This window comes from Actinokineospora fastidiosa (assembly GCF_014648415.1).
Taxonomy (GTDB): Bacteria; Actinomycetota; Actinomycetes; order Mycobacteriales; family Pseudonocardiaceae; genus Actinokineospora; species Actinokineospora fastidiosa.
The window spans coordinates 57,672-113,112 of the sequence record NZ_BMRB01000001.1; the positions used below are offsets into that span (position 1 = coordinate 57,672).

A 55,441-nucleotide genomic window follows, 5' to 3' on the forward strand; every position below is an offset into this window, starting at 1 on the left:
CGGTCGCGGCGCTCCGTCCCCGTCAGCAGCGCGGCGGCCAGCACCTCGGCGCGCGCGGCGTGCAGCGGGTCGGCGCCCGCGAACGGGACGGACAGCCGCACCTCGACCATCGGCACGGTCGGATGCTGCACGGCGATCACCCGCAGGCCGGTGCCCAGCACGGTGTCGACCGCAGCCGGACGCGCGGGCGGGCGCTGCTCCCCCAGCGGGGGCAGCGGACGCGGGCCGAGCTCGGTGCGCCCGATCTCCTCTGCGGTACGGGTCACTGGGCTCCTCCTGCACAGCTGGGAATGGTCATCTCAGGCACCCGCCGGGGACACGGTCAGCACCGCGCGCGAGTCCGGGCGCAGCGCCTTGGCCGCCGCCGACACCGCGTCCGCCGACACCGAGGCGATCCGCTCGGGCAGCCGGTCGATCATCGTCGGGTCGCCGAACATCAGCTCGAACGCGCCCAGCGCGAGGGTGCGGCTGACGATGCGGTCGTGCTCCTTGTGGAGGCTGGCCTGCCAGCGCGCGGTGACCTTGGCCAGCTCGCGCGCCTCCGGCGGGGTGCCCGCCAGCCGGTCCAGCTCCTCGTCGATCGCGCCGAGCACGCGGTCGACGCCGACCTCGTCGGAGTGGACGGCGGTGATGGTGAACGTGTCGGGGTCGCGCGCCTCGAACGGGCCGAACAGGCCGCACCCGGCGTTGACGTCGGTGACCAGCCGCTCGCCGTAGACCAGCCGCTGCTGCAGCCGGGAGCCGTCGCCCTCGGTGAGGACGCCCGCGAGCACCAGGTGCGCGAGGTAGCCGTCCATGTCGGTGGACGGGTCGGGCACCCGATAGCCGAGCGCGACCGCGGGCAGCGGGGCCAGCGCGTCGGGGTGGTCGGCGCGCAGCTCGCCCGAGGGCGGCGGCTCGGCGAAGGACGGGCGCGCGGGCCTGGGCCGGGCGGGCACGTCGCCGAAGTGCTTCTCGATCAGCGCCTTGGCGTTGTCGACGGTGAAGTCGCCCGCCACGGTGAGCACCGCGTTGGACGGTGCGTAGTAGGTGTCGAAGAAGGACGCGCAGTCGGCGACGGTGGCGTCCTCCAGGTCCTCGAACCCGCCGTAGCCGTTGTGGGCGTTGGGGAAGGTCTTGTAGAGCACCGGGGGCAGCAGGATCCAGGGGAACCCGCCGTAGGGCCGGTTGAGCACGTTGAGCCGGATCTCCTCCTTGACCACGTCGATCTGGTTGCGGAGGTTCTCCTCGGTCAGCTTCGGCGCGCGCATGCGGTCGGCCTCGAGGAACAGCGCCCGCTCCAGCGCGGCCGACGGCAGCACCTCGAAGTAGTCGGTGTAGTCCGGGTGCGTCGAGCCGTTGAACGTGCCGCCGGAGGACTGCACGTGCCGGAAGTGCGCCAGCTTCTCCAGGCTCTCGCTGCCCTGGAACATCAGGTGCTCGAAGAGGTGGGCGAACCCGGTCCTGCCCTCCGGCTCGGAGCGGAAGCCCACGTCGTAGTGCACGCTCACGCCGACGACCGGCGCGGTCGGGTCCGGCGCGAGGACCACCCGCAGGCCATTGGCCAGGGCGTAGCGGTGCAGCTTCTCGGAAACGGTCACGCCAGCGAGCCTACGGGAGCGGCGGGGGTCGCAGGCAGAGCGACTCGACGGCCTGTGGACAACTCCGGGGACGCCCTGGTCGGGGCGTCCCCGGAAGCGATGTCAGACGCGCCTGCGGCGGGCGGCGAAGACCAGTCCCGCGCCCATGCCGAGCGCGGCCAGCCCGAGCACGACCATGCCGGTGACGGCCGCGCCGGTGACCGGCAGGTCGTCGACCGGGCCGGGGCTGCCCTGCGGCGGCGGGCCGGACGGGGTCGTGGTCGGCGAACCCGAGGTCACCGAGGTCGGCGGGGTCGTCGTCGTGGTGGTGGTCGGCCCGCCCTCGACGCAGTCGACGGTGAACTGCTCGCGCGTCTCGCCGCCGGGGCCGCGCAGGACCGCGGTGTAGACGCCGTCCTCGATGCCCTCGTGCCGCATCCAGTCGTAGCGCCCGTCGCGGTCGGGGGCGACGACGGCGTCGAACTCCGGCCGCCCCTCGACCTTGAACACGCGCTTGCTCTGGCTCGGGAAGAACCGGACGGTCACCACGGACTCCTCGCCGACACAGCGCACGGAGACCTGCAGGCCGTCATCGTCGACGACGACGTCCTCGCAGTAGTCGACCAGCACGTGCGTGGGCGTCTCCGAGCCGTCGGAGCCGATCACGGTCATCGGGTACACCCCGCCGGGGAACGGGCCGAGGTCGACCGTCTCCTGCCAGCCGCCCACGACGGTGACGGTCTCGGTGACGTCGCCGACGGTGATCGTGTAGTCCGCGTCGTGCCGGTTCGGGTTGCCCACCGTCACGCGGACGACGGCGGGCGTGGTCACGTCTTCCTTGTCGTCGCAGCGCGCGTCGGCGACGACGGTCGGCGCGTCCTTCGGCGCGCACTTGACCGTGAACTCCTCGGTGATCGGCTCGTCCAGGCTCTCGCCGCTGAGGACGGCGGTGTAGGTGCCGTCGTCGTAGAGGTTCTCGGTGATCCGCACGAACAGCCCGGGCAGGATCTCCTTCGCCTCGTACTGCTGCGCTTCCTCGGTGATCTCCAGCGTGTAGGAGCGCGTCTGCCCCTCGGTGTTGGCGACCTCGAAGGTGGCCACGCCCCATCCGCCCTGGCACTGCACGTCCACGGTCAGCCCCGGCTGGGACGGCTTGCGGTCGTCGCACGCCTTGACCTGCACCGGAACGCCGTCCGACGGCAGGTCGGCGCCCTCGACCCGGACGACGTAGTCGCCCACCGGGACGTCGGTGAACTCGTGCCAGTAGACCTCGTGCTCCTCGTGCAGCGCGGTCTCCTGCGCCTCCTCGCCGAATCCCTCCAGGAGGACCTTGTACGGCCCGAGGTCGTCGAGGTAGACCTCGACGTCGGTCTTCCCGTCGGCGGCGCAGTCGGCGAGCACGCGGACCAGGGTCGGCGGCACGTCCTCCGGGTTCTCCTGCGCGGACGCGACGGATGCCGAGGCGGCGGCCAGGGTAAGGCCTGCCACGGCGGCGAGGACCGCCCTTGTCACGGTGGTGAGCACCGAGTCCTCCCTGATCGGGTGACGCGAAATCCCGCGCACGGTACCCCGACCGGCAATAACGACTCCACACTCACCCGGACGGAACAGTCACCGTTTGCCAAATACCGCATCCAGCTCGTCGACCAGCGCCGGGAACCGGTCGGCGAAGCGGCGCGGGTCGAACCTCGGCTCCTGCGCGGCGTACCAGTACAGGCCCGCAGACATGGTCTGCGCGTTGCGCTCCAACCACTGCTTGGTCTCGTCCAAGGCGACCGCGTAGGGCAGCGAGCGGGAGAAGACCATCTCGCGGTCGGCGACGGGCACGCGGTCCGGCCGCGCCGCGCGCAGGTAGCCGTGCAGTCCGCGGACCTGCTGCAGCAGCAGGCCGCCGCGCTTGGTCCGCGCGGGCAGCAGCCGCGCGCCCAGCAGCAGCCCGATACCGCCGATGACCACCGCGACGCCCAACAGCGCGGGACCGCCGCTCAGCGCGAGCGCGACGGTCACCGCTGCGCCCACGACCGCGACCGCCGCCCCGATGATCCCGACCTTGCCCAGACCGCCGGGCCTGCGGGAAAGCCAGCTGCGCGACACCGCGTCGGCGTAGACCGCGGACTGCGCGCCCGCCACCCGCGGCGGGGTCGAGCGCAGCGCCGAGACGGTCACCGCGTCGGTCCCCTCGGGCAGCAGCGCGTCGTACACCGCGCGCTCGTAGGCGGTCAGCGCGTCGTCGGGCGCGTTGCGCCGCACGATCTGCCAGTCCGGTCCGGCCTCGGTGATCCACAGGTAGTTGCGCACGGCGAGGTCGACCACCGTCGCGGTGAGATCACGCGGGTCCACCCGCTCGTCGATGACCGTGCCCGCCTGGCCGGGCAGGATGCCGTCCGGCGAGGCGAAGACGACCCGCTCGCCCTGGCCGACGAGCACGTCGACCGGCGCGCCCTCGGCGGCGAGCGCCCGGGTGTCGCGGCCGCGGGCGGTCAGCACCACGGCGAAGCCGCCGATCAGCAGGAGCAGCACCAGCCCGAGGCCGCCGCCGCTGAGCGGGGTCAGCGCGAACGGGCCCGTGCCCGCGACCCCGCTGTCGAACTTCGCCGTCGCGGGCACCAGCCCGGCGTCCAGGGTGGCCGTGACGTCGACCCGGGCGCCGGTGTCGAGATCGGAGTGCAGCACCCGCAGGATGCCCGCCGCGTCGGTGACCGCGGAGTCGCAGCGCTCCTCGGTGTTCGGCGCGCCCGCGAGGCAGACGAAGTCGTAGCCGGGCTTGGGGGTGAGCAGGGAGGCGCGCAGGAACACCAGCTTGGTGTCCCAGCCGCTGGCGACCTGCCAGCGGAACTGCAGCCGGTCGCCGAGGTCGGCGATGGCACCGTCCAGCTTGTACGAGACGGTTGACGCGCCCTCGCCCAGCTTGATCACCAGCTGGTCGCCGGTGACCGACGCGGTGCCGTTGCCGTCGACCTTCGGGTCGCTGACGGTGAAGACGCGGTCGCCCACGCGCAGCGGCGCCGTGCGGGTCATCGTCGACTTGGCCTGCACGATGACCTGCTCGACCACGCTCACGCTGCCGTCGCGCTCCAGTTTGAGCTGGATGTTGACACTGCGCGGCAGCACGACGGGGACGCCGGGCGGCCGGGTCGGGCGGACCTCGCCGGTCGGCGGCCGCGGCACGATGATCGGCCCGCCCGTGGGCTGCCCCGGTGTGGGCAGCGGGAAGTCGAAGGTCGGCGCGTTCGGCGGCGGCGAGAAGGTCGGCTGGCCCGCGATTGTGATCCCGGCGACTACGAGACCGGCGGCGATCCCCCATTTGGTCAACACGGCAGCGAACGATAGCCGAGCCCGCCTATGCTCACCGGCGATCTCGGACAACTTGGGGGATTCAGCGATGACGCAGCCGCCGTACGGACCCTGGCACCAGCAACCGCCGCCCGGCGGCTACCGTCCGCCGATGCCGCCCCCGCGCCCGGTGGCGCCCCCACCGTACGCGCGTCCGCTCCCGCCCGGCATGCACCATCCACAGCAGACCTACGGCCAGCCGCAGTACGGCTACGCGCAGCAGCCGTGGCCCGCCTACCGGCCGCCGATGCCGCCCAAGTCCAACGCGGGCGTGATCACCGCGGTGTCGCTGGTCGGCGTGCTGATCCTGGCCGCTGGCCTGTTCGGCGCGTTCAGCATCGCCGACGCCTACGACGACTACAACGACGTCGGCTACTCCTCCCCCACGTACTCCACCTACCCGTCGTACACCGGGTACTCGTCGGCCTCGGACTACCCGTCGACGACGTCCTACGACTACACGTCGACCACCACGACGACCGAGACCACCACCGAGACCACGGACTACACGACGACGACCGAGACGCCGTCGGGTCCGCAGCCGGTCTACACGCTCGCCGACAACCCGCTGCACGGCGACAACGGCACCAACGCCGCGAGCTGCGCCATCAGCGGCTGGCCGAGCGACCCCGCGGCCGCCAAGGCGTTCTTCACCCGGGTCCTGCCGTGCATGGAGGAGGCGTGGGCGCCCGCGATGGAGCGCGCGGGCCTGCCGTACGAGACGCCCGGACTGGAGTTCCCGTCCGGCACCAGCTGGGAGAGCCCCTGCGGCAGCACCAGCGGCGCGACGGCGGCGGCGTTCTACTGCTCGCGCAACAACACGATCTACATGCCGTTCGAGGGCCTGCAGACCGGCGACTACGGCAACCAGCCCGGCTACTACCTCGCCCTGTTCGGCCACGAGTTCGGCCACCACATCCAGTGGCTGTCGGGCATCCTGCCGACCTACCACGAGGCGAAGTACGAGGCGGGCGACCAGACCGCGGCCGGGCTGGAGCTGTCCCGGCGCGCCGAGCTGCAGGCGTCGTGCCTGGGCGGGATGTGGTTCGCCGGGGCGTGGAACGGCGACGCGGGCGTGCCCGACGAGATCGTCCGCCAGTTCCTCGCCGACGGCTACCAGCGCGGCGACTGGAACGCGAACCTGCCGCGCGACCACGGCTCACCGGAGAACAACGGCTCCTGGCAGGAGCACGGCTACCGCAACAACCGAGGCAACTACTGCAACACCTGGGCCGCGGACTCCCAGCACGTGGCCTAGCCGCGGCGGTACAGCGCGACGAACCCGGCGCCCGCCATGCCCGCGAGCACGGCGAGGGCGACGCCCACCACGCGGGCGTCCGTCGTGGCGCCGGTTCGGGCGCTGCCCAGGTGCACCTCGCCGTCGGCCACCGACAGCGCCACCTCCTCGCCCTCGCGGTGCCCGCAGGCGTCGAGTTCGGCGCGCACGGGCGCGCCGTCGCGCACGTACTCGACCTCCTCGCGCCCGGGGTCGGCGCACGACACCGCGACGGTGACCTTCCCCGTCGTCTCCCACGCCTCGGCGGCGACCGACCACATGCCGTAAGCGCCGAACAACGCCAACAGCACGGCCATCAGCACGCTCATCAGCGCGACGACGCCCGCCTGCCCGGCAGGCGTCCCCAGAACCGGCGGCACACGCACCCCCGGATCGTCGCACCCCGGGCAAGTCCCCCTCAGTCGGACGCCGGGGTGACCTTGCGGATGTAGAGCAGGCGGTCGCCGCGCTCGATCGCGTCGGCCTCGGAGGAGTCGACGCGGTAGAGCGTGCCCGCGCGGACGATGCCCAGCACGATGTCGGACAGGTGCCGGGGCGAGCCGCCGATCTCGCTCTCCTCGACCTCGCGCTCGGAGATCGCCAGGCCCTCGTCGGGGGTGATCAGGTCCTCGACCAGGCCGACCACGGTCGGGGTGTGCGTGGCCATGCCCAGCAGGCGCCCGGCGGTCTCGCTGGAGACCACGACCTGGTTGGCGCCGGACTGGCGCAGCAGGTGCACGTTCTCAGTCTCCCGGACCGCGGCGACGATCTGGGCCTTCGGGGCGAGCTCGCGGGCTGTCAGCGTGATCAGCACCGCCGAGTCGTCCCGGTTGGCGGCGACGACGATGGAGCGCGCCCTGGGCACGCCTGCCACCCGCAGCACGTCGGAGCGGGTGCCCGAGCCGTGCACGGTGACCAGCCCGAGCAGCGACGCCGCGTCGAGCATCGCCTGGTCCTGGTCGACGACGACGATGCGGCTCGGGTCGACCCCGTCCGAGAGCACCGCGCTCACCGCGGAGCGCCCCTTGGTGCCGTAGCCGACGACCACCACGTGATCCCGCACCTTCGTCCTCCACCGTTGGATCTTGAACGCCTGCCGGGAGCGCTCGGTGAGCACCTCCAGCGTGGTGCCGACCAGCACGATCAGGAACAGCACCCGCAGCGGCGTGATCACCAGGATGTTGACCAGCCTGGCCGACTCGCTGTACGGGGTGATGTCGCCGTATCCGGTCGTCGACAGCGACACCGTGGCGTAGTAGAACGCGTCGAGGAAGCTCACGCCGTCCTCGTTGACGTCCCGGTAGCCGTCCCGGTCGAGGTAGACGATCAGCACCGTCGCGGTCAGCGCCAGCAGCGCGCCGATCACCCGCCGCATGATCGACGTCACCGGGCTCACCCGGGACGCGGGCATCCGGATGATGCCGACCAGGTCGTGCTCGGAGCGGTCGGACAACTCGTGCATCGCCGACCGGAACCGGGTCATCGGGCCCATCCCCGAGCGATCCGCGTCACGTGGCGAAGGTTAACCCGCTCGGCCCAGGGGACGTCAGTCGAGGGGCACGGAGCGCAGCAGATCACGCAGGCCGTTGGCGTCCAGCAGGTCGGCTGGCCGCAGGGTGCGGTCGTGGCGGACGTAGTGGAAGGCCGCGCGCACCTGGTCCGGGTGCACCTCCGCGAGACCGGCCCACGCCAGGCGGTAGGCGGCCAACTGCACGGTCAGGGCGGGCAGCCGCTCGGCGTCGGGCAGCGCGCCGGTCTTCCAGTCCACGACGGTCCAGCCGCCGTCGTCGTCGCGAAAGACGGCGTCCATGCGGCCGCGGATGGCGAACCCGTCGATCTCGGTGGCGAAGGGGACCTCGACGTCGTGCGGGACGCGGTCGGCCCACGACGAGCGCAGGAACGCCGCCTGCAGCGCGTCGAGGTCGTCGTCGGGCGCGGCGTCGTCGTCGGCGGCGCCGGGCAGCTCGTCGAGGTCGATCAGCGCGCGGGAGCCGAAGCGGCGCTCCAGCCAGGTGTGGAAGGCGGTGCCGCGGCGGGCGACCGGGTTCGGCGGGTAGGGCAGCGGCCTGCGCAGCCTGCGGGCGAGCGCGTCGCGGTCGGCGGCCAGCTCGACGAGCTGACTGACCGAGAGCTGCTCAGGCAGCGCGACGCGTTCGCGCCGGGCGGCGGCCGCCGCGCGCTCGGCGAGCAGGACGTCGGTGTCGCGCACCCAGCCGTCCGGGTCGTCCGGTGGGTCGTCGGGGGTGTCGCCGAGCGCGGCGAGTTCGGCGCGCACGAGTTCGGCCCCGGCGACGACGTCGGCGCGGCGCTCGCCCAGCGGGTCGGCGGGCCACTGGGCGGTGTTCACCTTGGCCGAGAGCGGGTTCTCCGCGCCGTCGGGCGGCGGGGACTCCCAGATCTCCACGACGTCGGTCCAGCCCGCCGCCTCGGCGTACCCGGCCAGCTCGGTGAGGAACTCCGACGGGCCGCTCGGGGTGGACTTGGTCTTGCCCCACCAGTGCCCGGAGACGATCAGCGAGTGCTCGGCGCGGGTGAGCGCGACGTAGCAGAGCCTGCGCTCCTCCAGCAGGGCGCGCTCGGCGAAGGCGTCCTTGTGCTCCTCCAGCAGCGCCTCGACCTCCTTGCGGTTGCCCGCCGACCCGAGGTTGAGCACGGGCAGGTCCTGCGCGTCTCCGCGCAGGTGGGCGGGCAGCTCGGTGACCGAGGTCAGCCACGACCCGCCGCGGCGCTTGGTCGGGAACACCGAGTCGACCAGGTGCGGGACGGCGACGATGCGCCACTCCAGGCCCTTGGCCGAGTGCACGGTGAGGATCTGCACCCGGTCGTCGGCGACCTCGACCTCGCCCGGCTCCAGCCCGTCCTCGGCGTCCTCCGCGGTGCGCAGGTAGTCCAGCAGCGCGGCCAGGCTCGCCGAGGGCGCTGCCCGCGCGTAGTCGGCGACGACATCGGCGAAGGCGTCCAGGTGCGCCCGGCCCGCGCCGCCGCGGCGGGCGGTGGCCTCGATGTCGAGCTGCATGGTGCGCTCCACGTCGGCGACCAGCTCGGGCAGCGGCTGGTCCAGCCTGCGCCGCAGGGCGCGCAACTCGGCGCCGAGCGCGCGGATCCGGCGGTATCCCAGGTCCGAGTACGCCTCCCGCTCGCCGGGGTCGTCGATGGCGTCGACCAGGCCCGCCTGCTCGACCCCTTCGCCCGGCAGCGCGTCGAAGGGCCCCTCCTGCGGGGTCGCGTACGTCCCGGACAGCTCCCGCGCCCGCGCCCACAGCGCCGCGAGGTCGGCCGCGCCCAGCCGCCAGCGCGACCCGGTGAGCAGCCGGGCGGCCGCGGTGCCCGCGAGCGGGTCGATGAGCACGCGCAGCGCGCTCACCAGGTCCCGGACCTCCGGCTCGTCGAGCAGGCCGCCGAGGCCGACCACCTCGACCGGCAGCCCGCGCTCGCGCAGCGCGGTGGCGAGGTCGGCCATGTCGGCCCGCCGCCGCACGAGCACCGCGGCCGTCGGGGCCTTGCCGTCGGCCTGGAGCGCGGCGTGCCAGCGGTCGGCGACCTGGTTGGCCACCCACTGCACCTCTGTGTCCACATCGGACAGCAGGGCGAGCGTGACATCGCCAGCTGGCGCGCCCTGGCGGGAGCGCAGTTCGTCCACTTCGAGGCCGTTGGCGCGCAGCGGCGCGGAGATCGCGTTGGCCAGGTCCAGCACCTCGGCGGGGTTGCGGAAACTGGTCAGCAGGCCGTACTTCGCCGCGGGGACGAGCCGCCCGCCGTCGCGGCGCGGGAAGTCGGTGGCGAAGCGCGGCAGGTTGGCCGCGCTCGCGCCGCGCCAGCCGTAGATGGCCTGCGCGGGGTCGCCGACGGCCGTCACGGTCATCGGCTCGGCGTCCGGATAGGACTGCGAGAGGCCGAACAGCGCGCGCAGCAGCACGCGCTGGGAGTGGCCGGTGTCCTGGTACTCGTCGAGCAGGACCGCGGTGTAGCGGGAGCGCTCGCCCGCCACGACCTCCGGGTGGGTCTCGGCGAGCCGGGCGGCCAGCGACATCTGGTCGCCGAAGTCGATCGCGCCCTCCCGGCGCTTGCGCTCGGTGTAGGCGTCGACCAGGGCCAGCAGCGCGACCCGGAAGCGCTGCGTGACGATGACCTCCCTGAGCTTCTGCGACAGGTCCTGGCGCTGTCCCTTCGCCCGGGGCGCGGACTCGATCAGCGCGCACAGCTCGTCGGCACTGCGGCGCAACGCGTCCTCGTCGACCAGGTGCTCGGCCAGCTCGCCCGCCAGCTGCAGGACGCGCTGGGTGATCGTCGCCGGGACCAGGTCGGTGTCGAGGTCCTGGCTCCAGGTCGACACCACGCGGTGGGCGGCCTGCCAGGACGCGGTCTCGGTGAGCAGCCGCGCGCCCGGCTCGACCGGCAGCCGCAGGCCGTGCTCGGCGACGAGCCTGCCCGCGTACGCGTGGTAGGTCAGCACGGTCGGCTCGCCCGCGTACACCGCAGCGCGGCGCTCGCCGGTCGGGTCCAGCTTGTCCAGCAGCCGCGCCCCCGCCAGCCTGCGCAGCCGCGCGCGGACGCGGTCGGCGAGCTGCCGGGCGGCCTTGCGGGTGAAGGTCAGGCCCAGCACGCGGTCGGGGGTGACCAGGCCGTTGGCGACCAGCCACACGACCCGGCCCGCCATGGTCTCGGTCTTGCCCGCGCCCGCGCCCGCGACCACGAGCGCGGGTTCCGGGGGCGCGGCGATGACCGCGGCCTGCTCCGGGGTGGGCGCGGCGATGCCGAGCTCGTGGGCCAGTTCGGCCGGGCTGACCAGCGCGAGACCCGGCAGGGGCAGGCTCATTCGGTCACCTGGCGGCCGCTCGGGTTGAGCGGGCACGCGGTGCGGACCGGGCAGCGCGGGCAGTCCGGGTTCTCCATGGCGACGTAGTCCGGGCCCACGGTGGACTGGGCGGCCTCGCGCACGATCTTGAGCCAGTGCTCCCGCGCCTCGGCGTCCAGCGGCGCCTGCCCGCGCTCGGTCGCCTTGCCGCGCGCGCGCTTGGCGACGTACAGCAGCCGCGCCCCGCCGGGTTCGCGGGCGAGGCCGTCCTCGGCGAACGCGCCGTAGGCGACCGCCAGCTGGTAGACCGCGAGCTGCGGGTTCTCCTGCGCGGCCTCCGCGCTCACCGGCGACTTGCCGGTCTTGATGTCGACGATGACCGGGCGGCCGTCGGCGTCGGCCTCCAGCCGGTCGACGCGGCCGCTGACGCTCACCCCGTCGGGCAGGTCCACGCGCACGTCCCGCTCGACGGCGACCTGGGTCAGCTCGCCGCGGGTGGCGTGCAGCCAGTCCAGGAACGTGTCGACCATGGCGCGGACGCGGTTCTGCTCCCGCTTGGAGAACCAGGGCGCGCCCGCGTCCACCGACGACCACGCGCGGTCCAGCTCGCGCATGAGGTCCGCGCGGGACGCGCCCGCGGCCGCGGCCTGGGCCAGCGCGTGCACCAGGGTGCCGGTCACCGCGGCGAGCTCGGCGGGGTCGGACCCGCCGTGCCGCTCGACCAGCCAGCGCAGCGGGCACTTGACCAGCACCTCGACCACCGACGGCGACACCCGCACCGGGCGGGCGGCGTCGCGCAGCGGCACGACGGTCGACATCTCGGGCAGGCCGTACCACTCGTCGGGGTGCGCGCCGGGCACGCCCGCGGCGGCCAGCCGGGCCAGCTGCCGCGCGGCGAGCGCGCGCCTGCCGGGCTCGGTCGCGCCGTCGCAGACCACCTGGCGCAGCTCGCCGACGAGGTCGGCCAGCACCAGCGCGCGCTCGGGCTTGGCGATCGGGACCGGGTCGTCGGACTCCTCCTCGGCGACGCCCGCCACCTCGGCCAGGAACCGCGACGGCTGCTCCTCCTCGCCGCGCACGGCGCTGACCAGCAGCTTCTGCCGGGCCCGGCTGGCGGCGACGAGCAGCAGCCTGCGCTCCTCGGCCAGCAGCGGCGCGGTCGCCGAGACCTCCTCGGCGAGGTCGACGCCGGAGAGCACGTCGACCATCCGCTCCACGCCGAGCAGCGAGCCGCGCAGCCGCAGGTCCGGCCAGGCCCCCTCCTGCACGCCCGGCACCGCCACGACCGTCCACTCGCGACCGGCGGCGGCGTGCGCGGTGAGGATCGCGACGGCCTCGCCCTGCGGCGCGCTCGCGGCCAGCGTGTCGCCCGCGATGCGGTGTCCCACGAGGTGTTCGACGAACTCGCCCGGCCCGGAGCCGGGCAGCCGGTCGGCGTAGCGCTCGGCGGCGTGGAACAGCGCCACGACCGCGTCGAGGTCGCGGTCGGCCTGCGCGCCGACGGGCCCGCCGCGCGCGGCGGTGGCCACCCAGCGGGGTTCCAGGCCGCTGCCCTGCCAGAGGTCCCAGAGGAGGCGTTCGAGGCCGATGTCGTCGGCGATGCCCTTGCGCGCGGCCGACAGCAGGGCCGCGACGCGGCGGACGGGCCCGGACTCGGCGTCATCGAGTGCGGTCAGCCGGTCCTCGTCGGTGAGCACCTCGACGAGGAGGTCGTCGCTGGACCGGTCGCCGCCCGCGGCCACCTCCAGCCTGCGCAGCCCCCGGCGCAACCGGCGCAGCGCCAACGGGTCCGCGCCGCCGAGCTGGGAGGACAGCAGCAGCTCCGCGGTCGCGGGGTCCAGCTGGTCAGGGGACGCGGCGCAGCGCAGCACCGCCAGCAACGGCCGCACGGCGGGCTGCTGGGCCAGCGGCAGCTCGTCGCCCGGCGCGGCCACCGGCACGCCCGCCGCGGCCAGGGCCCGGTGCAGGACCGGGACGGACCGGGTCGCCGAGCGCACGATCACGGCCATGTCCGACCACGGCACCCCGTCGATCAGGTGGGCGCGGCGGAGCTGGTCGGCGACCCAGGACGCCTCGGCCGCCGCAGAGGCATGCAGCCGCACCATGACGGTCCCGCCCTCGGCCTTGCTCCTGTCGGTCCTCGGCCGGGCGCCGGGCAGGCGGGCGGCCAGGTGGGCGACCGCGCGGCGGACCGCGGGCGCCATGCGGTGGCCGCGGCCGAGCACGACGGTCCGGTCGGGCTCGGCGTCGCGGATGAGGCGGACGTCCGCGCCGCGGAAGGAGAACACGCCCTGGTCGGGGTCCCCGGCGAGGATGAACTCCTTCGCCGACTCGCCGAGCGTGGTCAGCAGTCGGAACTGCAGTGGGTCGAGGTGCTGGGCGTCGTCGACCAGCAGGTGGCGCACGCGGGCGCGCTCAGCGGCCAGCAGCTCCTCGTCTGTGCGGAACGCGATCAGGGCGCTGGCGACCAGCTCGGCGGCGTCGAGCGCGGGCGCGGTCGTGTGGGCGATGCCGCTGTCCGCCGCGCCCTGGAGCAGGGTGACTTCCTCGTACTGCTGGCCGAACACGCCCGCGGCGACCCATTCGTCGCGGCCGTGCTTCCTGCCGAGGTCGATCAGGTCCTCCGGGCCGAGCCCGCGCTCGGCGGCGCGCAGCAGCAGGTCGCGCAGCTCCTCGGCGAACCCGGGCACCTTCAGCGCCGGGCGCAGCCGCTCCGGCCAGTCCTGCGCGCCGTCCTCGGCGTCGCCCTCCAGCAGCTCGCGGATCACCGCGTCCTGGTCGGGGCCGGTCAGCAGCCGGGGGCCAGGGCCATTGTGGATCATCGCCTGGATGCGCAGCACGGCGAAGGCGTAGGAGTGGACGGTGCGGACCAGCGGCTCGCGGACGGTGCGGGAGCCCTCGCCGCGCTCGGTCAGCAGGGCGGTGATCCGGGCGCGCAGGTCGGTGGCCGCGCGCCTGCTCGTGGTGATCACCAGCACCTGGTCGGGCCGGACCCCGCCCGCGATGCGGTCGGCGGCGGCCTCGGCCAGCAGCGTGGTCTTGCCGCTGCCCGGACCGCCGAGCACGCGGACGAACCCGCCCGCCCCTTCCAGCACGCCGAGGGCGTCGGCGTCCCACTTCGTGGCGCGCCCCGCTGCCGCAGGTCGCCGGACGAGCTGCGGGGCGAAGGGGGAGCTTCCGCCAGCCACGCCCCCGATTGCACCACGCGCCCGCGACGGTCCGGCGCGCGGCACGCCCATGGGAGGATTCCGGCCATGGCCGACGCCCTGCATGTGCACGAATTCGGTCCCGCCGACGGACCCGTGGTGGTGATGTTGCACGGCGTCACCGGGCACGGCGGCCGCTTCCGGCGGCTGGCCGCCGAGCAGCTGCCCGGGCACCGGGTGATCGCCCCTGACCTGCGCGGGCACGGCCGGTCGCCGTCGCTGCCGCCGTGGACGCTGGAGCAGCACGCCGCCGACGTCGCCGCGGTGCTGGAGACGCGGGGGCTCGGCCCGGTGCCGGTGGTCGCGCACTCCTTCGGCGGCGTCGTGGCCCTGCACCTGCCGCCGGAGCGCGTGAGCTCACTGCTCCTGCTCGACCCGGCCGTATACGTGCGGCCCGAGGACGCGCTGGCCAACGCGCTGTCGGCAGGCGAGGCCGTGGCCGATCGCGCGCAAGCGCTTGCGGCCCAGCGCGGCGACTGGCCGACCGCGAGCGACGACGTGATCGAGGAAGAGGTCGCCGCCCACTGGACGCAGACCGAGCGCGGGTGGCACCCGCGCTACTGCCCGCCCGCGATCGCGACGGCGTGGAGCGAGATGTGCAGGCCCGCGCCCGTGCCGAGGGTGCGCGCGGTGATGGTGCGCGCGCTCGGCGCCGCGTACGTGGGCGCGGAGTACCTGCGCGCCTGCGAGGGCGCCGACGTCGAGGTGGTCGACGTCGACTGCGGGCATGTCGTCTATCTGGAGCGGCCCGAGCGCGTCGGCGAGCTGGTGGCCGGGCTGAGGTGAACGAGGAACTGCACGAGCGCATCCGCGACCTCGTCCGCGCCATCCCGCCCGGGCACGTGTCGACCTACGGCGACATCGCCGCCATGGCGGGCGCCTCGACGCCGCGGCTGGTCGGGCGCGTCCTGCGCGAGGACGGCCACGACCTGCCGTGGCATCGGGTGTTGCGGGCCACCGGCGTGCCCGCGCCGCACATCGTCCGACGGCAGCTGGAACTGCTGCGCGCCGAGGGTGTGCTCGCCGACGGGGACCGGGTCGACCTGCGCCGGTACCGCTGGTCCGGCTAGGTCGTGACGGCCTCTCGGTTGGCCGTGTCCAGGCCGAGCATCTCCAGCAGGAGTTTGCAGTCCGTGGCGTCGGTGGCGTGATCGGCGACGGTGAGCATCGCCTTCGCGCACGCTTCCGCGTGGTGCCGTGTCTCCTGCTCGCGGGCGGCGGCGCGGCCGATCACCGGAGCCGTTTCGTGGGCAAGCGTCATCGATTCCTCCTCAAAGCAGGCCGCCGGGGAGAGCGTCGAGGTCGCTGCATGGAACACCCCACGGCGAGACCTACCGTGAACGGAATTCACTCTTTCAGGGGAATGTGATCGATTCAACCCCCCGAACAGACTCACCTCATACCGTTATGATCGCATCACCGCACGCTACCGACATTCAATCGTTCCCGATATGCGGCGCCACCGTGATTGCGTGGTCCTCAATGGACTGAGCCAGCCCGGGACTCGGCGTCGGCAACCAGGGAGTCCAGTTCCGGGCTCGGGTCCATCGCCGCGGCCATCCGCAGGTGCGGGAGCGCCTCGCGGTGCCGGTTGGCCCGGGAGAGCGCGCGGCCGAGCAGCAGGTGCGCGTAACCGTCGGACGGGTCCATGTCCAGCAGCCTGCGCGCGGTGCGCTCGGCCGGGCCGAGTGCGGCGGACTGGAACTGCGCGAGCGCGAGCTCGGTGAGCACGGCCCGCTCGGGGGCCAGGACGGCGGCCTCGGCCAGCAGCCGCGCCGCGGTCGCCGGGTCGCCGCTCTCGCGGAACAGCCTGCCCCGGGTGAAAAGGTCGAGGACGTCGGTCATTTCCCTCACTCCACTGTGGATCCGAGGTGGGCCGCCGGAATCTGCCCCAGCCTGCCCGCCTGGTAATCCTCGAAAGCCTGGATGATTTCCTGTCGCGTGTTCATCACGAACGGCCCGTACCGCGCGACCGGCTCGTTGATCGGACGGCCGCCCAGCACCAGCACCTCCCACGCCGACCGGCCGCGCAGCGTCAGCGCGTCACCGGGGCCGAGGACGGCCAGGTGGCCCTCCTCCAGCGGCCGGTCCTCCTGACCGACGACGCCGCTGCCGCTGAGGACGTAGACCAAGGCGTTGAACTCCTTGGGCCACGGCACGGCCAGCCGCGCGCCCGCGGCGACGGACGCGTGCACGTAGGTGATCGGCGTCTGGGTGGCGCCGGGACCCGCGTGGCCCGCGAGGTCGCCCGCGATGAGGCGCACGAGGACGCCGCCGTCGTCGCTGGAGAGCAGCCGGGCGTCGGCGGCCCCGATGTCCTGGTAGCGGGGCTGGGCCAGCTTGAGCGTGCGGGGCAGGTTCACCCACAGCTGCACGCCGTGGAACAGCCCGCCCTTGGCGACCATGTCCTGCGGGGGCACCTCGTTGTGGAGGATCCCCGCGCCCGCCGTCATCCACTGGGTGGCGCCGTCGGTGATGAGGCCGCCGCCGCCGATGGAGTCGGTGTGCTGCATGGCGCCGTCGATCATGTAGGTGACGGTCTCGAACCCGCGATGCGGGTGCCACGGAGCGCCCCTGGCCTCGCCCGGGGCGTACTCGACGGCGCCCATGTGGTCGAGGAGCAGGAAGGGGTCGGCCATGGCGAGGTCCACGCCCGGGAACGGGCGGCGGACCTGGAAGCCCTCGCCTTCGAGGAACTTCTGCGCCTTGACGACCGTGGCGGCGCGCCGCCACGCGGTGGTCTCGGGCAGCCGCGGGAGCCGCGGCAGCGTCAGGGTGTCGGCGGTCACGGCGGGCATGACGGCCTCCTCGGAGCGGGTGGCCACCGGAGGTGGTGGCGCGGTTGTCCGGGTCAACCTGGTTGCGGGTGCAATTATTCCGGGCGGTCCCGCGCCTGCCACCGGCCCGCCGATGCCGGATGGTCGGCGATAGCGACGTCTCCCGCCCCGACTTCCCGCCATACGCGCGCTTTGTTCATGCGGCGCGTTCGTAGACGCGGGCTTCGGTGTATCTGCGGGCAATCAGGTCCAGGAGTTTGGGGTGGGCCGCCAAGGGCGGCGTGGTGATCTCCGCCCCGCTCTCGGTGATCCTCTTGTGGAACAGGCCGGGGGCCAGGAGCCAGGTCGCCACCGCTGTTGGACCGGGGGCCGCGGCTACCGCCTCGGCGATGGTCGGTTGCGCGGTGGCGGCGTAGGCGACTGTGACCGGGGAGCCTGTGCGGGCGGCCAGGAGCAGTGCCGCTTTGCGGGTTTCGGACTGCGCGCGACGGTCGGTCGAGCCCGCGGCGGCCAGGATGACGGGGATGCCGGGGCGCCAGCCTGCCGTCGTCAGGTGGTCGTGGGTGGCGGCGATCAGCGGATGCGCGGGGCCCAGATGCGGCGTGATGCTCGCCGGGCGGCCGGAGGCGGCTATCTGGGCCGGGACGTCGACCCGGACGTGGTACCCGGCCGACAGGAACAGGGGGACGACGACGGCCGGGTCGTGGACCGTGCGGAGGACATCGGTCAGGTTCGGGCGACGGACGTCGGCGAACGCCACGCGGACCGGGACCTCGGGGAGGAGATCGCGCACCTGGTCGGCCAGGTCGTACGTGACCGCCGTGCCCTCCGCCGACCTGGTGCCGTGCGCGACCAGGATCAGGGTCATGGGGTGGGCACCGCCAGGCGGTAGCCGCGCTTGACGACGGTCTGGACCACGCCGGGGACGGCGAGGGCAGCGCGGAGCCTGCCCACCGCCGTCTCCACCGCATGTTCGTCCACGGTGGACTCCCGGCCCGAGTGCCTGCGCAGCACGCCCGCCAGGGTCGCTCGGGAGAGGACTCGGCCGGGCGTGGCCGACAGCGCGCGAAGGAGGGCCATGGGCGCGGGGGCGACCGGTCGGAGGTCGCCGTCCACCAGCACCGCCTGGCCGCGCAGCTCCAGCTCCCGTCCGGCGACGGTGACGCGGGTGGCCCGGGTGGGGATCGTGTCCGACAGGTGGCGGACCAGGGCGCCGATGCGCGCCCGGTCGGGCCAGACGGCGGGGATCTCGTGCCTTGCCAACGGGCCCGCGGTGATCGCGCCCACCGCCACCACCAGCACGCGGGTGCGCAGGGCGTCCACCAGGGCGTCCAGCTTGCCCATGCGGTCTGCGGTGTCGAGAGTGCTGGCCGCGGCCGGGGCGCTGGTGAACGTGAGGGCGTCCACCTGCCCGGACAGCACCGCCTCGATCAGCCGCTCCAGGGGCGCGGGGTCGGCGGGGGCGGTCCAGCGGTAGACGGGGATCTCCACGACCTCGGCGCCCGCGCGGCGCAGGGTGTCGGTGAAGTCCGGCAGCGGCTCGCCGTGCAGCTGGACGGCGATCCGCTTGCCGTCCACCCCCTGGTCGAGCAGGTGGGCGAGGACCTCGGCGTTGGCCTCGGACTCCGGGGAGAACGCCTCCACCAGGCCTGCCGCGCGGACCGCGCCCTTGGCCTTCGGGCCCCTGGCCAGGACGGCAGCGCCGGTCAGCGCCGCGCGCAGCGCCGGGCCGAGGCCCCAGCCCTCCGCGGCCTCCATCCAGCCGCGGAAGCCGATGCCGGTGGTGGCCACGACGACGTCCACCGGGCCGTCCAGCAGCCCGGTCGTGGCGGCCAGCAGCTCGCTGTCGTCGGCGAGCGGGACGATGCGGATGGCGGGGCCGTGCAGGACCTCGGCGCCGCGGCGCTCCAGCAGCGCGCCCAGCTCGTCGGCGCGGCGCGCGGCGGTGACCCCCACTGTGTAACCGGCCAGCGGGCCGACCTGGGTCGCGGTCACGGCGGTCTCCTCCAGGAGCGCGGTCACGGGCGCCCCAGCTGAATGGTTCCACCCACGACCCGGACCGGGTAGGTGGGGACCGACACGCCCTGGTCGTCGAGGCATTCGCCGGTGCGCAGGTCGAAGCGCTGCTTGTGCATGGGCGAGGCGACCACGGGCGTGCCGCGCAGATCGCCGACGATGCCGCGGGCGAGGACCGCGGCCTGGCTGAACGGGTCGATGTTACCCAGCGCGTACACCGCGTCCCGGGTGCGGAAGACCGCGACCTGGGTGCCGTCGGGCAGCAGCGCCGCCACGCCGGTCTCCGGCTCGATCGCCGACAGCGGGCAGACGGCGGTCCACGCGGGGGCGGGAACGGTACTGGTCATCGGGAGACCACCTCCGGGATGCCCAGCGGCACCGGGACCGACTGCCCGCGCTCGGCGCGGAAGGAGATGGTCGGGTCCGGCGCGCCGGGGGCGTTGACGAACGAGGTGAACCGGGCCAGCTTCTCCGGGTCGGCGAGCACGCCCGCCCACTCGTCGGCGTAGCCGGTGACGTGCTCGGCCATCTGGGCCTCCAGCTCCTCGGCGATGCCGAGGCTGTCGTGCACGACGACATCGCGGACGTGGTCGAGGCCGCCCTCGATGGAGTCCAGCCACACCGACGTGCGCTGCAGGCGGTCGGCGGAGCGGATGTAGAACATCAGGAACCGGTCGATCACCCTGACCAGCGTCTCCTTGTCCACATCGGACACCAGGAGGTCGGCGTGCCGGGGCAGGGTGCCGCCGTTGCCGCCGACGTAGAGGTTCCACCCGGTCTCGGTGGCGATGACGCCGAAGTCCTTGCCCCTGGCCTCGGCGCACTCGCGGGCGCAGCCGGACACCGCCGACTTGAGCTTGTGCGGCGAGCGCAGGCCCCGGTAGCGCAGCTCCAGCTCGATGGCCAGGCCGACGGAGTCCTGCACGCCGTAGCGGCACCAGGTGGACCCGACGCACGACTTCACCGTGCGCAGCGCCTTTCCGTAGGCGTGGCCGGACTCGAACCCGGCGTCCACCAGCCGCCGCCAGATGGCCGGGAGCTGGTCGACGGTGGCGCCGAACAGATCGATGCGCTGCCCGCCGGTGATCTTGGTGTAGAGCCCGAAGTCAGCCGCGACCTGGGCGATCGCCATGAGCTTGGCTGGGGTGATCTCGCCGCCGGGTATGCGCGGGACCACCGAGTACGTGCCGTTGCGCTGCAGGTTGGCCAGGAAGCGGTCGTTGGTGTCCTGCAGGCCCGCCTGCTCCCCCGCCAGGATGTGCCCGTTGCCCAGCGACGCCAGGATCGAGGCGACCGCTGGCTTGCAGATGTCGCACCCGCGCCCGCTGCCGTGCCGCGCCACCAGCTCGCTGAACGTGGTGATCCCGGTCGCCCGCACGATCTCGAACAGCTCGGCGCGCGAGTGCGTGAAGTGCTCGCACAGGGCCTTGGACTGCTCGACGCCGCAGGAGGCGAGCAGTTGCTTGAGCATCGGCACACACGACCCGCACGCCGTGCCCGCGCGCGTGCAGGCCTTGATCTTGGGCACGTCATCGGCGGCCTGCTCCAGGATCGCGCCGCGGATGTCGCCTTTCGTGACGGCGTTGCACGAGCAGATCTGCGCCTCGTCCGGCAGCGCCCCCACCCCGACGCCGCCACCGCCGCCCGCGGGGGCCAGCAGCGCGCCGGGCTCGGCGGGCAGCGGGCGGCCGACCAGCGGGCGCAGGCTCGCGTAGTCCGTGGCGTCGCCGACCAGGACACCGCCGAGCAGGGTCTTCGCGTCGTCGGAGACCACCAGCTTGCGGTAGGTGCCCGCGACGGCGTCGTTGACCACGACCTCCAGCGCGCCCTCGGTGGCCGCGTGCGCGTCGCCGAAGCTGGCGACGTCCACGCCCATCAGCTTGAGCTTGGTCGACATGTCCGCGCCGGTGAACTCCGCCGCGCCGCCCAGCAGCCGGTCGGCGACGACCTCGGCCATGGCGTAGCCGGGGGCGACGAGGCCGTAGACCCTGCCGTCGGCCAGCGCGCACTCGCCGATGGCGTAGACGGCGGGGTCGGTGGTGCGGCACGCCGCGTCCACCACGATCCCGCCGCGCCCGCCGACGCCGAGGCCGCAGTCCCTGGCGAGCTGGTCGCGGGGCCGGATGCCCGCGGAGAAGACGATCAGGTCGAGGTCCAGCTCGGTGCCGTTGGCCAGCCTGGCCAGCAGCCTGCCCCGGTCGGCCTCGATGGCCGCCGCCGAGGTGCCCGGGTGCACGGTGACGTCGAGCCGTTCGATCAGCCGCTTGAGCAGCGCGCCGCCGCCGTCGTCGACCTGCAGCGGCATCAGCCGGGGCGCCAGCTCGACCACGTGCGGGGAGACGCCCAGGTCGCGCAGCGCCTTGGCCGCCTCCAGCCCGAGCAGGCCGCCGCCGACGACCATCGCCGAGCCGCGGCCCACGCCCGTCCTGGCCCGCTCGACCGAGGCGCGGATGGCGTCGAGGTCCTCGATGGTGCGGTAGACGTGGCAGCCGGGCAGGTCGCGGCCGGGCACCGGCGGCACGAACGGCGCGGAGCCGGTGGCCAGCACGAGCGCGTCGTAGGGCTGCACGCGGCCCGACGCCGTGGTGACCGCGCGCGCGGCCCGGTCGATCGCGGTCACCGGGTCGCCCAGGTGCAGCGCGACGGCGTCGTCCCCGGCGTACCGCGCGCCGTCGAGCTCCAGCCGGGCGGCGTCCCAGTCGTCCACATAGGACGTGAGCGCGACCCGGTCGTACGCAGGCCTGCCCTCCTCGGCGAACACCACGACCCGCCACGCGCCCTCGGCGTCGCGGTCGCGCAGCGCCTGGACGAGGCGGTGCCCGACCATGCCGTGCCCGACGACGACCACAGTCCGCGTCATGCGTTGCCCTCCTCCGCTCGGGCCGACTCGGCGTGGACCCGTGCCGTCATGCTCTGATTCGCCCGTATCACCGGGGATTCCTGGTTGTTTCCCGCCGGTTACGGATGTCTCCCCTCAGCACCGCGCAACCCGTGCGGGTGACGCCGCGCACGATCGGTTGATTTCCCGGCGGTAATTTGGGTTTCGGGTAACGCGCGTCCTACCGTCGTCGCCGTGCGTCTCCGAACGTGCGCGGCGCTGGTGACGGCCGCGCTGACCCTCGCGCTCCTCCCGGCCTGCGCGCCCGGCTCCCCGGCCGCGCGGGCGCCCCGCTCCACGGTGGTCGACACCGAGCCGCCGCCGGCGTCCGTGGTGCCCGCCAAGGCGGCCGCGGTGACGGTCGCCCTGCCCAAGGCCGTGGCGGCCGAACTGGACTGCGAGCGCTTCCTGCCCGCGCTCGCCCAGGCGACCGGCATCGACGTGGAGGTGCGCGAGCACGAGTCGACGGCCGAGCTGTGCCGCTACGCGCTGCCGTACAACCGGGGCATCACGACGGCGTCGGTCTTCTTCCGCGCCGAGCCGCCCGGCACGCCCAGCTACCGGCGCACCGAGGACCTGTTCGGCAACACCACCTACGAGGTCGACGGCTCGGCGGGGAAGGACTGCGGGATCTCGGTCGCCATCGACGCGGGCAGGCAGGCCCACGAGCACGGCTCGCACCTGACCGTGCTGGGCACCTACGAGGCCGTCGAGGAGCCGTGCGTGGTCACCCGGCGCATCGCCGAGAACATCTTCGCCGAACTGCCCGACGCCTAGTCAGACGCCCGCGTAGGCCAGGCTGGGCGCACGCCGCACGGCGAAGGACTTGCGCAGGTAGAACCACCAGGTGACGCCGACGCACAGCGCGTAGAAGCCGAGGAAGGCGATCAGCGCCGGGGTGAGCGTCCGCGCGCTCTCCAGCGAGAACTTGAAGACCAGGTTGACCAGCACCCCGCCGAACGCGCCGACCGCGCCAGCGATGCCGACGACCGCGGCGGCCTGCCGCTTGGCGCGCTTGACCGCGGAGTCGGCGTCCTCGCCGGTCTCGGTCGCCCGCGCGCGCACCTCGGCGGAGAAGATCATGGGGATCATCCGGTACGTCGAGCCGTTGCCCATGCCGCTGAGCACGAACAGGTAGACGAACGAGCCGAAGAACAGCGCGAAGCTGCCCGTGGCCACGCTGGCCATGACCCCGACCGCGCCCAGGCCCATGCCGGCGAAGACGAGCACGGTCATCCGCGCGCCGCCCACCCGGTCGGCGAGCCAGCCGCCGAACGGCCGGGTGAGCGAGCCGATCAGCGCGCCGATGAACGCCAGCCCGACGAACCCGGCGTGCTCGACGAAGGCGATCTTGATCAGCACGGGGAAGGCGAACGAGAAGCCGATGAACGAGCCGAACGTCCCGATGTAGAGGAACGACATCACCCAGGTGTGCTTGTTGGACAGCGCCTCGCGGTAGGAGGTGCCGTCGGGCTTGGCCGAGGTGATGCTGTCCATGAGGAACCAGGCGCCCGCGGCGGCCAGGATGATGAGCGGCAGCCACATCAGGGCGGCGTAGGCGAGGTTCACGCCGGTCCCGATGCTGATCGCGAACGGGACCAGCAGCTGCGTCTGCGCGACCCCGAGGTTGCCGCCCGCGGCGTTGAGGCCCAGCGCCAGGCCTTTCTTGCCCTCGGGGAAGAAGAAGGAGATGTTGGCCATCGACGAGGAGAAGTTGCCCCCGCCGAAGCCCATCGCGGCCGCGGTCAGCAGGAAGAACCAGTACGGCGTGCCGACGTTGAGCACGGCGTAGGCGAGCATGGCGCACGGGATCAGCAGCAGGCCCGCGCTGACGGTCGTCCACAGGCGACCGCCGAAGCGCGGGACGGCGAAGGTGTAGGGCACCCGCAGCGCGGCGCCCACGAGGTTGGGCACGATGAGCAGCCAGAAGGTCTGGCCGACGGAGAAGTCGTAGCCCACCGAGTTGAGGCTGACGACGACGATGCTCATCAGCACCCAGACGCTGAAGCCCAGGTTCTCGGCGAAGATGGACAGCACGAGGTTCTTGGTGGCCGTCCGGCGTCCGGTGCGCGCCCAGAAGTCCGGGTCCTCCGGTTCCCAGTGGTCGATCCATCGCCCGGCGCGAACGGACGGCGACTCGGTCGTCATACAGGTCCTCCTGAGAGCGCGCTGAACTCACTCGACAGCTCGAAACGGGGAAGAATCAGGCCTTCGCCAGCCAGTCGGCGATGCCGCGGACCGCCTCGGCGCAGCCGCCGCAGCCGGTGGTGGCCCGGGTGGTGGCGGCGAGGTCGGCCACCGAGCAGGCGCCGCCGCGCCACGCCTTCACCAACTGTCCCTTCGAGACGGTGTTGCACCGGCACACGACAGCCGTCGCGGGCAGGTCGGCGGGGCTGTGCGCGGGGGCGCCCGCCGCGGGGAGGGCCCGGCCGAGCAGGAGCGCGAGGCGGTCGGACGGGGCCGGGGTCTTGGCGTCGTAGAGCTGGGTGACGGCGGCTGCCGCGTCCGGGACGCCGAGCAGGATGGCGCCGGTGACCCGGTCCTCGCGCAGCACGAGCTTGGCGTAGCGGCCGCGGGTCGCGTCCTGGAGGCAGAGGATCTCGGCGTCGGCGTCCTCGGCGTGCACCTCGCCGAGCGCGGCAAGGTCGACGCCGCGGGCCTTGAGCCGGGTGACGACCGGCGTGCCGCGGTAGCGGGCGGCCGGGGCCGCGCCGGTGAGCAGGTCGGCGAGCACCTCGGCCTGCTCCCACGCTGGCTGCACCAGGCCGGAGACGGTGCCGGGGTGCTGGGCGCAGTCGCCGATGGCGTGCACGCGCGGGTCGCTGGTGCGCAGGGCGTCGTCGACGAGGACGCCGCGGTCGCACTCCAGGCCCATCGCCTCGGCCAGCGTCGTCTCCGCGCGCACGCCCGCCGAGACGACGACCAGGTCTGCGGGGGCGTGGGCGCCGTCGTCGAGCTTGAGGCCGTCGCCGGGCACGTAGCGGGCGGCGAGGCGGCCCAGCCGGAACTCGATGCCCAGTCCGGCCAGCGTCCTGGCCAGCACGGCCCCGGCCCCGGGGTCGAGCTGGCGCTCCATCAGGTGGCCGACGGGGTGCACGACGGTCACCAGCGCGCCCCGCCCGGCCAGGCCGCGGGCGGCCTCCAGGCCGAGCAGGCCGCCGCCGAGCACCGCGACGGGCGCGCCGGGCCGCGCGCGGCCGACGATGGCCGCGCAGTCGTCGAGGTCCCGGAAGCAGGCCACGCCCTCGGCCAGCGCGCCGTCCTCGGTGCGCAGGCCCTCGGTCGGCGGCACCCACGCCGTGCTGCCGGTGGCCAGCACCAGCGCGTCGTAGTCCACAGCGGACCCGTCGGACAGGCGCACGCGCCGCTCGTCGCGGTCCACGGCGGTGACGGCGACGCCCAGCCGCAGGTCGACGCCGGTGCGCTCGGCCCAGTCGGCGTCCTGCAGCCGGATCGCGTCCGCGTCCATCGTTCCCGCGACGACGGCGGACAGCAGGACGCGGTTGTAGGCGGCGTGCGGCTCGGCGCCGATGACGGTCAGCGCCACCCGCTCGCCGGTGCGGTCCCGGCGGCGGATCTCCTCGGCCAGCCGGGCCCCCGCCATGCCGTAGCCGACGACCACCACGCGGCGCGCGCTCATGTCATGACCTCCAGGCGGACGGCGCAGACCTTGAACTCGGGCATCCGGCTCGTCGGGTCGAGCGCGGGGTTGGTGAGCAGGTTGGCGCGCTGCGCGCCGGGGAAGTGGAACGGCAGGAACACCGTGTCCTGCCGGGCCGAGGCGACCAGCCGGACCCGGGCGCGCGTCGCGCCCCTGCGCGAGACGACCCGCGCCCATGCCCCCTCGACGAGCCCGGCGCGGGCGGCGGTGTCCGGGTGCACCTCGACGTGGACCTCGGGCACGGCGTCGACCAGCTCGGGCACCAGCCGGGTCTGCGCCCCGGACTGGTAGTGCTGCAGGACCCGCCCGGTCGTGGCGATGAGCGGGTACTCGTCGTCCACCGGCTCGGCTGGCCCGCTGTGGTCGACGGGGACGAACCGGGCGCGGCCGTCGGGGTGGGCGAAGCTGTCGAGGAACATCCTCGGCGTGCCCGGGTGGTCCTCGTCGGGCACCGGCCAGAACAGCTCCTCGCCCGCGCTCAGCCGCTCCGGCGTGATCCCGGAGTAGTCGGCGGGCCCGCCCCGGGAGGCGCGGCGCAGTTCGGCGAACACCTCGTCCGGGTCGTCGGGGAAGCGGTGGGCGGGCTGGCCGAGGCGGACGGCCAGCCCGCGGAGCACGGACAGGTCGCTTCGCACCCCGTCCGGCGGGTCGACGGACTTCACGCGCCGCAGGATCCGGCCCTCCAGGTTGGTCAGCGTGCCGTCCTCCTCCGCCCACTGCGTGACCGGCAGGACGACGTCGGCCCGGCGCGCGGTCTCCGAGAGCACGAAGTCGGCCACCACGAGCAGGTCGAGGGCGGACAGCCGGTCGGCGACGTGCCCGGCGCGCGGCGCGGAGACCACGACGTTGCTGCCGAACACCAGCAGCGCCTTCGGCCCGCCCTCGGTCCCGAGCGCGTCGAGCAGCTCGTAGGCCGAGCGGCCGACGCCGGGCAGGGAGTCCGGGTCGACGCCCCAGACCCCGGCGACGTGGGCGCGGGCGGCCGGGTCGTCGATGCGGCGGTAGCCGGGCAGCTGGTCGGCCTTCTGGCCGTGCTCCCGACCGCCCTGGCCGTTGCCCTGGCCGGTCAGGCAGCCGTAGCCGGACCCGGCGACGCCGGGCAGGCCGAGCGCCAGTGCCAGGTTGATCCACGCGGAGACGGTGTCGGTGCCGCGCGCGTGCTGCTCGGTCCCGCGCCCGGTGAGCACGACGGCGCGGTCGGCGCCCGCCAGCAGGGCGGCGGCCCGGCGCTGGTCGGCGGCGGCGACGCCGGTCACCCGCTCGACGCGCTCGGGCCACCAGGCCGCGGCGATCCGCCACGCGGCCTCGAACCCGGTGGTGCGCTCGGCGACGTAATCCCCGCGCACATGGCCGTCGGCGACGACGGCGTGCAGGATTCCCAGCGCCAGGGCCAGATCCGTGCCCGGGCGCGGCTGCAGGTGCAAGGTCGCCTGCTCCGCGGTGGGCGTGCGGCGCGGATCGACGACGATGAGACCGCCGGAGTTGGCGGCGTTGCGGACGTGCTGCAGGAACGGCGGCATCGTCTCGGCAGGGTTGGCCCCCGCGAGCAGGACGACGTCGGCCCGCGTGACATCGGTGATGGGGAACGGCATCCCGCGGTCGAGGCCGAACGCGCGCGTGCCCGCCGCAGCGGCGGAGGACATGCAGAAGCGTCCGTTGTAGTCGATTTGCGACGTTCCGAGGGCGACCCGGGCGAATTTGCCGAGCAGATAGCACTTCTCGGTGGTGAGCCCGCCGCCGCCGAACACCGCGACGGAGTCCGGACCGTGCTCCGCGCGCAGCGCGCTCAGCTTTCGCGCGATGAGATCGAGGGCGTCGTCCCACGACGCGGACACGAGTTCGCCGCCGACGCGGACCAGCGGGGTGGTCAGCCGGTGCGCGGTGGTGAGCAGCGCGCCCGACGTCCATCCCTTCTGGCACAAGCCACCGCGGTTGGTGGGGAACTCGCGGGGCTCCACCCGCGCGCCGGACAGCCGCATTCCGCACTGCAGCGCGCAATACGGGCAGTGCGTGTCGACGGCGGGGGCGGCCACGTTCGTCATGCCCGTCTCCTGATCCGGCGGCGGTTGGGGCACTTCCGAACGTATGCAGGGCGTGTTACCCGCGGATGCGGACATGTTTCCGGCGTGCGAACTTGCCTGCGCAGCGTCCGTGCGGCACTGGTGAGAATCGGCGGCGCGACGGCGGTTGTCCCGCCGGTCAAGGAGTTCTTCTGCACACGCCTGCACGATCTTGGCGTGATCACGACCACGGCGGACCGCGGTCCGCGCGCTAGAGCAGGTCGGTCACCCGGTTCGCCGCGCGCTCCAGGCCCCGCATGGAGCGCTGGGTCGACTTCGGGTGCAGCGCGTGCACGGCCAGGCGGAACAGCAGGGCGTGCAGGAGGGCCTGCGGCCAGTCCGGCAGGTGCGACCAGCGGCGGGCGATGCCGTCGTCGGCCCCGCCCCACGCCAGGGCGTCGACCACGACCACGGCGGCCGCCCACTCCGGCGGGCGGTAGTAGGCGGTGAAGTCGACCAGGCCGGGGGCGGCGTCGCCGTCGAACAGGACGGTGCCGAACAGGTCGCCGTGCACCACCTGCGGCTTGGTGGTCAGCTCGCCGCGGCGCTCGGCCAGCAGGTGGAACAGCCTGCCGCCGAGGTCGGCGTCGAGCTCGGCGTGCTCCTCGCCCCACGCGATGCGGTCGGCCATGGCGAAGACGTCGGCGCGCAGGTTGAGGAAGCGCGGCCGGTTGAGGCGGCTGGTCGCCTCGTGTAAGCGCAGGGACGCGGCGACGACGTCGTCGTAGCGCGGCTCGGGCCTACCGGTGACGTACCGGAACGCCGCCCACCCGCCGACGACGTAGCGCCCGTCGCTGGAGCGCACGGGCCGGGCGATGCGCAGGTCGGGCACGTCCAGCTCGCCCAGCGTCTGCGCCACCCAGGACGCCTCCGCCGGACTCCCCGCGGGCCGCAGCGCGATGTCGTCACACCGCCACACCGGCCCGTTCTCGATCAGGACCGGCTCGGCGCCCCGGGCGCCGAACGCGGCCCGGACGTGCTCAGGGGGCGGTGTGCTCACGGCCGGGGACGCTACCCGGTGGACCGGCGGTTTCGGCGCTGTGACGCGCGGGAACGGCCCACCGCTCCCCGGGGGGCGGCCCCCTGGCCAGTCTATCGACGTCACACCCGCGAGCGCCCCGGTTACCGATGGGTTGTGGATAACCTGGGTCGGCCGCGCCGTCAGGCGGAGCGTTGTGCTGGCGCGGCAGGCGGGAGTCACCGCACTCGCGCCGCCCGGGAGGGCCTGCCGCCGAGCACGCAGGTCTCGCCTGCCACGCGACGACCGGACCTCGCTTGCCCCGGCGGCCGAGCCTCACCAGCAACCCGGCGACCGGACCTCATCAGCCACGCGGCGACCGCACCTCGCCAGCCCACCCGACGGCCGGATCTCATCAGCCACCCGGTGACCGCACCTCGCCAGCCCACCCGGCGACCAGACCTCACCAGCCACCCAGCAACCGGGCCTCACCAGCCACGCGGCGACCACCCCTCGCCAGCCCACACGACGGCCGGACCTCACCAGCCACAAGCGGACCTTGCCAGCCGCTGGTTGGCAAGGTTGCCATCAACTGGAGGTGCCTGGGCCGATGGACTTGCCTGCCGTCGGCTGGTGTCCCCGTCGGCCAAGTCTGCCCTCGTCAGGCGAACCCGCCCTCGTCAGCCGGACCTGCCTGCCGCCAGCCGAGCCTCCCCCGTCCCAGCCGGGTTGGCTGCGCCCGTGCAGTCCCGTCCGGGCACCTGCACGGGCGCAGCCAGCGGAGGCCAACGCTGCCGTCAGTAGGTGGGCAGGCTCGGGTCGACCTGCTTGGCCCAGGCCAGGACGCCGCCGCCGACGTGCACGGCGTCGGCGAAGCCCGCCTTGTGGAGGGCGGCCAGGGCCTCCGCCGAGCGGACGCCGGACTTGCAGTGCAGGACGATCGGCTTGTCCTGGGGCAGTTCGGCCAGCGCGTCGCCGGAGAGGATGCGGTCCTTGGGGATGAGGATCGAGTTCGGGATGCGGACGATCTCGAACTCGTTCGGCTCGCGGACGTCGATCAGCACGAAGTCGTCGCCGCGGTCGAACTTCTCCTTCAGCTCCTGCGCCGTGATGGTGCTGCCCGCCGCAGCGGACTGGGCGGCGTCGGAGACCACGCCGCAGAAGGCCTCGTAGTCGATCAGGCCCTCGATCGGCTTGGTCTCGGGGTCCTTGCGGATCTTGATGGTCCGGTACGACATCTCCAGCGCGTCGTACACCATCAGCCTGCCGAGCAGGGGCTCGCCGATGCCGGTCAGCAGCTTGATCGCCTCGGTCACCATGATCGAGCCGATGGACGCGCACAGCACGCCCAGCACGCCGCCCTCGGCGCAGCTCGGGACCATCCCCGGCGGCGGCGGCTCGGGGTAGAGGTCGCGGTAGTTGAGGCCCTGCCCGTTGGGCGCGTCCTCCCAGAACACGCTGACCTGGCCCTCGAACCGGAAGATCGAGCCCCAGACGTACGGCTTGCCCAGCAGGACGGCGGCGTCGTTGACCAGGTAGCGGGTGGCGAAGTTGTCGGTGCCGTCCAGGATCAGGTCGTAGTCGCGGAAGATCTCCAGCGCGTTGGACGAGTCCAGCTGCGTCTGGTGCAGGATCACGTTCACCAGCGGGTTGATCTCGGCGATGGACTCCTTGGCCGAGACCGCCTTGGACTTGCCGATGTCGGACTGGCCGTGGATGACCTGGCGCTGCAGGTTCGACTCGTCGACGACGTCGAAGTCGATCACGCCGAGGGTCCCCACGCCCGCCGCGGCCAGGTAGAGCAGCGCCGGGCTGCCCAGCCCGCCCGCGCCGACCACCAGCACCTTGGCGTTCTTCAGGCGCTTCTGGCCGTCCATGCCGACGTCGGGGATGATCAAGTGGCGGCTGTAGCGGGCCACCTCGTCCTTGGTCAGCTCCGCTGCGGGCTCCACTAGCGGCGGCAGACTGCCAGCCATCAGTCCTCCTCGAACTCCGGCGATTCGCGCGGCGATTGTCATCGCTTCCAACGCCACACTCCCACTCCGCCTTCCCGGCTCCCAGATGGCGGGACGCGGCGGTCAGTTGCCGGGGCGGGCTTGCGGATTCGGCCAGGCGTTGGGTTTGCACACCTTGCCGTCCTTGGGCACGCCCCCGCCGCCGGAGGCGCGGTTGAGCTCGTGGACGTAGTCGTTGGCCACGCCGAAGGTCTGCTGCATCATCACCGGGGCCAGGTCGCCGGTCTTGGCGCAGCCCACGTGGCCGAGGTCGAACACGTGCCCGACCTCGTGGTTGATGACGTACTTGCGGTAGGTGAGCACGTCGGCCTCGAAGGCCACCGCGCCGCGGACCCAGCGGGCGAGGTTCAGCACGACCCGGTCGTTGATCGCGCACGACGAGTCGTACTTGATGGTGAACCCGCAGACCCGGCGGGTCGTCTCCGGCGTGGTGAGGCTGACCTGGAAGTCCGCGTTCTCCCCCGGCCCGACCCGGCGCACCGCGACCTCGCCGAGGCTGGTCCAGCCGCGGGGGTCGCTCAGCGTGCCGTCGACGATCCCGGCGAAGACGTCGTCGCCGCCGTACTGGGCCGCGGGGATGCCGCCCTCCACCTCGACGGTGTAGGTGTAGAGGCGTCCCTCGCCGACCTGCTTGCCGCTGCCCGCGAGCACCCGCCACTCCCCGGAGCCCGACTTGGCGTAGGAACCGCCCGAGGGCAGCTCGGCGGACGGGATGTCCAGGTCGACCGGCGGGCGCTCGGTCAGCGCGGGTCCGGGCGTGGTCGTCGCCTGCTGCGTCTGCGACAGCGCCGGGTTGAGGCCCGCCGCGGTGGTCTCCGGCGAGCGGTCCGCCGCGGTCTGGACGACCACGAGGCCGGTGACGGCGAGCAGCACCGGCACGGCGTAGACGCGCCAGCCGTAGGTGGCGAAGAAGCCGCGGCGGGCGTGCTTTCTCGCGCCGCCCCCCGCCGTCGGGTCGGGTCGCCACGACGCCGCCAGCGGCTCGGCTGCGGTGCGCCGAGCGCCGGGGCGGTAGCGCTCCTCGTCGGGCTCCGCGGTCGCGGAGGGTGACGAACCGTCCCACTCGCTCACGGGTTCAAGGGTGCCACACCGGGCGCGTGCGCTCTCGGTAAGCGGGTCACCACCGGTCGCCAGCGGCCGAGCGCCACAGGCTCAGCACCGCCCTGGCCACGGTCGCGGGCCGCTCCATCTGCGCGACGTGGCCCACGTCGGGCAGCACGAGCAGCCGGGCGTTGGGGATCGCGCGGGCAGTGCGCGGGGCCTTCCGCACCGACATCAACCGGTCCCGCGTGCCCCAGATGACCAGCGTGGGCGCGGTGATCCTGGGCGCGGCGCGCCAGATCGAACGCGGCCCGACGACGAGCCACGACCGGATCAGGCCGATGGTGCTCCCCTCCAGCGCCGGGTTCGCCCACGCCTGCTCGGCGCGCTCGGCGTACTCCGCCTCCGCCTCGGCGACCCGCTGCTCGGGCACCTGGCTCGGGTCGGCGAAGCACAGCTCCAGCATCTGGCGCGTGCGCTCGCGCGGGGTGATGGCCGCGAGGCTGCGCCGCACCCGCTTGCCCAGCAGCGGCAGCATGGCCAGCGCCAGCCTCGGGTCCGACAGCCTGCGCGGGTCGGGCCGCAGGTCGGGGACGGCGGGCGAGATGAGGGTCAGCGTGCGCACCAGCTCGGGGGCGGCCGCGGCGGCGAGCAGGCAGATGGCCCCGCCCATCGAGTTGCCCAGCAGGTGCACGGGCCTGCCGTCGAGGCCGCCGAGGACCTTGACGAGGGTGTCCACGTGCGCGCGCAGCGTGTAGTCGTAGCCGTCGGGCGGCGTGCTGCGGCCGAAGCCGGGCAGGTCGACGGCGAGTCCGGGGGCGTGGCCGGAGAGCTGGTCGGCCAGGTCGGTCCAGTTCGTGGCGGACCCGCCGAGCCCGTGCACGTAGACGGCCGGGACGTCGCCGTGGCCAGGGGTGCGGCGCACGTGCAGCCGCACTCCCCCGATGGTCTCCTCGGCGCCGGGCCATGCCGGGCGCGTCGGGTCCACCGGGGGCAACTGGGCATCGGACAGCGAAACGGTCATCGCTCCAGTGTGAATCGCCCGGGGGCGACTCGCCGAACAGTGGTCCGGGTCACGCCGGATACTTGTCTTGACGGTTTTGGCGGACGAGGATTCCCGCAATCGGCCTACCGGCTAGTAGTGTCGGACGTCGGCGCCGGTGACCTCGGCGGCACGCAGTGGAGCGAGGGGACGCATGTCGGAGACGATTCAGCACAGCGGCGGGCGCGGCGCGAGACTCCCCCGCACGGCGCGCCGAGCCCAGCTGCTGGCCGCGGCCCAGGACGTGTTCGCCGCCAACGGCTACCACGCCGCGGGCATGGACGAGATCGCCGAGCGCGCCGGGGTCAGCAAGCCGGTCCTCTACCAGCACTTCCCCGGCAAGCTGGAGCTCTACATGGCGCTGCTGGAGAAGCACGTCGACGAGCTGATCAGCCGGGTCTCCACGGCGATGGAGACCACGACCGACAACAAGACGCGCGTGCGCAACGCGGTGCGGGCCTACTTCGACTTCGTCGACGGCGAGAGCCAGGCGTTCCGCCTGGTCTTCGAGTCCGACCTGCGCAACGAGCCGCTGGTCCAGGACGCGGTCGCCCGCGCGACCAACGCCAGCGTCGACGCCATCACCGCGACCATCACCGCGGACGCGGGCCTCGACGAGAACCGCGCCCGGCTGCTGGCCGTGGGCCTGGTCGGCGTCAGCCAGATCGCCGCCCGCGCGTGGCTGGACGACAACCGGGTGGTGCCCAAGGAGGAGGCCATCGGCCTGATCTCCAACCTGGCGTGGCGCGGCATCGGCGGCGGGTTCCCGCTGCAGGCGCACGAATAAGGGGGAGCCCTCCCCCTGCCGTTCTCAGCACTCGGCCGGCACCGTGGAGATATGCGGCTTTTGGTAGCGGGGTGCAGCGCCCTCGGCGGGCGTGACACCAATCAGGACTCGTGGCACGCGGGCGAGCGGCTCATCGCCGTCGCCGACGGCGTCGGCGGCGCGCCCGCGGGCGAGGTCGCCTCGCGGCTGGCGATGGAGTCGGTGGTCGCCGCGGGTCCGGACATGCCGCCCGAGGAGGCAGCGGTCCGCGCGAACGCGGCGGTGCGCGCGTACGCCGAGACCGACCCGGCCACCCACGGCATGGCGACGACGCTGGTCATCGCGGCCCTGGGCGCCGACGGCTGGGTGCGCGGGGCGTATGTGGGCGACAGCGTCACCCTCGTGCAGACCGACCGCGTCGAGCTGCTGAGCTCCCCGCACACGCTGGGCGCCGAGCTCGTCGCCGCCGGGCACCTGACCGCCGAGGAAGGGGCCCGCCACCCCAACCGCAACGCCCTGGTCCGCGCCGTCGGCATGGAGCCGACGCTGCAGCCGGACACCTGGTCCCGGCCCGCGGTGGTCGGCGAGCGCTACCTGCTGTGCAGCGACGGCCTCACCGACGCCCTGGACGACGCCGACTTCCTGGCCGCGCTGACCGGCCTGCGCGCCGCCGACCCGCGCCAGTGCGTGGAGACCCTGGTCCGCCTGGCCTGCGAGGCGGGCGCCCGCGACAACGTGACCGCGGTGGTGGGAGACGTGGTGGCTTGGCCGACCTGATCGTCGACTACCACGCCCTGCCGTCCCCGGTCCCGGTCGCGCCGACCACCCGGTTCGCCCTCGACCGCGACTTCCTCAGCGCGGGCGCCGACGACCGCGTCTCCCGCGCGCCGAACGCGCCGTACCTGCGCCACATGGACGGCCGGTGGTGGCTGGTCAACGGCCACGGGCGGCAGGCCCCGCTCGCGGTGTACGTGATGGCCGAGAGCAGGCGCTTCACCGTCGCCGAGCGCTGCGCGTTCCCGCTGCCGGACGGGGAGTCCGAGGTGCACGTGTGGGACTCCCGCTACCGCGTGCACCTGACGGTGTCCGGCAGCGCCCCGGACGACGGCGACCTCGTCGAACTGGGCCCGGAGACGTCCATCGGCCTCTCGGGCGCCGCGGTGCGGGTGCAGTTGCTGCTGACCCGCAAACCCCGCCACCGGACGGTGCTGGCGGCGTACTACCGGGAGTACTTCACCCCCGGCATCGCCTCCCCCGCCCCGCTGGGCCGCACCCAGACCCGCCTCTGCCTCGGCCTGTCGTCCTTCACGGCCCTCGAGCGCGCCCTGGACGAGGTCACCACCGAGATCTGGGGCGAGGCGGCGGGCCACCGCCACGAGCTGCCGGACTTCCTCATCCGCGAACGCCTGCTGGTGGCCGACGACCAGAAGCTCGTCCCCCACCGCCTGTGTCGGCACCGGTCCAGCAGCTGAACACAGCACCGCCTCACGGGTGCACATGTCTCCTTAGCCGGCGTAGACTGGGCACGATTCTGGCCAGGATTCTGGCCAAGGGGAGGCCAGCCGTGCAGATCGACACCAACGACGTCATCAGCGTCAGCGAGGCCAACGCCCGCGGGCTGTCCAAGCTGGTGAACCAGGCCAGCGAGGGACGGACCTTCTTCGTCTTCCGCAACAACCGGCCTGCCGCGGCCATCGTGGACATCAAGACCATGGAGCGCCTGCAGTACCTGGAGTCACTCGAGGAGGACTTCAAGCTGATCGCGGTCGCCTGGGCCCGCGCGCTCACCGACTCGGGCGAGCGGTACAGCCTCGACGACGTCGCCGCTGAGTTCGGTGTGAACCTCGACGAGGAGTGATCGTGGCCAGGGTCGAACTGACCGCTGACGCCCGGGAAGACCTGCGCGACCTCGACGGCTCCACGCGCAAGATCGTCATCAAGGCCCTCAAGAAGCTCGAGACCGAGCCCGACAAGCGCGGCGAGCCGCTCGGTGGTCGTCGACTCGGCAACCTGACGACCTTCCGCAAGCTGGTGGTCGGCGACCGGGACATCCGGATCGTCTACCGCGTCGAGCCGGACGGGACCGTGGTCGTGGTCTGGGTGATCGGCCGCCGGGTGGACGACGAGTGCTACGAGTTGGCGGTGAGCAGGCTGCGGATGGCCGCCGATCGGAGCCTGGCAGCGATGGCCGAGAAGATGCTCCACGAGGCGTGGGGCAGGCGCGACCGCGCCTAGACCGCCGCGAGCACTCGGGCGACCAGGTCGTCCACGCGTTCGTACGGGAGCATGTGGCCCGCGTTTGGGTAGACGACGAGTTCGGCGTCCGGGAGTTCGGCGGCGATGGCGCGGGAGTGCTCGGCCGGGATGAGGCGGTCGCGCTCGCCGGTCAGGATCTGGGTGGGGACGTCGCGGTAGACGCGCAGGGCCTCGGCGGCGGCGTGGCGGTTGATCGACGAGCGCAGGGCCGCGGCGGAGCGGCGGTGGACGACGCGGAGCTGGTCGGCGACGGACAGCAGGTCGGCGCGGTCGTAGCGGGTGCCGAACAGCAGCCAGCGCAGGAACGCCAGCTGGGCGCGGGCCTGCAGCGGGCTCGGCCTGCGCGGCGGCTTCGGCGCGGACGCCACCGCGGTCTCCGCCGGGGCGGGCCTGTGCGGCGCAGTCTCCGCTCGGGCGGGCCTGTGCGGCGCAGTCTCCGCGGGGGCGGACCTGCGCGGGTGCTGCGGCGTGGTCACTGCGGAAGCGGGCCTGCGCGGCCTGCCGAGCCGCTTCCGCAGGGCCATGGCGGCCTTGACCAGCGGCCGGGGCAGGCCGAAGGTGATCTCCGCCATCCGGCCGGACGAGGTCGAGACGAAGAACGCCGCGTGCACGCGGGACCGCACGAGGTCGGGGTGGCGGGCGGCGAGGGCCATCATCGCCATGCCGCCCATCGAGTGGCCGACCAGGACCAGCCTGCCCTCCGGCACCGCCGCGGCGATCAGCTCGGCCAGGTCGTCGCCCAGGCGCTCCAGGGTGGCCTCGCCGTGGCCGGAGGAGCCGTGGCCGCGGTGGTCGAAGCGGATGACGCGGTGCGGGATGCGCGGCGCGACCGCGTCCCACACCCGGTTGTCGCTGGTCCACCCGTGCGTCAGCAGGACCGTGACCGGGGCGGACGCGTCCGCGCTGTCCTCGACGTGCAGTGCGACGCCGTCCGATGCCTGGAACATGCCGCTCAACTTACTAAGCGGTAGCTTCGAGTTCCAGGCACCGGCGCCCGTCACTTCGGCAGCAGCATCGAGCGGCGCCAGAGGATCATCGACGGGCCGCCGACCAGGTCCGCCTCCTTCAGGAACGCCATGATCCGCTCGCCCCAGTAGGCGATGGTCTGCTGGAAGTGCGGATTGTTCCTCGCCGCCTTCCACGCCTCGCGCCTGTTCAGCCCCACGGCCTCGTAGACCTTCGGGTTCACCAGGCTCAGCGCGACGAAGTACGACACCACCGCGGCCATGACCCGGTGGTACTGCTTGGCCACCCAGCCCGCCTCGGACATGCCCTGCGCGACCTCCTGCCGGGCGAAGGTCACGTGCCGGGCCTCCTCCAGCACGTGGATGCGGTTGACCATGCGGATCAGCGGCTGGAGGTTCTCGTCGGCCATGTTCTCCCGCTGCATGCGGTCGAGGATCTCCTCGGCGACCAGGATGGCCGCGTACACCGACGGGCCCCGGCCGACCACCGGCAGGATCCTGGCCAGCGACTTGATCCACCGGCGCGGCCCGTACGCCGGGACGCCGAAGCGCTTGCACGCCTTGCCGAACATCGTCGAGTGGCGGCACTCGTCGGCGATCTCGGTGAGCATGTAGTGCACGTGGTCGGTGGTCGGGTCGTGCTTGTAGACCTGCTTGAGCAGCATCTGCATGAGCAGGACCTCGAAGAAGATGCCGGTGCTGGCGATGCTGGCGGTCTCGTGCTTGCCCAGCTCGACGCGCTGCTCGGGAGTCAGCCGCTCCCACAGCTCGGTCCCGTACAGGGAGATCCGGTGCTCGGGGTGGAAGTACTTGTCCTCGGCGATCGGGGCGTCCCAATCGATGTCGACCTCGGGGTCGTAGAACTTCTCGGCGGAAGACTTGAGCAGCCGACCCGCGGTCCGCTCCCGATCGGCTACCTTGGCCACCTGCAGCGCGCGGCTCATCGTCGAGTCACCTTCTCCGTGCGTTGACGCATCATGCGTTACTTCCGGTAACAGTTACTTCTGGTAGCATGAGCGTCATGGCGGATCGTGTCAAGGGACAGCTCTCCGGGGACGCCAGGCGCGACCGGTGGAAGTCGCACCGGGCTGCGCGGCGCGAGGAGTTCGTGGAGGCGGCGCTGCGCGCGCTGGCCGAACACGGGCCCGACGTGGGCATGGAGCACGTCGCCGCCGAGGCCGGGGTGACCAAGCCGGTGCTCTACCGGCACTTCACCGACAAGGCCGACCTGTTCGTCGCCCTCGGCCAGCGCGGCACCGAGATCCTGTTCGAGCGGCTGATCCCGGCGATGAACCGGGAGGAGGCGCCGCTGCCGCGCATCCGCAAGAGCCTCGACGCCTTCTTCTCGATCATCGAGGAGTACCCGAACCTCTACCGCCTGCTGGTCCGGCGCACCTTCGGCGACCGCCGCATCGACTCCGACATCGTCGCCGAGGACAAGGGCGTCATCGCGGGCGCGCTGTCGAGCCTGCTCGGCGACTACATGCGCGCGTTCAAGCTCGACTCCGGCGGCGCCGAGGTCTGGGGCCACGGCATCGTCGGCATGGTCCAGAACGTCGGCGAGTGGTGGCTGGAGCGCCGCACCATGAGCCGCGACTCCGTCGTGGAGTACCTGACCCAGACCATCTGGGCGGCCATCGACGGGACGATGCGCGCCCACGGCGTCAGCATCGACCCGAACAAGCCCCTGGAAATCAACAAGATCGTCAAACTGGGCGACGGCGACGACGCCGCGGCCGGGTAGGAGCGCGCACCATGTCCCATGACGAACACCCCGAGGACGACGGCTACAGCGGCCAGGCCACCCTCGTCATCGCCGACCACGAGCTGACCGTCCGGGTCGAGCTGCGCGGCCACTTCCAGCCGATCGACGGCTACTACCGCTGGTACGGCCGCATCCAGGCCGACCAGAAGGTCTCCGAGCTCGCGGGCGGCAAGAAGACCAAGGTCGTCCTGCGCACCCCCGGCGGCGAGGCCCCGGGCGAGCTCTCCGACCCCGACCCGTGGGACCGCTACCGGATCATGGGCACCAGCAGGCCCCCGTTCGTCGTCCAGACCACCCTGGACCACGCCGACGTCTAGCGCCGGGAACGGCGGAAGGCCCACCCGGGATGTTCCGGGTGGGCCTTCCGCGCGACTGGTCTCAGGGAGCGAAGCCCACCTTGCGGACGTCCGCGCTGCCGATCTCCACGTACGCCACCCGCGCGGACGGGACGACGTAGCGGCGGCCCTTGTCGTCGGTCAGCACGAGCTGGCCCGTGCTGCTCTTGAGGGCGTCGGCGACCAGGGCCTCGACCTCGTCAGGAGTCAGGCTGCTGTTCAGCACAAGCTCCCGCGCGGTGTCCGCGACACCGATCTTGACCTCCACGCGACCTCCACACTGGTAGTTGCCTGACAGAAGGCTAGTCGAGCGGGCCGCCCCCGCGCCGCACGGGGCGAGGGTGTTCACCACCCGCGAAATCTCAGCCGAGGCCGAGGGTGGTCATGCGCTTGCCGTGCTGCTGCTGGAGCCTGCGGAACAGGGCCGCGATGCCGGAGAGGTCGCCGGTGCCGGAGACGATCAGCTCGGCGAGGCCGTCGCGCTCGGCGACGACGTACTGGGCCTGCGTCAGCGCCTCGCCCAGCAGGCGCCTGCCCCACAGGGCGAGCCGGTCGCGGACGGTGCGGTCGCGCTCGATGGCCGCGCGCACCTCGCGCTCGGCGAAGGCGGAGTGGCCGGTGTCGGCGAGCACCTCGGTGACCAGGGCGGAGGTGTCCGGGTCCAGCCACGAGCCGATCTCGCGGTAGAAGTCGGCCGCCAGCCCGTCGCCCACGTAGGCCTTGACCAGCGACTCCAGCCAGGAGCGCGGCGCGGTGGACGCGTGCCAGGTGTCGATGTGGCCGATGAAGGGGCGGATCGCGTCCTCGACGCCCACGCCGTGCCCGGCCAGGTACTTGGCGATGGTCAGGTAGTGGCCCATCTCGGCAGCGGCCATCTCCGACAGCGCCGCCCGCCCGGACAGCGTCGGGGCGGTGCGCGCGTCCTCGGCCAGCCGGTCGAAGGCCGACAGCTCGCCGTAGGCGAGCACGCCCAGCAGGTCCACCACACCCGGGGAGAGCGCCGCGCCGCGCCCCTCGACCTCCGCGTTCTCCATGCGGGCAGGGTATCTGGCAGGACACCCGGGTAGACTCGGCAGGACACCCACCGCCGGGACCGGCGGAAACGGGTGGTCCCCGGCCCATCGAGAGCCGGGGCGGAGGGTGCGCGCAAGCCTCGCTGAGCCCTCCCGCGCACGACTGGACCGGGGGGAGTCCGGGTGCGCGGTCGAGCGGCCGGACCAGGGCCGTTGCGCGCTGGTGAACAGGAGAGGTTGATCACCCTGACGAACGACACAACCGGACTCGACCCGGTCAGCCTTGAGCACGCCGAAGCGGGCGTGCCGGAGACCGACACATCGCATCCGCTGCAGGCGGGCGCGCCGGTGGCCACCGACTCGCCGACCTTCGCCGAACTGGGCGTGCGCGCGGAGATCGTGCGCGCCCTCGGCGAGGCGGGCATCGAGCGGACCTTCGCCATCCAGGCGCTGACGCTGCCGCTGGCGCTGGCAGGCGACGACCTGATCGGGCAGGCCCGCACCGGCACCGGCAAGACGCTGGGCTTCGGCGTGCCGCTGCTGCAGCGGGTCACCACGCCCGGCGACGGCACCCCGCAGGCGCTGGTCGTGGTGCCCACCCGCGAGCTGTGCCTGCAGGTGACCCACGACATCAAGGACGCGGGCAAGCACATGGGCGTCCGCGTGCTCGCCATCTACGGCGGGCGGCCGTACGAGCCGCAGATCGCCGCGCTGCGCAAGGGCGTGGACATCGTGGTCGGCACGCCGGGCCGCCTGCTCGACCTCGCCGAACAGCGCCACCTGGTGCTGGGCAAGGTGCGCGGGCTGGTGCTCGACGAGGCCGACGAGATGCTCGACCTGGGCTTCCTGCCCGACATCGAGCGGATCCTGACGATGGTGCCCGACGAGCGGCAGACGATGCTGTTCTCGGCGACCATGCCCGGCCCGATCATCACCCTGGCCAGGACGTTCCTGCGGCAGCCGACGCACGTGCGCGCCGAGGAGCACGACCAGGGCGCCATCCACGAGCGCACCGAGCAGTTCGTCTACCGGGCGCACTCGCTGGACAAGATCGAGGTGCTGGCCCGCATCCTGCAGGCCGAGAGCCGCGGCCTGACGATGATCTTCACCAGGACCAAGCGGACCGCGCAGAAGGTCGCCGACGACCTGACCGAGCGCGGCTTCGCCGCCGGCGCCGTGCACGGCGACCTGGGCCAGGGCGCCCGTGAGCAGGCGCTGCGCGCGTTCCGCTCCGGCAAGGTCGACGTGCTGGTCTGCACCGACGTCGCCGCCCGGGGCATCGACGTCGACGACGTGACCCACGTCGTCAACTACCAGTGCCCCGAGGACGAGAAGACCTACGTGCACCGGATCGGCCGCACCGGCCGCGCCGGGCGCACCGGCGTGGCGATCACCCTCGTCGACTGGGACGAGGAGGCCCGCTGGAAGTCGATCAGCGACGCGCTCGGCCTCGGCAAGCCCGAGCCGGTGGAGACCTACTCGACCTCCGAGCACCTGTTCGCCGACCTGGGCATCCCGGAGAAGGCGAGCGGGCGGCTCCCGCTGGCCAAGCGCACCAGGGCGGGCCTGGACGCCGAGCCGGAGGAGGACCTCGGCGAGCGCAAGCGCGGCGCCAAGCGCAGCCGCAGGCGCACCGGCTCGGCCCCGGCCGAGGAGGCCCAGGAGAGCGCGGAGAAGTCCAGCAGGCCGCGGCGCAGGCGCAGGCGGGGCGGCGTGGACGTCGAGGGCGACGACGCCCCCGCCGAGACCGCGTCGACCGCGGACGGGGAGTCGCAGGCCAAGCCCGCGCGCACCCGGACCCGGCGGCGCAGGCGGGCCGGGGAGGTCGTTTCCCCGGGGTCGAACACCGGCGATACACCGGGGTCGGCAGACTGACCGGGTGACCGCACCGGAGCCCCCCAGCAGCGAGTCCGGTTCCCCGCGTCCGGAGCCGGGAGACGGCGGCCACGGCGACGGGCTGACGCCCGAGAGCGGTGGCTTCCACACCTGGACGGAGGACGTCCTGGCCGGGCCGCCCCCGCCCCCGGTGGACACCGGCGGGCGCACGCGGTTCACCCGGCGCCGGGACGTCGTCATCGCGATCGGCCTGGTCGTCGCGGTGGCCGCGGGGTGGGTCCTGCTCTGGCAGGCGAGCGACCTGAAGGCCACGGCGACGGCTCCCCGCAGCGCGGCGCCGTCGCCCGCGCCGCCGGAGCTGTTCCCGCCGTCGCTCGGCGAGGCGTGGCGGGCCGAGAGCCCGGCCACCCCGGAGCCGGTCGCCGCAGGCCCGGTCGTGGTCACCGCCCAGGACGGCGAGGTGATCGGGCGCGACCCGCTCACCGGCGAGCCGGTGTGGAGCTACCGGCGCGACCTGCCGCTGTGCACGGTCACCGCGGCCTGGCAGAACGCCGTCGCGGTGTACCGCTCCGACGGCGGCTTCCTGCCCGACGACGCCCCCCGGGGCGACGGGGGCTGCAGCGAGGTCACCTCGCTCAACGGCGAGGACGGGTCCCGGGCCGCCCAGCGGAACTGGGACGCCGAGCTGGGCGCCGAGCTCGTCGGCGACGGCACCTACCTGACCGCCTCCGGCCAGCGGCTCATCACCACGCTGCGCTCCGACCTGGTCGAGACCATGGAGTACGGCCAGGTCCCGGCCCAGGTCGTGCCGGACCGGCAGCCGCGCACCGGGTGCGCCTACGACTCGGTGTTCATGAACGCCGGGCGCATCGCGGTCATCGAGCGGTGCCCGGACGACCTGGCCGACCGGCTGACGGTCTACAAGGCCACGGCCAAGGACGCCGACCGGCCCGAGGTCGTGTTCAGCGAGGTGCTGGACTCCGAGTCCGCGCAGGTCGTGGCCATGACCGACCGGCTGACCGCGGTCGCGCTGCCCGACCCGGCCCGGCTGCTCGTCTTCGGCGACGACGGCGCGCGCACGGCCGACGTCCCGCTGCAGGTCGGCGCGCTGCGCCAGGACGGCCCGGTGGCCGAGACCGTCGCGGGGTCCGGGGCGTACCACTGGCACACCGGGTCGGCGACGGTCGCGCTGTCGATGGAGGACCTGAAGCCCCTGTGGACCGTGCCGGACACGCTGGGCCCCGGCACGCTGTTCGCCGGGCGGATGCTGGTGCCGGTGGCCGACGGGCTGGCCGTCATCGACCAGACCGACGGCTCGCGGGTGGGCACGTTCCCGGTTGACCGAGGCGGGTACACCGGCCCGGTGGCGATGTCCACGATCGGTCCGATCGTGCTCGAACAGCGCGGCCCGCTTTTGGTTGCTTTGCGATAAGACTCACACCGGGTCCGAGGCGCACACTGGTCCCATGTCCGAGGTACCGGTGTATTCGCAACTGACCCCGCACCGCGCGGTCCCGGTCGAGCTGCCTGGCCACTACGCGGCCCTGCGCACGACCGGCGACGGCCCGGTTGTCCTGTTGGTGCCCGGGTACACCGGGTCCAAAGAGGATTTCGTCCCGCTGCTCGACCCCATCGCCGACGCGGGCTACCAGGCGCTGGCCATCGACCTCCCCGGTCAGATGGACACGCCAGGACCAGACGATGAGAACGCCTACCTGCCCGCAGCGCTCGGCACGGGCCTGGCGGAGCTGGTGGAGAAGCTGGCCGCGGACGGGCGCCCCGTCCTGCTGGTCGGCCACTCCTTCGGCGGCCTGGTCGCCCGGCGCGCGGTGCTCGCGGGCGCGCCGATCGCGGGCCTGACGCTGCTCAGCTCGGGTCCGGGCGAGCTGCCGCAGGGCATCCGCAGGCAGGTGCTCGAGCTGGGCGACCCGCTCCTGCGCCAGCACGGCGTGGCGGCAGCGCAGCAGGCGCAGGAGGCGCTCAACCGCGAGAACCCGCGATGGCAGAGCCTGTCGGAGCCGCTGCGCGAGTTCTTCCGCGCCCGCTTCCTGCGCAACAACCCGGCGGCGCTGCTGGGCATGGCGCGCGGCCTGCGCACCGAGCCCGACCTGGTCGCCGACCTGTCGCGGAGGCTGCGCAGCAACAGCACGGGCTGCCTGGTCGCCTGCGGCATCGCCGACGACACCTGGCCGCCCGCGGTGCAGCGGGACATGGCCGACCGGCTGGAGGCCGACTACGCCGCCATCCTGGGCGCCGGGCACTCCCCGGCCGTCGAGGCCCCGGAGGCGTTGTTGGACGTGCTGCTGCCGACCTGGAACACCTGGCTGGCCTGAGTCCTGTTCGGATAGTCCACTCAGGCCCACCAGAAGTACCAGAAAGCGGCGCCGCAGGCGACGGCGACCAGCACCATGGCCAACGCCGCCTGCGGCCCGCGCAGCCGGTCGGCGAACCGCTGCGCGACCACGGCCGCGACCGCGGCCGCGATGTGGCCGAGCAGCACGCCGACGCCGGGTCCGGGCACGTCCGGCTGGGTCCAGGCGTAGACCTGCAGCGCGAGCACCACCAGCGCCAGGCCGCACAGCCCGACGGCCAGCGCGCCGCTCAGGTCGCGCCACGGCCCGCCGGGCCGTGCCCGGGCACGCGGCAGCTCCACGGTCGGATCATCCGGCTTCGGCAGGCGTTCGGTGGGACCGGTCACCCCAACAGCATCGCTCATCCCTCCCCCGGCCACGCTCCGGGGCGGGTCGATGGCCGGGCGTGTGCGGAATGGCGCTGGTCGCCGTCGCCGCACGGGCGGTCGGACGTGCCCAAGACGGGGCAGTCCGACCGGTCCGCGCGCGTCGGTTGGTCCGCAGGGCCCTGCGGACCAACCGCGCCAACCCAGCGGAAGCAGCCAGCGCCGAGGCATCCGCGTGCCCTACCGCAGAGACCGCACCGTCGGTCAGGGGGCGAGCATGGCCCACGGGTCCAAGGGCGGGCCCGCCGCCTGGCCGTCGGCGCAGCTGCGGCGGAAGTCGCACCAGGCGCACTGGCGGCCGGGTTGGGCGGGGAACAGGATGTCCGGGTCGCCGCCCGCGGCGAGGGTGTCGGTGGCCAGCTGGAACTCGTCGGCGATCTCCTCGGCCCGGCGGAGGTGGCGGGCCAGGGACTCGTCCGTGTGCTCCCACGCGGCGACGGTGCCCGTCGGGAGGTGGTGGAGCTCCACCTTCGTGCACGGCCTGCGCAGCGTCCGGCGGGCGGCCAGGACGTAGAGGGCCAGCGCCTGGGAACCGCGGGCGTCGTCGGTGGTCAGGGCGTGCCTGCCGGTCTTGTAGTCGACGATGACGACCTCGTCGCCGCGCTGGTCGATGCGGTCGACGCGGCCCTCGGCGACGATCGTGCCCACCGGGGCGGACACCCAGCGCTCCAGGCCGACCGGCTCGTGGGTGACGTCGAGGTCGGCGACGTAGTCGTGCACCCACCCGGCGGCGCGGTCGCGGAACTCCGCGGCCTGGGCGGCGCTGGCGAAGCCGTCGTCCTTCCAGTGCGTGCGCACGAGGCCCGCCGCCGCCTCCGGGTTGCGGGCGCGCACGGGCAGGTCGAACAGCGCCTTGAGCGCGTTGTGCACGACCGCGCCGAGCGTGCTGTGCGCCCAGGGGCCGCCGCGCGGCGGGGTCGGGCGGTCGAGGTAGGCCATGCGGAAGCGGCGCGGGCAGTCCGCCCACACCCCGAGCCGCGACGGCGTCACCTTGATCAACTTCCGCGGCATGCTGTCGAATCCCAGCTGACCTCGCACGGCCCACACCGTACGCAGTCCCACCGACACTATCCGCGCCGGCGTGCACAATGACCGCGTGGAGATCTGGCACAACCCCCGCTGCTCGAAGTCCCGCGCCGCCAAGACCGCGCTGGACGCCGCCGCGCCCGGGCACACCGAGCGCCGCTACCTCGACGACCCGCCCACGGAGGCGGAGCTGGACGAGGTGCTCGCGAAGCTGGACCGCCAGCCGTGGGAGATCACCCGGATGAAGGAGGCCAGGGCCAAGGAGCTCGACCTGGCCAACCTCCCGCACGACCGGGCGGCATGGATCGCCGTGCTGGCCGCCAACCCGGTGCTGATCGAGCGCCCCATCATCATCACCGACGACGGCCGCGCGGTGATCGGCCGCAGCCAGGAGGCGATCGACGAGGTGCTCTAGCCCGCCATGAAGCCGCGCACCGAGTCCGCGACCAACTGCACCGCGATGGCCGCGAGTAGCAGACCGGCGATCTTGGCCAGCAGCGTGATGCCGCTGTCCTTGATGAACCGGATGACCGCGCCGGAATAACGCAGGCACAACCACAGGAACAGGTGCACGGCGACGATCGCGGCCCCGAGCGCCAGATAGGACGCCAGGTGGCCGTCCGCCTGCCGCACGAAGACGATCGTCGCCGCGATCGCGCCCGGCCCGGCCAGCAGCGGCGTGCCGAGCGGGACCAGGGCGACGTTGACGTCCTCGGCGATCTCCGGCTCGGTCGACCCGCGCCCGGTGAGCAGGTCGAGCGCGATCAGCAGCAACAGCAGCCCTCCCGCGCCCTGCAGGGCCGGGATGCCGATGCCCAGGTAGCGCAGGATCACCTCGCCGCCGACGGCGAACAGGCTGATCACCAGGAACGACACCAGCACGGCCTGCCGGGCCGCGCCCAGCCGGGTCTGCTTGGACTTGCGCCCGGTCAGGCTCAGGAACACCGGGATGGTGCCCGGCGGGTCCATGATCACCAGCAGGGTGATCGTGGCCTCGGCGAACAGCGCGACGTCGAACATCAGGCCACCAGTATCCCCGCGCCGGTGGCCCGCTCGCCGATCGCGGCCAGCACCTCGGGGGCGGTGGTCTCCGCGCCGATGGCGGTGGTCTTGTTCGTGCCGTGGTAGTCGCTGGAGCCGGTGACCAGCAGGCCGTGCCGGTCGGCCAGCGCGCGCAGCCGGGCGCGGGCGTCGTCGTCGTGGTCGGGGTGGTCGACCTCCACGCCGTCGAGCCCGGCCCCGGCCAGCTCGGAGACCACCTCGGCGCTGATCGTCGGGCCGCGCCGGTGGGCGAACCCGTGCGCCAGCACCGACACGCCGCCCGCGGCCTTCACGAGGCCGATCGCCTCCAGCACGGGCGTCTTGCGGCTGGGCACGTAGTAGCCGCTGCGGCCGTGCAGCAGCGTCGCGAACGCCTCGGTCACCGAGCCCACGACGCCCGCGCGCACGAGCGCCTGGGCCAGGTGCGGGCGGCCCGCGGGCGCGTCGGGGTGCAGTTCGCCCAGCAGGGTGTCGGCGTCGACCGGGTAGCCGTCGGCGGCCATCCGCCCGGCCATGGTGCGCAGGCGGGCGCGCCGCTCGGCGCGGGTGCGGGCGTGCTCGGCGACCATGGCCTCGGACTCGGGGTCGAACAGGTACGCCAGCAGGTGCACCGTGCACTGCCCGCCGCGGCCGTCATCGGAGACGCAGGTCAGTTCGGCGCCGCGGACCAGGGCCAGTCCCGGCGGCAGCGCGGCGGCGGCCTCGGCCCAGCCCGCGGTGGTGTCGTGGTCGGTGATCGCCACCGCGGCCAGCCCGGCGCGCGCGGCCGCGGCGACCAGCCCGGCCGGGCTGTCGGTGCCGTCGGAGGCCGTGGAGTGGCAGTGGAGGTCGATCCGCACCCAGCCAGTGTGGCGGATGGCGCAGGTCACCTAGACCTTGCCCGCCGCCTTCTTCTTGCCCCTGGCGATGCGCTGGGCCTTGATCATCGAGAACCGCTCGGCCTGGGCCTTCTTGTCGCCGAAGGTCAGCTCCGAGATGGCGTCGTAGACCTGCTCGGGCCGGGGCAGGTAGTCGATGCGGTTGAGCGCCTGGATCTGGCCCGCCGACTCGACGACCATCGTGCCGTAGCCGAGCATGCGGCCGATCCAGCTCCGCTCGAAGGTCAGGTCGGTGACCTTGCTGACCGGCATCATCAGCACCCGGATCGTGAACACGCCGGTGGTCATCATGAACCGCTTGTCCGTGACCACGATGCGCTCGACCCACCACTCGATGACCTGGTAGGTGAAGCGCAGCAGCACCGCGAGCGCGACGTACCACAGGACGTTCTGCACGACCCACGCGTTCGGGGGCAGCACGTAGGAGATCATCACGCACACGGCCAGCAGCGCGACGGCCTCGAACACCTGCCAGGTCAGGTAGGCCCAATGTCGGCGCACCCGGATGACCCGTCGTTCGGAGTCGAGCAGGTACTCGTCTGGGTCCCGGGGCGCGAACATGGTTCGACGCTACCCGGTGTCAGCTGAAAACTGTACGGACGAAGGTGATGATCGCTTCCGCACCCTCGCGGAGGGTGGTGATGATGGAGTTGACGATTCCGGCGGACGCGACCGGTTGGGTGACCAAGAAGAAAACCAGCAACGCGGCCCCGGTCAAGATGAGAACCTTCTTGACGTCCACAGCGATCTACCCCGCTCCCTGACGCACCTGACTCATGGCGCTGTTGAAAACCGTTGTACCGCACTCCGCTGACGAACGGGAGCCCACTCCCCGGGATAGGTCAACGCGGAGGGTCACCGCCGGATTACCGCTACGCTCCGTGCTCATGAACCGTGGTGGAAAACCGATGATCCGATGCGTCGGAGCGGTCGTGCATGACGATTCCGGACGCCTTTTACTCATTCGCAGAACCCGCCCGCCAGGCGCCGGACTATGGTCTCTACCTGGGGGAAAGGTGGAAAGCGGTGAATCAGACGCGGCCGCGGTCCGGCGCGAGGTGCGCGAGGAAACGGGCCTGGAGATCGCCGTCGGCGCGTTTGTCGGCCGGGTCGAGCGGCCTGCGCCCTCCGGGGTGTTCGACATCCACGACTACGCCGCTGTGGTGACAGGCGGTGACCTCAGGGCCGGTGACGACGCCGCCGAGGCCGGTTGGTTCGATCTTGCGACCTTCACCACAATGCGAACTTCGGGTGAACTGGTGGACGAACTGGCCGAGACCCTGGACGGCTGGGGCGTCCTGCCCCGTTGAGGCAGGTCAGGCCAGCCAGGTCAGGCGCTCCCCGTGCATCGCCGTTCGGGCCAGGACAGCGGTTTTCGGCCGTCCGCCCTCCCAAGTGGTGAGACCCAGTAGGCCGAATGCGCCAGTGCCCGGCGAAGCTGCCAAATCCCCCCGATCGGGCACGAGCAGAGAAAGCCCGGCCTGATAACCCTCATGGCTCAGCCACCAGGTCGGACGGCGACCGGCGAGTTCGGCGAGCGCTTCAATGAACAACCCTCGCCTTTGTTCGGAGAGATAAGGCAGCACATTCGACGTCAGCACGACCAAGGGGACGTCATCGGGCACCCGATCGGCCGCGACCCCCAGATCGTCGACCGCGTCGCCCGCGATCACCGGCGGAGGGTCCTTGCGCAGCAACGTGATCGCGGTGGTGAGCAGCCGCTGCCGCTCCGGCTGGTCGGCCCACACGCAGGCTTCCAGCCAGGCCACGGCGTCCTCGTCGTCGAGGTCGACCGGGCTGCGGTCCAGGCCGATCCGCGCGGCCAGGGCCAGTTTCTTGGGCAGCACGGGCATCGTCGCGCCGGGCGCCAGCTCCAGCGCGCAGTGCAGCCCGACGGGCGTCTTCGCCGGCCCGGCGACGACCTGTCCGGAAAGCTCCGTCTGGTAGCGGTAGGCGTAGCGGTCGACGCCCAGCAGCAGACCGGCGCTGCAGCCGACCTCCAGCAGACCAACCGGCCCCTTGGCCTGTTTGGCGGCGATCGCGAGGGCCGGATAGAGCAGCGCGGCCCTGCGGACCTCGTTGGTCTGCGTGCTGCGCGTCGCGATCAGCGCGCGGACGGCGTCGGCGTGATCGAGGACGAACGAGCGGAACAGCGGCCAGGTCCCGCCGTCGAGGCCGTACGTGCCGCCCATCGACGGGTAGTAGTTGACCAGCTCGTGGAAGGGGTTGGCCTGCAGCACGCGGTGCGCGGCGGCCAGCAGCAGCGTGGGCCGGGCCTGCTCCGGCGGGGCCGAGGACAGCAGCGCGGCGACGTCCGGGTCGTCGGCCGCGCGTCCGGCCAGGTGGGCGTAGAGCGGGGACTCGCCTGCCGCCTCGGTGTCGGCGAAGGCGCGCAGCCGGAACCGGATCTCGTCGAGTTGTGCGGTCGCCACGCCCGGGACGCTAGCCCACCGGGCGTGGCGTGGGCGAGCCCACTAGCGCGGCTTGGGCTCCGGGCGTCCGGGCTGCTCGCCGCCGCGGGCGTCGCCGTAGGAGCGCTTGGGGACCATCACCTTGCGGCGGAAGATGCAGACGACGGTGCCGTCCTGCTTGTACCCGCGCGTCTCCACGTAGACGACGCCGCGGTCGTCCTTGGACTTCGACGGGGTCTTGTCGAGCACCTCGGTCTCGCCGTAGATCGTGTCGCCGTGGAAGGTCGGCGCGACGTGGCGCAGCGACTCGATCTCCAGGTTGGCGATCGCCTTGCCGGACACGTCCGGCACCGACATGCCCAGCAGCAGCGAGTAGATGTAGTTGCCCACCACGACGTTCTTGCCGAAATCGGTGGTGTTCTCGGCGTAGTTGACGTCCAGGTGCAGGGGGTGGTGGTTCATGGTGATCAGGCAGAACAGGTGGTCGTCGTACTCGGTCACCGTCTTGCCCGGCCAGTGCTTGTAGACCGCGCCGACCTCGAACTCCTCGTAGTACCGACCGAACTGCACTGGTCCTCCACTAAGTGACTGGCGTCGCCGTGGTCCTGCCACGGCGAAGTCCCATGACCACCGAATTGCACCATGAAAACCGAGCCGCGTGGCCGTGATTCACCTCCCTCCTGCACCTCTCGGAGCGTGGTACGGGTACCCTTATGCCAGTGCGGCTGTCGCCGCACCACCGGCTCCGAGGAGGTGAGGACGCATGGGTGACAAGCCTGGTCATGAAACCGCGACCGGATGCAGTAGTCCCCGCGTCCTTACCGGGGAAGCCGCCGTTCGCTAGCGCTTCCGCCCCAACCGGCTAGGACGCTCCGCCACCGGAGCGGCCCCCTGCGGCCCTCCGGTCCGTCGCGGCTGTCGCGACGTGATCCCTGGAGCTCGCGATGCCCTCGATCCCATCGCTGGGCGGCCGCAGAGGCCGTAACAACCGTGCGCACGAGCGGGTCGTCCCCCCGCTGCCGGTGCCGCTGTCGGCCTATGTCGTCGATTGCGGCGTGTACGTCGACGGAACGCGCCTGCCCGGTCGCTGGACGCACACGGAGGCCGTCGCCGAGGTGCGCTCGCGGGGCGAGGGATTCGTCTGGATCGGCCTGCACGAGCCCGACGAGCACCAGATCCAGGGCGTGGCCGAGACGTTCGGGCTGCACGAGCTGGCCGTCGAGGACGCGGTGCACGCCCACCAGCGGCCGAAGCTGGAGCGCTACGACGAGAACCTGTTCATGGTCCTCAAGACGCTGCGCTACGTGGAGCACGAGTCGCCGACCACGGCCAACGAGATCGTCGAGTCCGGCGAGATCATGGTGTTCCTGGGCAAGGACTACGTCGTGACCGTCCGGCACGGCAAGCATTCCGGGCTGCACGGCCTGCGCGCCGAGCTGGAGGCCGCGCCGGACCGGCTGCGCGCCGGGCCCGCCGCGGTGCTGCACGCGATCTCCGATCAGATCGTGGACAGCTACCTCGCGGTGAGCGCGGCGATCGAGACCGACATCGATGTGATCGAGCGCGCCGTGTTCGCCCCGCGCAGCCCCGTCAGCGCCGAGCAGATCTACCTGATGAAGCGGGAGATCCTGGAGCTGCGGCACGCGGTGATGCCGTTGGCCAGCCCGCTGCGCAGGCTCGCGGAGGGCTGTTCCGCGCTGGTCCCCGAGGACGTGCGCTCCTACTTCCGCGACGTCGACGACCACCTGACGACCGTGACCGAGCGCGTGATCAGCTTCGACGAGCTGCTGACCACGCTCGTCAACGCGACGCTGGCGAAGATCACCCTCCAGCAGAACGCCGACATGCGCAAGATAACCTCGTGGGCGGCGATCATCGCCGTCCCGACCATGGTGGTCGGCGTCTACGGCATGAACTTCGACTACATGCCGGAAACCAAGTGGCGCTACGGCTATCCGCTGGTGATGGCCGCCATCCTGCTCGTTTGCTTCGTGCTGTACCGGATATTCCGCAAGAACCGATGGCTCTAGCAGTACCCCGCACACCCTCGATGGGAGGTCTCCCCGTGGCCCGGTTGCTGTCCAATATCAAGTTCTGGCTGCTGGCCAGCGTGTTCGCTTGGATCACGGTGGTGACCGTGCTGATTTCCCAGACGCCCTAACGGATCCGACCTGCAAGCGCGCGCAGCCCGTCCCGCAGTTCCTGCGGGGACAGCGGGTTGACGCTCATCCAGCCGTCGTCGTCCTCGGCGAGCCGGTACCGGCCGCGCGGGGTGTCCAGCCAGGTCAGCTCGGTCCCCACCCGGCGCCACTGGTCCTCGGTGTCGTCGCGCAGCGCCACGCCCGCCTGCCCGCTGCCGATCGCCGGGGTGAGCGCGGCGACCATGCGCGTGGCGACGCGGTCGGAGATCCCGTGCGCGCGCAGGAGTTCGTCGATCTCCTCGCCGGTCATCGGCACGGGATCGCCGCCGTCGTCGGGCATCCTGGCGACCATCGCCTCGAACGCGGCGCGCACCGCGCGGCGGGGCAGGGTGAACGGGGTCGTCAGCGGCGTCTCGGCGCGCGGCACCAGCCGGGCGATGCCGCCGACGGCATCGTCCACTGTGGTCGGCAGCATGCGGACCATGCCGAACTCGTCGGCGGAGTCCTGGGTCACCACCAGCGCGTCGTCGCGGGCGGTCAGCACGGCGACCGAGCGGGTGCCCTCCGCGGTGGTCACGACCATGTCGACCACGCCTGTGCAGGCGCGCAACAGGTAGACGAACTCCTCGGCGACGTCGAGCGGTCCGCGCTCGTCGGCGAGGCCGCGCTCGCGCATGCGTTCGGCGGCCTCGCGGTACAGCAGGGCGCGCTCGACCTCGGACTGGCCGGTGGCGGGCACGTCGATGGGGAACGGCGCCTCGACCTCGGCGAAGGTGCAGAGCAGATCGACCTCGACCGGGTGCAGCGCCGTCCCGGCGCGGCTGACCAGTTCCATCAGGTGAAGCGGAAGCGGTCGGCGGCGTTCTCGTCGCTGCCCTGGTAGCCCTGCGCGCTCTTCTCCGCGCTGGCCACGAACTCGTCCATGCGGCGCAGCGCGGCCTCCAGCTGGCCGCGCAGCCCGTGCTCGCCGCTGAGCCGGTCGGTGAACTTGGCCGACAGCTCCTCGCCGACCGGGCTGGTGCCCAGCATCGGCTCCAGGCCGGGGTCGGACAGGGCCGCGACGTCGGCCATGATCGCGTCGAGGTCGCGGCGCACGTCCTCGACGGCGGCGGCGAACTCGCGCACCTGGTCGGGCTCGACCTGCCAGCCCGCGCCCGGGTTGTCCACGTACATCTCGCGCGTCCTCCTACAGGCCGATGACCGGCGGGGCGGCCCGCAGGTCGTGCGGGGTGAACGGGTCGTCCTCCAGCGGCACGCGCCTGCGGTGCTCGCCGTCCTCCTCCTTGCGGGCGCCACCGGCGGGCGCGCCGTAACCGGAGCCGAAGCCGGTGCCCCGGCCGAACCGGCCTGCCGCGCCGCGCTGGCGGTCGCCGATCGCGCCGCCGCGGCCGACCCCGGGGGCGCCGCCGCGGCCCATGCCCGCCGCGCCGCCTGCCAGCGCGCCGCGGCCCATGCCGACGCCGCGGCCCGCGCCCGCGCCCGGCAGTCCGCCGAAGCCGACGGGTCCGCCGCCGAGGCCGGGGAGCCCGCCGGGGTTGGCGCCCGCGCCCGGGCCGGGGCCCATGCCGGTGAGGCCCTGCCAGCGGCGCTCCCAGCCGGTGTCGAAGCTGGGCGCGAGGCTGGGCGACGTGCCGATGTCGGGGGTCGGCATCGGCGGCGGCACCTTGGGTCCCGCACCCAGCTCGGGCGGCAGGCTGCCGCTCGGCGGCGGGACGCCGGGGCCGGGGACGCCGGTGCTCGGCGGGCGGGGGTTGGTCGGGTCGGCGCCGGGGTCGACGCCGTCGGCCGGGTCGCCGAAGCGGGGGGTGGCGCCGTCGATGCCGAGCAGCGCCGTCTCGTAGCGGCGCATGGTCTGCACGGCCTTGCGCTTCATCTTCTTCTTGTTGCTGCCGAAGCCGAACGCGCTGGCGATCCCGCCGATCGCGGCCCCGAACGCCGCGCCGATGGGGCCGCCGACGGCCAGGCCCGCCGCCGCGCCGCCGCCGACCGTGGCGAACCACGGGCTGCTCGGCGACCCGCCGGGCATGGTGCTCTGCGCCGAGCGCAGCGCGCCGCCCGCGTCCTCGATGGGACGGGCCATCCGCGTCGCCGTCGCCGCGGTCTCGGCCAGCCACGCGCAGTTGCGCACGACCACGGTCCGCGCGCCCTCGGCCGCGGCGCCCGACCAGAACTGCAGCAGCCGCTGCAGCGAGCGGCTGAGGTCGGTGGCGCTCTCGGCGATGCGGTCGCCGTGGCTGGCCCACCGGTCGGCGAGCATGTCGAGCTGGTTGGCGTTGGCCCGCTGGCCGACCATGCGCTGCAGCGCCTTGAGGCTGTAGCCGTCCCAGTGCACGCCGCCGGTCACCCAGCGGTCGTCCTCGCCGCGACGGGCGCGCCGGTCCTGCTCGGCCGCCGCTGCGGCGCGCTGGGCGGCCGCCTGGAAGCGCTGGACCAGCTGCTCGACACTGCCGATCATCCCCGGCCCCCTCGACACTCGGTTCCGACCGTCACGGTAGCGGATGCGTCCGACGGCACGGGAGCCCTCAGCGCAGTTCTGCCGCGAGCGCGCGCACCTGGACCCGCAACTCCTCGGGGCCCAAGGGATTGACGCTCATCCACTCCCCGCCGCCGAGCCGGAACCGGCCGCGCGCGGTGTCCAGCCAGCGCAGTTCGTCGCCGGACCGCTCCCAGCCCGCGCCGCGCCGGACGGCGACGCCGGTCTGCCCGTTGCCCAGCACGGGTTGCAGGTGCGTGAGCATCCGGCGGGCGCTCTGGTCGTCGAGGCCGTGCGCGGCCCGCAGCCGGTCGAGTTCGTCGGCGCTCAGCGGGCGGGGGGCGGCGACGATGGCCCGGTGCACGCGTTCCAGTGCGGCGCGGGGCACGCTGAAGGGGGCAGCCATGGGGGCTGGGTGGTCGGGCACGAGCCGTAGCAGGCCGTCGACGGCGTCGTGCAGGGAGAGCGCGAGCAGCCGCACGGCCCCGTTCGTCCTGTCCATGTCCTGCTCGACCAGGACGGCGTCATCGCGCTGAGCCAACACGACCGCCCCGGACGTCTTGCCCCGGCGGGACACGATGAGATCGAGCGAGCCTGCGCCGTGCCGGACCAGGTGGACGAAGTCGGCGGCCACCCCGCGCGGCCCGTCCTGCGCGGCGAGCCCGCGCCCGGCCAGCCGCGCCCGCGCCTGCGCGAACCCGGCCCGCCGCTCGGCCTCGGTCTCCCCCCGGGAGCGGATGCGCAGCGGAAACGGCGGCGTCACCTCGGCGAAGGCGCACAGGAGGTCCACTTCCTCCGGGTGCAGCACGGCGACCCGTCTACCACTGTCCACTTCGGTCATCCCTGCCCCGTCTGCCGCATGGTCGCCTCAGCCGCCTCCTCCGCCTCGGTGTAGGCGTCCCGCACCGACTCGGCGCTGTGGATGAACTCGTCCATCCGCCGCACTGCCTCTGCCAACAACGGCCGCAGCCCGGCGTCGCTGTTGAGCCGATCGTCGAACTTCCGCGCCAACTGCTGCCCGACGGGGCTGGTGCCGAGCTTGGGGGTGTAGGCGTCCCCCTGCATCTGACTGACAAGCGCCTGCACCGTCACCAGACTCATGCGCGCGGAGGTGACAGCGGCAGCGAACTCGTTGAGCCGTTCGAGGTCAACGTCCCACCGCCCCCGCGACTCCCCACTGC

The 55,441-nt window shown here is 73.2% G+C and carries 56 protein-coding genes (1 of these 56 running past the window's edge); 17 read left to right on the forward strand and 39 right to left on the reverse strand.

From position 1 onward, the window contains the following. From IEY98_RS00225 to IEY98_RS00240, 4 genes are all read right to left on the reverse strand, one after another. On the reverse strand, nt 1-266 hold the beginning of the coding sequence (locus tag IEY98_RS00225) for a M16 family metallopeptidase (RefSeq protein ID WP_189208242.1). The gene continues 1,087 nt to the left of window position 1, outside the view; 266 of the gene's 1,353 nt are visible here — the first part of the coding sequence; it begins with the start codon at nt 264-266; the stop codon falls past the left edge of the window. A gap of 33 nt (nt 267-299) precedes the next feature. Continuing rightward, nucleotides 300-1,580: a M16 family metallopeptidase gene (locus IEY98_RS00230; protein WP_189208243.1), complete on the reverse strand. Its 1,281-nt coding sequence runs from the start codon at nt 1,578-1,580 to the stop codon at nt 300-302. Nucleotides 1,581-1,682: 102 nt separating this feature from the next. Continuing rightward, a complete protein-coding gene (locus IEY98_RS00235; protein ID WP_189208244.1) occupies nt 1,683-3,083 on the reverse strand; it encodes an LPXTG cell wall anchor domain-containing protein in 1,401 nt (466 codons plus the stop codon). A gap of 87 nt (nt 3,084-3,170) precedes the next feature. After that, nucleotides 3,171-4,874, reverse strand: coding sequence for a DUF2207 family protein (locus tag IEY98_RS00240; protein WP_189208245.1), 1,704 nt, complete (start codon nt 4,872-4,874; stop codon nt 3,171-3,173). A 130-nt stretch (nt 4,875-5,004) separates the two neighbouring features. On the opposite strand from IEY98_RS00240, the gene IEY98_RS00245 reads away from it, so the two are divergent. Then, the gene (locus IEY98_RS00245; protein ID WP_189208246.1) at nt 5,005-6,150 is read left to right on the forward strand and encodes a neutral zinc metallopeptidase; all 1,146 of its coding nucleotides are present in this window, start codon (nt 5,005-5,007) and stop codon (nt 6,148-6,150) included. On the opposite strand, the gene IEY98_RS00250 is transcribed toward IEY98_RS00245, so the two are convergent. The 4 genes from IEY98_RS00250 to IEY98_RS00265 all read right to left on the reverse strand — a co-directional run bounded on the left by IEY98_RS00250 (nt 6,147) and on the right by IEY98_RS00265 (nt 14,202). Then, a complete protein-coding gene (locus IEY98_RS00250) occupies nt 6,147-6,554 on the reverse strand; it encodes a hypothetical protein (RefSeq protein WP_189208247.1) in 408 nt (135 codons plus the stop codon). The two genes, IEY98_RS00245 and IEY98_RS00250, sit on opposite strands and share 4 nt — an antisense overlap. 32 nt (nt 6,555-6,586) lie before the next feature. Beyond that, entirely contained in the window at nt 6,587-7,651 is a 1,065-nt protein-coding gene (locus IEY98_RS00255) for a potassium channel family protein (RefSeq protein WP_189208248.1), read from the reverse strand. A 63-nt stretch (nt 7,652-7,714) separates the two neighbouring features. After that, entirely contained in the window at nt 7,715-10,984 is a 3,270-nt protein-coding gene (locus IEY98_RS00260) for an ATP-dependent helicase (RefSeq protein WP_189208249.1), read from the reverse strand. Continuing rightward, on the reverse strand, nt 10,981-14,202 hold the full coding sequence (locus IEY98_RS00265; RefSeq protein WP_373292293.1) for an ATP-dependent helicase: 3,222 nt from the start codon (nt 14,200-14,202) through the stop codon (nt 10,981-10,983). Before IEY98_RS00265 ends, IEY98_RS00260 begins: the two co-directional genes overlap by 4 nt. A gap of 15 nt (nt 14,203-14,217) precedes the next feature. Between IEY98_RS00265 and IEY98_RS00270 the strand changes: the two genes are divergently transcribed. Together IEY98_RS00270 and IEY98_RS00275 are read left to right on the forward strand one after the other, a co-directional pair. Next, nucleotides 14,218-14,955 carry an alpha/beta fold hydrolase gene (locus tag IEY98_RS00270; RefSeq protein WP_189208251.1) on the forward strand — a complete coding sequence of 246 codons (738 nt, stop codon included), beginning with the start codon at nt 14,218-14,220 and terminating at the stop codon, nt 14,953-14,955. After that, nucleotides 14,952-15,239: an MGMT family protein gene (locus tag IEY98_RS00275; RefSeq protein WP_189208252.1), complete on the forward strand. Its 288-nt coding sequence runs from the start codon at nt 14,952-14,954 to the stop codon at nt 15,237-15,239. The genes IEY98_RS00270 and IEY98_RS00275 overlap by 4 nt, the downstream gene beginning before the upstream one ends. On the opposite strand, the gene IEY98_RS00280 is transcribed toward IEY98_RS00275, so the two are convergent. The 7 genes from IEY98_RS00280 to nirB form a co-directional block, all read right to left on the reverse strand. Continuing rightward, on the reverse strand, nt 15,236-15,430 hold the full coding sequence (locus IEY98_RS00280; RefSeq protein WP_189210180.1) for a hypothetical protein: 195 nt from the start codon (nt 15,428-15,430) through the stop codon (nt 15,236-15,238). The two genes, IEY98_RS00275 and IEY98_RS00280, sit on opposite strands and share 4 nt — an antisense overlap. 218 nt (nt 15,431-15,648) lie before the next feature. Continuing rightward, the gene (locus IEY98_RS00285; RefSeq protein ID WP_189208253.1) at nt 15,649-16,014 is read right to left on the reverse strand and encodes a tetratricopeptide repeat protein; all 366 of its coding nucleotides are present in this window, start codon (nt 16,012-16,014) and stop codon (nt 15,649-15,651) included. A 5-nt stretch (nt 16,015-16,019) separates the two neighbouring features. After that, nucleotides 16,020-16,967: a pirin family protein gene (locus IEY98_RS00290; protein ID WP_189208254.1), complete on the reverse strand. Its 948-nt coding sequence runs from the start codon at nt 16,965-16,967 to the stop codon at nt 16,020-16,022. A 175-nt stretch (nt 16,968-17,142) separates the two neighbouring features. Next, a complete protein-coding gene (locus IEY98_RS00295; protein WP_189208255.1) occupies nt 17,143-17,814 on the reverse strand; it encodes a sirohydrochlorin chelatase in 672 nt (223 codons plus the stop codon). Continuing rightward, nucleotides 17,811-18,968: a uroporphyrinogen-III synthase gene (locus tag IEY98_RS00300; protein WP_229786387.1), complete on the reverse strand. Its 1,158-nt coding sequence runs from the start codon at nt 18,966-18,968 to the stop codon at nt 17,811-17,813. Before IEY98_RS00300 ends, IEY98_RS00295 begins: the two co-directional genes overlap by 4 nt. Next, nucleotides 18,965-19,309, reverse strand: coding sequence for a nitrite reductase small subunit NirD (gene nirD / locus IEY98_RS00305; protein WP_189208257.1), 345 nt, complete (start codon nt 19,307-19,309; stop codon nt 18,965-18,967). The genes IEY98_RS00300 and nirD overlap by 4 nt, the downstream gene beginning before the upstream one ends. After that, the gene (nirB, locus tag IEY98_RS00310; protein WP_189208258.1) at nt 19,306-21,822 is read right to left on the reverse strand and encodes a nitrite reductase large subunit NirB; all 2,517 of its coding nucleotides are present in this window, start codon (nt 21,820-21,822) and stop codon (nt 19,306-19,308) included. The genes nirD and nirB overlap by 4 nt, the downstream gene beginning before the upstream one ends. A 213-nt stretch (nt 21,823-22,035) precedes the next feature. On the opposite strand from nirB, the gene IEY98_RS00315 reads away from it, so the two are divergent. After that, nucleotides 22,036-22,617 carry a hypothetical protein gene (locus tag IEY98_RS00315; protein ID WP_189208259.1) on the forward strand — a complete coding sequence of 194 codons (582 nt, stop codon included), beginning with the start codon at nt 22,036-22,038 and terminating at the stop codon, nt 22,615-22,617. Here IEY98_RS00315 and IEY98_RS00320 read toward each other — a convergent pair whose 3' ends face one another. From IEY98_RS00320 to IEY98_RS00350, 7 genes are all read right to left on the reverse strand, one after another. Next, nucleotides 22,618-23,988, reverse strand: coding sequence for an MFS transporter (locus tag IEY98_RS00320; protein ID WP_189208260.1), 1,371 nt, complete (start codon nt 23,986-23,988; stop codon nt 22,618-22,620). 55 nt (nt 23,989-24,043) lie between these two features. Next, nucleotides 24,044-25,480 (reverse strand): FAD-dependent oxidoreductase, encoded by a 1,437-nt coding sequence (locus IEY98_RS00325; RefSeq protein WP_189208261.1) that lies wholly within the window; start codon nt 25,478-25,480, stop codon nt 24,044-24,046. After that, nucleotides 25,477-27,543 carry a molybdopterin oxidoreductase family protein gene (locus IEY98_RS00330; RefSeq protein ID WP_189208262.1) on the reverse strand — a complete coding sequence of 689 codons (2,067 nt, stop codon included), beginning with the start codon at nt 27,541-27,543 and terminating at the stop codon, nt 25,477-25,479. Before IEY98_RS00330 ends, IEY98_RS00325 begins: the two co-directional genes overlap by 4 nt. Nucleotides 27,544-27,772: 229 nt before the next feature. Continuing rightward, nucleotides 27,773-28,561: a TIGR02569 family protein gene (locus tag IEY98_RS00335; RefSeq protein WP_189208263.1), complete on the reverse strand. Its 789-nt coding sequence runs from the start codon at nt 28,559-28,561 to the stop codon at nt 27,773-27,775. Between the two features lie 755 nt (nt 28,562-29,316). Then, nucleotides 29,317-30,495 carry an adenylyltransferase/sulfurtransferase MoeZ gene (moeZ, locus tag IEY98_RS00340; protein ID WP_189208264.1) on the reverse strand — a complete coding sequence of 393 codons (1,179 nt, stop codon included), beginning with the start codon at nt 30,493-30,495 and terminating at the stop codon, nt 29,317-29,319. A gap of 102 nt (nt 30,496-30,597) precedes the next feature. Then, entirely contained in the window at nt 30,598-31,605 is a 1,008-nt protein-coding gene (locus IEY98_RS00345; RefSeq protein WP_189208265.1) for a DUF3152 domain-containing protein, read from the reverse strand. A 46-nt stretch (nt 31,606-31,651) separates the two neighbouring features. Further along, nucleotides 31,652-32,599 (reverse strand): alpha/beta fold hydrolase, encoded by a 948-nt coding sequence (locus IEY98_RS00350; RefSeq protein ID WP_189208266.1) that lies wholly within the window; start codon nt 32,597-32,599, stop codon nt 31,652-31,654. A gap of 172 nt (nt 32,600-32,771) precedes the next feature. Here IEY98_RS00350 and IEY98_RS00355 point away from each other — a divergent pair, with 172 nt between their 5' ends. The 5 genes from IEY98_RS00355 to IEY98_RS00375 all read left to right on the forward strand — a co-directional run bounded on the left by IEY98_RS00355 (nt 32,772) and on the right by IEY98_RS00375 (nt 35,618). After that, the gene (locus IEY98_RS00355; RefSeq protein ID WP_189208267.1) at nt 32,772-33,404 is read left to right on the forward strand and encodes a TetR/AcrR family transcriptional regulator; all 633 of its coding nucleotides are present in this window, start codon (nt 32,772-32,774) and stop codon (nt 33,402-33,404) included. Between the two features lie 51 nt (nt 33,405-33,455). After that, a complete protein-coding gene (locus IEY98_RS00360; protein WP_189208268.1) occupies nt 33,456-34,160 on the forward strand; it encodes a PP2C family protein-serine/threonine phosphatase in 705 nt (234 codons plus the stop codon). Further along, nucleotides 34,148-34,855, forward strand: coding sequence for a hypothetical protein (locus IEY98_RS00365; RefSeq protein WP_189208269.1), 708 nt, complete (start codon nt 34,148-34,150; stop codon nt 34,853-34,855). The genes IEY98_RS00360 and IEY98_RS00365 overlap by 13 nt, the downstream gene beginning before the upstream one ends. A gap of 92 nt (nt 34,856-34,947) precedes the next feature. After that, on the forward strand, nt 34,948-35,241 hold the full coding sequence (locus IEY98_RS00370) for a type II toxin-antitoxin system Phd/YefM family antitoxin (RefSeq protein WP_189208270.1): 294 nt from the start codon (nt 34,948-34,950) through the stop codon (nt 35,239-35,241). 2 nt (nt 35,242-35,243) lie between these two features. Then, nucleotides 35,244-35,618, forward strand: a complete 375-nt coding sequence (locus IEY98_RS00375; protein WP_189208271.1) for a type II toxin-antitoxin system RelE family toxin — start codon at nt 35,244-35,246, stop codon at nt 35,616-35,618. Here the strand turns inward: IEY98_RS00375 and IEY98_RS00380 are convergent. Beyond that, complete coding sequence (locus IEY98_RS00380) at nt 35,615-36,586, reverse strand: alpha/beta fold hydrolase (RefSeq protein WP_189208272.1); 972 nt, start codon at nt 36,584-36,586, stop codon at nt 35,615-35,617. The genes IEY98_RS00375 and IEY98_RS00380 overlap by 4 nt on opposite strands. A 50-nt stretch (nt 36,587-36,636) precedes the next feature. Beyond that, nucleotides 36,637-37,548 carry an AurF N-oxygenase family protein gene (locus tag IEY98_RS00385; protein WP_189208273.1) on the reverse strand — a complete coding sequence of 304 codons (912 nt, stop codon included), beginning with the start codon at nt 37,546-37,548 and terminating at the stop codon, nt 36,637-36,639. Between the two features lie 68 nt (nt 37,549-37,616). On the opposite strand from IEY98_RS00385, the gene IEY98_RS00390 reads away from it, so the two are divergent. Both IEY98_RS00390 and IEY98_RS00395 read left to right on the forward strand, forming a co-directional pair. Continuing rightward, nucleotides 37,617-38,348, forward strand: coding sequence for a TetR/AcrR family transcriptional regulator (locus IEY98_RS00390; RefSeq protein WP_189208274.1), 732 nt, complete (start codon nt 37,617-37,619; stop codon nt 38,346-38,348). A gap of 11 nt (nt 38,349-38,359) precedes the next feature. Further along, nucleotides 38,360-38,686, forward strand: coding sequence for a DUF4873 domain-containing protein (locus tag IEY98_RS00395; RefSeq protein WP_189208275.1), 327 nt, complete (start codon nt 38,360-38,362; stop codon nt 38,684-38,686). A 61-nt stretch (nt 38,687-38,747) separates the two neighbouring features. Here the strand turns inward: IEY98_RS00395 and IEY98_RS00400 are convergent, their stop codons facing one another. Beyond that, entirely contained in the window at nt 38,748-38,972 is a 225-nt protein-coding gene (locus tag IEY98_RS00400; RefSeq protein ID WP_189208276.1) for a DUF3107 domain-containing protein, read from the reverse strand. Between the two features lie 94 nt (nt 38,973-39,066). Further along, nucleotides 39,067-39,738 (reverse strand): ferritin-like fold-containing protein, encoded by a 672-nt coding sequence (locus IEY98_RS00405; RefSeq protein WP_189208277.1) that lies wholly within the window; start codon nt 39,736-39,738, stop codon nt 39,067-39,069. A gap of 216 nt (nt 39,739-39,954) precedes the next feature. On the opposite strand from IEY98_RS00405, the gene IEY98_RS00410 reads away from it, so the two are divergent. From IEY98_RS00410 to IEY98_RS00420, 3 genes are read left to right on the forward strand one after another with little or no spacing between them, the layout of a single operon-like run. Beyond that, the gene (locus IEY98_RS00410) at nt 39,955-41,592 is read left to right on the forward strand and encodes a DEAD/DEAH box helicase (protein WP_229786389.1); all 1,638 of its coding nucleotides are present in this window, start codon (nt 39,955-39,957) and stop codon (nt 41,590-41,592) included. A 4-nt stretch (nt 41,593-41,596) separates the two neighbouring features. Continuing rightward, nucleotides 41,597-42,985 carry an Rv3212 family protein gene (locus IEY98_RS00415; protein WP_189208278.1) on the forward strand — a complete coding sequence of 463 codons (1,389 nt, stop codon included), beginning with the start codon at nt 41,597-41,599 and terminating at the stop codon, nt 42,983-42,985. 34 nt (nt 42,986-43,019) lie between these two features. Next, a complete protein-coding gene (locus tag IEY98_RS00420; RefSeq protein ID WP_189208279.1) occupies nt 43,020-43,886 on the forward strand; it encodes an alpha/beta fold hydrolase in 867 nt (288 codons plus the stop codon). Between the two features lie 20 nt (nt 43,887-43,906). Here IEY98_RS00420 and IEY98_RS00425 read toward each other — a convergent pair whose 3' ends face one another. Then, entirely contained in the window at nt 43,907-44,269 is a 363-nt protein-coding gene (locus tag IEY98_RS00425; RefSeq protein ID WP_189208280.1) for a hypothetical protein, read from the reverse strand. 225 nt (nt 44,270-44,494) lie between these two features. Beyond that, nucleotides 44,495-45,301, reverse strand: a complete 807-nt coding sequence (locus tag IEY98_RS00430; RefSeq protein WP_189208281.1) for a RecB family exonuclease — start codon at nt 45,299-45,301, stop codon at nt 44,495-44,497. Nucleotides 45,302-45,386: 85 nt separating this feature from the next. Between IEY98_RS00430 and IEY98_RS00435 the strand changes: the two genes are divergently transcribed. Continuing rightward, nucleotides 45,387-45,731 (forward strand): ArsC/Spx/MgsR family protein, encoded by a 345-nt coding sequence (locus IEY98_RS00435; protein WP_189208282.1) that lies wholly within the window; start codon nt 45,387-45,389, stop codon nt 45,729-45,731. Here the strand turns inward: IEY98_RS00435 and IEY98_RS00440 are convergent. From IEY98_RS00440 to IEY98_RS00455, 4 genes are read right to left on the reverse strand one after another with little or no spacing between them, the layout of a single operon-like run. Further along, complete coding sequence (locus tag IEY98_RS00440; RefSeq protein ID WP_189208283.1) at nt 45,728-46,336, reverse strand: MarC family protein; 609 nt, start codon at nt 46,334-46,336, stop codon at nt 45,728-45,730. The genes IEY98_RS00435 and IEY98_RS00440 overlap by 4 nt on opposite strands. Then, nucleotides 46,336-47,196: a PHP domain-containing protein gene (locus IEY98_RS00445; RefSeq protein ID WP_189208284.1), complete on the reverse strand. Its 861-nt coding sequence runs from the start codon at nt 47,194-47,196 to the stop codon at nt 46,336-46,338. Before IEY98_RS00445 ends, IEY98_RS00440 begins: the two co-directional genes overlap by 1 nt. Before the next feature lie 30 nt (nt 47,197-47,226). Next, a complete protein-coding gene (locus IEY98_RS00450) occupies nt 47,227-47,796 on the reverse strand; it encodes a PH domain-containing protein (RefSeq protein WP_189208285.1) in 570 nt (189 codons plus the stop codon). Between the two features lie 19 nt (nt 47,797-47,815). Further along, on the reverse strand, nt 47,816-47,977 hold the full coding sequence (locus IEY98_RS00455) for a hypothetical protein (RefSeq protein ID WP_189208286.1): 162 nt from the start codon (nt 47,975-47,977) through the stop codon (nt 47,816-47,818). Between the two features lie 145 nt (nt 47,978-48,122). Here IEY98_RS00455 and IEY98_RS00460 point away from each other — a divergent pair, with 145 nt between their 5' ends. Next, a complete protein-coding gene (locus tag IEY98_RS00460; RefSeq protein WP_229786393.1) occupies nt 48,123-48,545 on the forward strand; it encodes an NUDIX hydrolase in 423 nt (140 codons plus the stop codon). 6 nt (nt 48,546-48,551) lie between these two features. On the opposite strand, the gene IEY98_RS00465 is transcribed toward IEY98_RS00460, so the two are convergent. Both IEY98_RS00465 and IEY98_RS00470 read right to left on the reverse strand, forming a co-directional pair. Continuing rightward, nucleotides 48,552-49,667, reverse strand: coding sequence for a DUF2332 domain-containing protein (locus IEY98_RS00465; protein WP_189208287.1), 1,116 nt, complete (start codon nt 49,665-49,667; stop codon nt 48,552-48,554). A 42-nt stretch (nt 49,668-49,709) separates the two neighbouring features. Beyond that, nucleotides 49,710-50,216: a MaoC family dehydratase gene (locus IEY98_RS00470; RefSeq protein WP_189208288.1), complete on the reverse strand. Its 507-nt coding sequence runs from the start codon at nt 50,214-50,216 to the stop codon at nt 49,710-49,712. 374 nt (nt 50,217-50,590) lie between these two features. Between IEY98_RS00470 and IEY98_RS00475 the strand changes: the two genes are divergently transcribed. Next, on the forward strand, nt 50,591-51,676 hold the full coding sequence (locus IEY98_RS00475; RefSeq protein WP_189208289.1) for a magnesium and cobalt transport protein CorA: 1,086 nt from the start codon (nt 50,591-50,593) through the stop codon (nt 51,674-51,676). A gap of 127 nt (nt 51,677-51,803) precedes the next feature. Here the strand turns inward: IEY98_RS00475 and IEY98_RS00480 are convergent, their stop codons facing one another. The 5 genes from IEY98_RS00480 to IEY98_RS00500 all read right to left on the reverse strand — a co-directional run bounded on the left by IEY98_RS00480 (nt 51,804) and on the right by IEY98_RS00500 (nt 55,361). Further along, nucleotides 51,804-52,622: an ESX secretion-associated protein EspG gene (locus IEY98_RS00480; RefSeq protein WP_189208290.1), complete on the reverse strand. Its 819-nt coding sequence runs from the start codon at nt 52,620-52,622 to the stop codon at nt 51,804-51,806. Beyond that, on the reverse strand, nt 52,622-52,960 hold the full coding sequence (locus tag IEY98_RS00485) for a hypothetical protein (protein WP_189208291.1): 339 nt from the start codon (nt 52,958-52,960) through the stop codon (nt 52,622-52,624). Before IEY98_RS00485 ends, IEY98_RS00480 begins: the two co-directional genes overlap by 1 nt. A gap of 13 nt (nt 52,961-52,973) precedes the next feature. Then, nucleotides 52,974-54,242 carry a WXG100 family type VII secretion target gene (locus IEY98_RS00490; RefSeq protein WP_189208292.1) on the reverse strand — a complete coding sequence of 423 codons (1,269 nt, stop codon included), beginning with the start codon at nt 54,240-54,242 and terminating at the stop codon, nt 52,974-52,976. A gap of 67 nt (nt 54,243-54,309) precedes the next feature. Then, on the reverse strand, nt 54,310-55,092 hold the full coding sequence (locus tag IEY98_RS00495; RefSeq protein ID WP_189208293.1) for an ESX secretion-associated protein EspG: 783 nt from the start codon (nt 55,090-55,092) through the stop codon (nt 54,310-54,312). Between the two features lie 5 nt (nt 55,093-55,097). Beyond that, complete coding sequence (locus tag IEY98_RS00500; RefSeq protein WP_189208294.1) at nt 55,098-55,361, reverse strand: hypothetical protein; 264 nt, start codon at nt 55,359-55,361, stop codon at nt 55,098-55,100. Between the last annotated feature and the right edge of the window lie 80 nt (nt 55,362-55,441).

What these genes read in the sequence shown, in the direction of transcription:
- IEY98_RS00405 (WP_189208277.1), bottom strand. Translation starts at nt 39,738, where the DNA reads ATGGAGAACGCGGAGGTCGAGGGGCGCGGCGCGGCGCTCTCCCCGGGT.
- moeZ (WP_189208264.1), bottom strand. Translation starts at nt 30,495, where the DNA reads ATGGCTGGCAGTCTGCCGCCGCTAGTGGAGCCCGCAGCGGAGCTGACC.
- IEY98_RS00485 (WP_189208291.1), bottom strand. Translation starts at nt 52,960, where the DNA reads ATGTACGTGGACAACCCGGGCGCGGGCTGGCAGGTCGAGCCCGACCAG.
- IEY98_RS00295 (WP_189208255.1), bottom strand. Translation starts at nt 17,814, where the DNA reads ATGACCCTGATCCTGGTCGCGCACGGCACCAGGTCGGCGGAGGGCACG.
- IEY98_RS00265 (WP_373292293.1), bottom strand. Translation starts at nt 14,202, where the DNA reads ATGGGCGTGCCGCGCGCCGGACCGTCGCGGGCGCGTGGTGCAATCGGG.
- IEY98_RS00325 (WP_189208261.1), bottom strand. Translation starts at nt 25,480, where the DNA reads ATGAGCGCGCGCCGCGTGGTGGTCGTCGGCTACGGCATGGCGGGGGCC.
- IEY98_RS00290 (WP_189208254.1), bottom strand. Translation starts at nt 16,967, where the DNA reads ATGCCCGCCGTGACCGCCGACACCCTGACGCTGCCGCGGCTCCCGCGG.
- IEY98_RS00385 (WP_189208273.1), bottom strand. Translation starts at nt 37,548, where the DNA reads ATGAGCCGCGCGCTGCAGGTGGCCAAGGTAGCCGATCGGGAGCGGACC.
- IEY98_RS00360 (WP_189208268.1), top strand. Translation starts at nt 33,456, where the DNA reads ATGCGGCTTTTGGTAGCGGGGTGCAGCGCCCTCGGCGGGCGTGACACC.
- IEY98_RS00285 (WP_189208253.1), bottom strand. Translation starts at nt 16,014, where the DNA reads ATGACCGACGTCCTCGACCTTTTCACCCGGGGCAGGCTGTTCCGCGAG.
- IEY98_RS00380 (WP_189208272.1), bottom strand. Translation starts at nt 36,586, where the DNA reads ATGTTCCAGGCATCGGACGGCGTCGCACTGCACGTCGAGGACAGCGCG.
- IEY98_RS00430 (WP_189208281.1), bottom strand. Translation starts at nt 45,301, where the DNA reads ATGCCGCGGAAGTTGATCAAGGTGACGCCGTCGCGGCTCGGGGTGTGG.
- IEY98_RS00395 (WP_189208275.1), top strand. Translation starts at nt 38,360, where the DNA reads ATGTCCCATGACGAACACCCCGAGGACGACGGCTACAGCGGCCAGGCC.
- IEY98_RS00460 (WP_229786393.1), top strand. Translation starts at nt 48,123, where the DNA reads ATGAACCGTGGTGGAAAACCGATGATCCGATGCGTCGGAGCGGTCGTG.
- IEY98_RS00480 (WP_189208290.1), bottom strand. Translation starts at nt 52,622, where the DNA reads ATGGAACTGGTCAGCCGCGCCGGGACGGCGCTGCACCCGGTCGAGGTC.
- IEY98_RS00270 (WP_189208251.1), top strand. Translation starts at nt 14,218, where the DNA reads ATGGCCGACGCCCTGCATGTGCACGAATTCGGTCCCGCCGACGGACCC.
- IEY98_RS00255 (WP_189208248.1), bottom strand. Translation starts at nt 7,651, where the DNA reads ATGACCCGGTTCCGGTCGGCGATGCACGAGTTGTCCGACCGCTCCGAG.
- IEY98_RS00355 (WP_189208267.1), top strand. Translation starts at nt 32,772, where the DNA reads ATGTCGGAGACGATTCAGCACAGCGGCGGGCGCGGCGCGAGACTCCCC.
- IEY98_RS00440 (WP_189208283.1), bottom strand. Translation starts at nt 46,336, where the DNA reads ATGTTCGACGTCGCGCTGTTCGCCGAGGCCACGATCACCCTGCTGGTG.
- IEY98_RS00260 (WP_189208249.1), bottom strand. Translation starts at nt 10,984, where the DNA reads ATGAGCCTGCCCCTGCCGGGTCTCGCGCTGGTCAGCCCGGCCGAACTG.
- IEY98_RS00450 (WP_189208285.1), bottom strand. Translation starts at nt 47,796, where the DNA reads ATGTTCGCGCCCCGGGACCCAGACGAGTACCTGCTCGACTCCGAACGA.
- nirB (WP_189208258.1), bottom strand. Translation starts at nt 21,822, where the DNA reads ATGACGCGGACTGTGGTCGTCGTCGGGCACGGCATGGTCGGGCACCGC.
- IEY98_RS00500 (WP_189208294.1), bottom strand. Translation starts at nt 55,361, where the DNA reads ATGAGTCTGGTGACGGTGCAGGCGCTTGTCAGTCAGATGCAGGGGGAC.
- IEY98_RS00330 (WP_189208262.1), bottom strand. Translation starts at nt 27,543, where the DNA reads ATGACGAACGTGGCCGCCCCCGCCGTCGACACGCACTGCCCGTATTGC.
- IEY98_RS00475 (WP_189208289.1), top strand. Translation starts at nt 50,591, where the DNA reads ATGCCCTCGATCCCATCGCTGGGCGGCCGCAGAGGCCGTAACAACCGT.
- IEY98_RS00390 (WP_189208274.1), top strand. Translation starts at nt 37,617, where the DNA reads ATGAGCGTCATGGCGGATCGTGTCAAGGGACAGCTCTCCGGGGACGCC.
- IEY98_RS00280 (WP_189210180.1), bottom strand. Translation starts at nt 15,430, where the DNA reads ATGACGCTTGCCCACGAAACGGCTCCGGTGATCGGCCGCGCCGCCGCC.
- IEY98_RS00320 (WP_189208260.1), bottom strand. Translation starts at nt 23,988, where the DNA reads ATGACGACCGAGTCGCCGTCCGTTCGCGCCGGGCGATGGATCGACCAC.
- IEY98_RS00425 (WP_189208280.1), bottom strand. Translation starts at nt 44,269, where the DNA reads ATGAGCGATGCTGTTGGGGTGACCGGTCCCACCGAACGCCTGCCGAAG.
- IEY98_RS00350 (WP_189208266.1), bottom strand. Translation starts at nt 32,599, where the DNA reads ATGACCGTTTCGCTGTCCGATGCCCAGTTGCCCCCGGTGGACCCGACG.
- IEY98_RS00420 (WP_189208279.1), top strand. Translation starts at nt 43,020, where the DNA reads ATGTCCGAGGTACCGGTGTATTCGCAACTGACCCCGCACCGCGCGGTC.
- IEY98_RS00490 (WP_189208292.1), bottom strand. Translation starts at nt 54,242, where the DNA reads ATGATCGGCAGTGTCGAGCAGCTGGTCCAGCGCTTCCAGGCGGCCGCC.
- IEY98_RS00245 (WP_189208246.1), top strand. Translation starts at nt 5,005, where the DNA reads ATGCCGCCCCCGCGCCCGGTGGCGCCCCCACCGTACGCGCGTCCGCTC.
- nirD (WP_189208257.1), bottom strand. Translation starts at nt 19,309, where the DNA reads ATGACCAGTACCGTTCCCGCCCCCGCGTGGACCGCCGTCTGCCCGCTG.